General features: G+C 42.1%; 55 protein-coding genes and 2 tRNA genes (1 of these 57 running past the window's edge). 24 read left to right on the top strand and 33 right to left on the bottom strand.

The window, feature by feature from the left end; genetic code table 11:
- Window positions 1-583, top strand: the 3' portion of a protein-coding gene (locus tag QWZ17_RS06385) for a DMT family transporter (RefSeq protein WP_290304228.1). 281 nt of this gene lie to the left of the window's left edge; the window shows 583 of its 864 coding nt (coding positions 282-864); its start codon lies beyond the left edge, outside the window; it ends in the stop codon at window positions 581-583.
- A gap of 96 nt (window positions 584-679) precedes the next feature.
- Here QWZ17_RS06385 and QWZ17_RS06380 read toward each other — a convergent pair whose 3' ends face one another.
- Entirely contained in the window at window positions 680-1,987 is a 1,308-nt protein-coding gene (locus QWZ17_RS06380) for a phosphatidylserine decarboxylase (protein ID WP_290304227.1), read from the bottom strand.
- 122 nt (window positions 1,988-2,109) lie between these two features.
- Window positions 2,110-3,516, bottom strand: coding sequence for a hypothetical protein (locus tag QWZ17_RS06375; RefSeq protein WP_290304226.1), 1,407 nt, complete (start codon window positions 3,514-3,516; stop codon window positions 2,110-2,112).
- Window positions 3,517-3,917: 401 nt separating this feature from the next.
- Between QWZ17_RS06375 and QWZ17_RS06370 the strand changes: the two genes are divergently transcribed.
- A complete protein-coding gene (locus QWZ17_RS06370) occupies window positions 3,918-4,721 on the top strand; it encodes an SDR family oxidoreductase (RefSeq protein WP_290304225.1) in 804 nt (267 codons plus the stop codon).
- 65 nt (window positions 4,722-4,786) lie between these two features.
- A complete protein-coding gene (locus tag QWZ17_RS06365; RefSeq protein ID WP_290304224.1) occupies window positions 4,787-5,698 on the top strand; it encodes a helix-turn-helix domain-containing protein in 912 nt (303 codons plus the stop codon).
- A gap of 48 nt (window positions 5,699-5,746) precedes the next feature.
- On the opposite strand, the gene QWZ17_RS06360 is transcribed toward QWZ17_RS06365, so the two are convergent.
- Window positions 5,747-6,958, bottom strand: a complete 1,212-nt coding sequence (locus tag QWZ17_RS06360) for an MFS transporter (protein ID WP_290304223.1) — start codon at window positions 6,956-6,958, stop codon at window positions 5,747-5,749.
- A 187-nt stretch (window positions 6,959-7,145) separates the two neighbouring features.
- Here QWZ17_RS06360 and QWZ17_RS06355 point away from each other — a divergent pair, with 187 nt between their 5' ends.
- The gene (locus tag QWZ17_RS06355; protein WP_290304222.1) at window positions 7,146-7,367 is read left to right on the top strand and encodes a YdeI/OmpD-associated family protein; all 222 of its coding nucleotides are present in this window, start codon (window positions 7,146-7,148) and stop codon (window positions 7,365-7,367) included.
- Window positions 7,368-7,465: 98 nt separating this feature from the next.
- Window positions 7,466-7,921, top strand: a complete 456-nt coding sequence (locus tag QWZ17_RS06350; RefSeq protein WP_290304221.1) for a DUF6438 domain-containing protein — start codon at window positions 7,466-7,468, stop codon at window positions 7,919-7,921.
- A gap of 119 nt (window positions 7,922-8,040) precedes the next feature.
- Here the strand turns inward: QWZ17_RS06350 and QWZ17_RS06345 are convergent, their stop codons facing one another.
- From QWZ17_RS06345 to QWZ17_RS06335, 3 genes are all read right to left on the bottom strand, one after another.
- Window positions 8,041-9,264 (bottom strand): MFS transporter, encoded by a 1,224-nt coding sequence (locus tag QWZ17_RS06345; RefSeq protein WP_290304220.1) that lies wholly within the window; start codon window positions 9,262-9,264, stop codon window positions 8,041-8,043.
- A 277-nt stretch (window positions 9,265-9,541) separates the two neighbouring features.
- A complete protein-coding gene (locus QWZ17_RS06340; RefSeq protein ID WP_290304219.1) occupies window positions 9,542-10,096 on the bottom strand; it encodes a GNAT family N-acetyltransferase in 555 nt (184 codons plus the stop codon).
- Between the two features lie 238 nt (window positions 10,097-10,334).
- Window positions 10,335-10,805, bottom strand: a complete 471-nt coding sequence (locus QWZ17_RS06335; protein WP_290304218.1) for a hypothetical protein — start codon at window positions 10,803-10,805, stop codon at window positions 10,335-10,337.
- A 330-nt stretch (window positions 10,806-11,135) separates the two neighbouring features.
- Between QWZ17_RS06335 and kdpF the strand changes: the two genes are divergently transcribed.
- From kdpF to QWZ17_RS06310, 6 genes are all read left to right on the top strand, one after another.
- Window positions 11,136-11,213: a K(+)-transporting ATPase subunit F gene (kdpF, locus tag QWZ17_RS29625; RefSeq protein ID WP_076377293.1), complete on the top strand. Its 78-nt coding sequence runs from the start codon at window positions 11,136-11,138 to the stop codon at window positions 11,211-11,213.
- An 11-nt stretch (window positions 11,214-11,224) separates the two neighbouring features.
- Entirely contained in the window at window positions 11,225-12,940 is a 1,716-nt protein-coding gene (kdpA, locus tag QWZ17_RS06330) for a potassium-transporting ATPase subunit KdpA (RefSeq protein WP_290304217.1), read from the top strand.
- Between the two features lie 150 nt (window positions 12,941-13,090).
- Window positions 13,091-15,118, top strand: a complete 2,028-nt coding sequence (gene kdpB / locus QWZ17_RS06325) for a potassium-transporting ATPase subunit KdpB (protein WP_290304216.1) — start codon at window positions 13,091-13,093, stop codon at window positions 15,116-15,118.
- Window positions 15,119-15,227: 109 nt separating this feature from the next.
- On the top strand, window positions 15,228-15,797 hold the full coding sequence (locus tag QWZ17_RS06320) for a K(+)-transporting ATPase subunit C (protein WP_290304215.1): 570 nt from the start codon (window positions 15,228-15,230) through the stop codon (window positions 15,795-15,797).
- A 290-nt stretch (window positions 15,798-16,087) separates the two neighbouring features.
- Window positions 16,088-17,215 (top strand): sensor protein KdpD, encoded by a 1,128-nt coding sequence (locus QWZ17_RS06315; RefSeq protein ID WP_290304214.1) that lies wholly within the window; start codon window positions 16,088-16,090, stop codon window positions 17,213-17,215.
- 2 nt (window positions 17,216-17,217) lie between these two features.
- On the top strand, window positions 17,218-18,930 hold the full coding sequence (locus QWZ17_RS06310) for a HAMP domain-containing sensor histidine kinase (RefSeq protein ID WP_290304213.1): 1,713 nt from the start codon (window positions 17,218-17,220) through the stop codon (window positions 18,928-18,930).
- 224 nt (window positions 18,931-19,154) lie between these two features.
- On the opposite strand, the gene QWZ17_RS06305 is transcribed toward QWZ17_RS06310, so the two are convergent.
- The 9 genes from QWZ17_RS06305 to QWZ17_RS06265 form a co-directional block, all read right to left on the bottom strand.
- Complete coding sequence (locus QWZ17_RS06305) at window positions 19,155-21,158, bottom strand: M1 family metallopeptidase (RefSeq protein WP_290304211.1); 2,004 nt, start codon at window positions 21,156-21,158, stop codon at window positions 19,155-19,157.
- Window positions 21,159-21,559: 401 nt separating this feature from the next.
- Window positions 21,560-21,907: a Spx/MgsR family RNA polymerase-binding regulatory protein gene (locus QWZ17_RS06300; RefSeq protein ID WP_290304210.1), complete on the bottom strand. Its 348-nt coding sequence runs from the start codon at window positions 21,905-21,907 to the stop codon at window positions 21,560-21,562.
- Between the two features lie 68 nt (window positions 21,908-21,975).
- Complete coding sequence (locus QWZ17_RS06295) at window positions 21,976-22,692, bottom strand: SDR family NAD(P)-dependent oxidoreductase (protein WP_290304209.1); 717 nt, start codon at window positions 22,690-22,692, stop codon at window positions 21,976-21,978.
- A gap of 20 nt (window positions 22,693-22,712) precedes the next feature.
- Entirely contained in the window at window positions 22,713-25,175 is a 2,463-nt protein-coding gene (locus QWZ17_RS06290; protein WP_290304208.1) for a TonB-dependent receptor, read from the bottom strand.
- A 103-nt stretch (window positions 25,176-25,278) separates the two neighbouring features.
- Window positions 25,279-25,839, bottom strand: coding sequence for an aminoacyl-tRNA hydrolase (gene pth, locus QWZ17_RS06285; protein WP_290304207.1), 561 nt, complete (start codon window positions 25,837-25,839; stop codon window positions 25,279-25,281).
- Between the two features lie 109 nt (window positions 25,840-25,948).
- Entirely contained in the window at window positions 25,949-26,302 is a 354-nt protein-coding gene (locus QWZ17_RS06280; RefSeq protein ID WP_290304206.1) for a four helix bundle protein, read from the bottom strand.
- 137 nt (window positions 26,303-26,439) lie between these two features.
- Complete coding sequence (locus QWZ17_RS06275) at window positions 26,440-27,024, bottom strand: 50S ribosomal protein L25/general stress protein Ctc (RefSeq protein ID WP_290304205.1); 585 nt, start codon at window positions 27,022-27,024, stop codon at window positions 26,440-26,442.
- A 135-nt stretch (window positions 27,025-27,159) separates the two neighbouring features.
- Window positions 27,160-28,104, bottom strand: a complete 945-nt coding sequence (locus QWZ17_RS06270) for a ribose-phosphate pyrophosphokinase (protein ID WP_290304204.1) — start codon at window positions 28,102-28,104, stop codon at window positions 27,160-27,162.
- Window positions 28,105-28,280: 176 nt separating this feature from the next.
- Window positions 28,281-28,351 (bottom strand) — tRNA-Gln (locus QWZ17_RS06265).
- A 216-nt stretch (window positions 28,352-28,567) separates the two neighbouring features.
- Here QWZ17_RS06265 and QWZ17_RS06260 point away from each other — a divergent pair.
- Complete coding sequence (locus QWZ17_RS06260; protein WP_290304203.1) at window positions 28,568-31,699, top strand: glycosyltransferase family 117 protein; 3,132 nt, start codon at window positions 28,568-28,570, stop codon at window positions 31,697-31,699.
- Between the two features lie 306 nt (window positions 31,700-32,005).
- On the opposite strand, the gene QWZ17_RS06255 is transcribed toward QWZ17_RS06260, so the two are convergent.
- Window positions 32,006-32,959, bottom strand: a complete 954-nt coding sequence (locus tag QWZ17_RS06255) for an acetyl-CoA carboxylase carboxyltransferase subunit alpha (protein WP_290304202.1) — start codon at window positions 32,957-32,959, stop codon at window positions 32,006-32,008.
- 48 nt (window positions 32,960-33,007) lie between these two features.
- The gene (locus QWZ17_RS06250; RefSeq protein ID WP_290304201.1) at window positions 33,008-33,511 is read right to left on the bottom strand and encodes a hypothetical protein; all 504 of its coding nucleotides are present in this window, start codon (window positions 33,509-33,511) and stop codon (window positions 33,008-33,010) included.
- A 73-nt stretch (window positions 33,512-33,584) separates the two neighbouring features.
- Between QWZ17_RS06250 and QWZ17_RS06245 the strand changes: the two genes are divergently transcribed.
- The gene (locus QWZ17_RS06245; protein ID WP_290304200.1) at window positions 33,585-34,172 is read left to right on the top strand and encodes a Fic/DOC family protein; all 588 of its coding nucleotides are present in this window, start codon (window positions 33,585-33,587) and stop codon (window positions 34,170-34,172) included.
- Here the strand turns inward: QWZ17_RS06245 and QWZ17_RS06240 are convergent.
- Entirely contained in the window at window positions 34,156-34,314 is a 159-nt protein-coding gene (locus QWZ17_RS06240; protein ID WP_290304199.1) for a hypothetical protein, read from the bottom strand. The genes QWZ17_RS06245 and QWZ17_RS06240 overlap by 17 nt on opposite strands.
- Before the next feature lie 158 nt (window positions 34,315-34,472).
- Here QWZ17_RS06240 and QWZ17_RS06235 point away from each other — a divergent pair, with 158 nt between their 5' ends.
- Window positions 34,473-36,560, top strand: coding sequence for a beta-galactosidase (locus QWZ17_RS06235; RefSeq protein ID WP_290304198.1), 2,088 nt, complete (start codon window positions 34,473-34,475; stop codon window positions 36,558-36,560).
- A 76-nt stretch (window positions 36,561-36,636) separates the two neighbouring features.
- Window positions 36,637-37,479 carry an oxidoreductase gene (locus QWZ17_RS06230; protein WP_290304196.1) on the top strand — a complete coding sequence of 281 codons (843 nt, stop codon included), beginning with the start codon at window positions 36,637-36,639 and terminating at the stop codon, window positions 37,477-37,479.
- Between the two features lie 302 nt (window positions 37,480-37,781).
- On the opposite strand, the gene bshC is transcribed toward QWZ17_RS06230, so the two are convergent.
- The 6 genes from bshC to rpmB form a co-directional block, all read right to left on the bottom strand.
- The gene (gene bshC, locus QWZ17_RS06225; protein WP_290304195.1) at window positions 37,782-39,431 is read right to left on the bottom strand and encodes a bacillithiol biosynthesis cysteine-adding enzyme BshC; all 1,650 of its coding nucleotides are present in this window, start codon (window positions 39,429-39,431) and stop codon (window positions 37,782-37,784) included.
- 133 nt (window positions 39,432-39,564) lie between these two features.
- Window positions 39,565-40,902 (bottom strand): 30S ribosomal protein S12 methylthiotransferase RimO, encoded by a 1,338-nt coding sequence (rimO, locus tag QWZ17_RS06220; RefSeq protein WP_290304194.1) that lies wholly within the window; start codon window positions 40,900-40,902, stop codon window positions 39,565-39,567.
- Window positions 40,903-41,024: 122 nt separating this feature from the next.
- Complete coding sequence (gene ftsY, locus QWZ17_RS06215; RefSeq protein WP_290304193.1) at window positions 41,025-41,990, bottom strand: signal recognition particle-docking protein FtsY; 966 nt, start codon at window positions 41,988-41,990, stop codon at window positions 41,025-41,027.
- A 239-nt stretch (window positions 41,991-42,229) separates the two neighbouring features.
- Window positions 42,230-42,394 (bottom strand): DUF4295 domain-containing protein, encoded by a 165-nt coding sequence (locus tag QWZ17_RS06210; RefSeq protein ID WP_290304191.1) that lies wholly within the window; start codon window positions 42,392-42,394, stop codon window positions 42,230-42,232.
- 95 nt (window positions 42,395-42,489) lie between these two features.
- Window positions 42,490-42,672 carry a 50S ribosomal protein L33 gene (gene rpmG / locus QWZ17_RS06205; protein WP_022830075.1) on the bottom strand — a complete coding sequence of 61 codons (183 nt, stop codon included), beginning with the start codon at window positions 42,670-42,672 and terminating at the stop codon, window positions 42,490-42,492.
- A 108-nt stretch (window positions 42,673-42,780) separates the two neighbouring features.
- Window positions 42,781-43,014 carry a 50S ribosomal protein L28 gene (rpmB, locus tag QWZ17_RS06200; RefSeq protein ID WP_290304188.1) on the bottom strand — a complete coding sequence of 78 codons (234 nt, stop codon included), beginning with the start codon at window positions 43,012-43,014 and terminating at the stop codon, window positions 42,781-42,783.
- A gap of 263 nt (window positions 43,015-43,277) precedes the next feature.
- On the opposite strand from rpmB, the gene acs reads away from it, so the two are divergent.
- The 3 genes from acs (at window position 43,278) to QWZ17_RS06185 (ending at window position 46,246) form a co-directional block, all read left to right on the top strand.
- On the top strand, window positions 43,278-45,179 hold the full coding sequence (acs, locus tag QWZ17_RS06195) for an acetate--CoA ligase (RefSeq protein ID WP_290304187.1): 1,902 nt from the start codon (window positions 43,278-43,280) through the stop codon (window positions 45,177-45,179).
- Window positions 45,180-45,479: 300 nt separating this feature from the next.
- A complete protein-coding gene (locus QWZ17_RS06190) occupies window positions 45,480-45,890 on the top strand; it encodes a hypothetical protein (protein WP_290304186.1) in 411 nt (136 codons plus the stop codon).
- 170 nt (window positions 45,891-46,060) lie between these two features.
- Window positions 46,061-46,246: a CsbD family protein gene (locus tag QWZ17_RS06185; RefSeq protein ID WP_290304184.1), complete on the top strand. Its 186-nt coding sequence runs from the start codon at window positions 46,061-46,063 to the stop codon at window positions 46,244-46,246.
- A 33-nt stretch (window positions 46,247-46,279) separates the two neighbouring features.
- On the opposite strand, the gene QWZ17_RS06180 is transcribed toward QWZ17_RS06185, so the two are convergent.
- Window positions 46,280-46,819: a Uma2 family endonuclease gene (locus tag QWZ17_RS06180; RefSeq protein WP_290304182.1), complete on the bottom strand. Its 540-nt coding sequence runs from the start codon at window positions 46,817-46,819 to the stop codon at window positions 46,280-46,282.
- A gap of 26 nt (window positions 46,820-46,845) precedes the next feature.
- Between QWZ17_RS06180 and surE the strand changes: the two genes are divergently transcribed.
- Genes surE through lpxB form a run of 3 tightly spaced genes read left to right on the top strand, consistent with a single transcriptional unit; the run spans window position 46,846 to window position 49,020 of the window.
- Window positions 46,846-47,619 (top strand): 5'/3'-nucleotidase SurE, encoded by a 774-nt coding sequence (surE, locus tag QWZ17_RS06175; RefSeq protein ID WP_290304180.1) that lies wholly within the window; start codon window positions 46,846-46,848, stop codon window positions 47,617-47,619.
- A 22-nt stretch (window positions 47,620-47,641) separates the two neighbouring features.
- The gene (locus QWZ17_RS06170) at window positions 47,642-47,911 is read left to right on the top strand and encodes a hypothetical protein (RefSeq protein WP_290304178.1); all 270 of its coding nucleotides are present in this window, start codon (window positions 47,642-47,644) and stop codon (window positions 47,909-47,911) included.
- Entirely contained in the window at window positions 47,908-49,020 is a 1,113-nt protein-coding gene (lpxB, locus tag QWZ17_RS06165) for a lipid-A-disaccharide synthase (protein WP_290304177.1), read from the top strand. Before QWZ17_RS06170 ends, lpxB begins: the two co-directional genes overlap by 4 nt.
- Window positions 49,021-49,098: 78 nt before the next feature.
- Here lpxB and QWZ17_RS06160 read toward each other — a convergent pair whose 3' ends face one another.
- The 4 genes from QWZ17_RS06160 to QWZ17_RS06145 all read right to left on the bottom strand — a co-directional run bounded on the left by QWZ17_RS06160 (window position 49,099) and on the right by QWZ17_RS06145 (window position 51,058).
- On the bottom strand, window positions 49,099-49,266 hold the full coding sequence (locus QWZ17_RS06160) for a hypothetical protein (protein WP_290304175.1): 168 nt from the start codon (window positions 49,264-49,266) through the stop codon (window positions 49,099-49,101).
- Between the two features lie 39 nt (window positions 49,267-49,305).
- Window positions 49,306-49,437, bottom strand: coding sequence for a hypothetical protein (locus QWZ17_RS06155; RefSeq protein WP_290304173.1), 132 nt, complete (start codon window positions 49,435-49,437; stop codon window positions 49,306-49,308).
- Between the two features lie 31 nt (window positions 49,438-49,468).
- Window positions 49,469-49,645, bottom strand: coding sequence for a hypothetical protein (locus tag QWZ17_RS06150; RefSeq protein ID WP_290304172.1), 177 nt, complete (start codon window positions 49,643-49,645; stop codon window positions 49,469-49,471).
- Window positions 49,646-49,861: 216 nt separating this feature from the next.
- Window positions 49,862-51,058, bottom strand: coding sequence for an MFS transporter (locus tag QWZ17_RS06145; protein WP_290304171.1), 1,197 nt, complete (start codon window positions 51,056-51,058; stop codon window positions 49,862-49,864).
- A 784-nt stretch (window positions 51,059-51,842) separates the two neighbouring features.
- Here QWZ17_RS06145 and QWZ17_RS06140 point away from each other — a divergent pair.
- The 3 genes from QWZ17_RS06140 to QWZ17_RS06130 all read left to right on the top strand — a co-directional run bounded on the left by QWZ17_RS06140 (window position 51,843) and on the right by QWZ17_RS06130 (window position 53,610).
- Window positions 51,843-52,379: a GNAT family N-acetyltransferase gene (locus QWZ17_RS06140; RefSeq protein ID WP_290304170.1), complete on the top strand. Its 537-nt coding sequence runs from the start codon at window positions 51,843-51,845 to the stop codon at window positions 52,377-52,379.
- 54 nt (window positions 52,380-52,433) lie between these two features.
- Window positions 52,434-52,507 (top strand) — tRNA-Ala (locus QWZ17_RS06135).
- A gap of 95 nt (window positions 52,508-52,602) precedes the next feature.
- The gene (locus tag QWZ17_RS06130; RefSeq protein ID WP_290304168.1) at window positions 52,603-53,610 is read left to right on the top strand and encodes a tyrosine-type recombinase/integrase; all 1,008 of its coding nucleotides are present in this window, start codon (window positions 52,603-52,605) and stop codon (window positions 53,608-53,610) included.
- Window positions 53,611-53,801: 191 nt separating this feature from the next.
- Here the strand turns inward: QWZ17_RS06130 and QWZ17_RS06125 are convergent, their stop codons facing one another.
- The 4 genes from QWZ17_RS06125 to QWZ17_RS06110 all read right to left on the bottom strand — a co-directional run bounded on the left by QWZ17_RS06125 (window position 53,802) and on the right by QWZ17_RS06110 (window position 56,944).
- A complete protein-coding gene (locus QWZ17_RS06125) occupies window positions 53,802-54,104 on the bottom strand; it encodes a hypothetical protein (RefSeq protein WP_290304165.1) in 303 nt (100 codons plus the stop codon).
- Window positions 54,105-54,746: 642 nt separating this feature from the next.
- Window positions 54,747-55,133 carry a hypothetical protein gene (locus tag QWZ17_RS06120; protein WP_290304164.1) on the bottom strand — a complete coding sequence of 129 codons (387 nt, stop codon included), beginning with the start codon at window positions 55,131-55,133 and terminating at the stop codon, window positions 54,747-54,749.
- Window positions 55,134-55,142: 9 nt separating this feature from the next.
- On the bottom strand, window positions 55,143-55,694 hold the full coding sequence (locus QWZ17_RS06115) for a hypothetical protein (protein ID WP_290304162.1): 552 nt from the start codon (window positions 55,692-55,694) through the stop codon (window positions 55,143-55,145).
- A gap of 791 nt (window positions 55,695-56,485) precedes the next feature.
- Window positions 56,486-56,944 carry a helix-turn-helix domain-containing protein gene (locus tag QWZ17_RS06110; RefSeq protein ID WP_290304159.1) on the bottom strand — a complete coding sequence of 153 codons (459 nt, stop codon included), beginning with the start codon at window positions 56,942-56,944 and terminating at the stop codon, window positions 56,486-56,488.
- Window positions 56,945-57,671 lie beyond the last annotated feature (727 nt).

The raw sequence follows: 57,671 nt of genomic DNA, 5'->3' as shown, positions 1-57,671 counted from the left end.
CCCGTTGGCCCGCGGATCGGCACCGTTGGTTTCATTTATAGTTGCCATATTGTTTCTGCACGAAAAATTAAAGTTTAGTTCGGTAGCAGGTTTGTTGCTGATTGTTGGCGGGGTTTTAATTATTACGGGCTTAAGCTTCAAAAAGGAGAACAACAACAAAATCATCCCGGGCATTACATACGGTTTGCTTACCGGTCTGTTTATTGCCCTGTATACTTTTAACGACGCGGTCGCCGTAAAAAATTACGCCGTATCGCCATTAATACTCACACTTACTGCGAATCTTTTTAGCGCTATTTTCCTGTTCCCATTTGTGATACGCCAGAAAGATGAATTGAAACGGGAGATAAAGGAACACAAATGGATTATGATTGCTATTGCTTTATTAAGCCCTGCCGCTTATATATTGGTGCTGGAAGCCTTAAAGTACGCGCCACTAAGCGTTGTTGCGCCGGCAAGGGAAACCAGCATTTTATTGGGGGTGTTTATGGGATCGAAGGTGTTTAATGAAGATGACGGTAAACGCAGGCTTATTGCAAGCGCGTTGATACTTGGGGGGATAGTTGCGTTGAGCTTGGGTTAAGTAGTTTATTCATCTCATCAAATAATTCCGCCCCGACTCGATCTCTACATCAGAAAATCAGGTCGGGGCGAAATTGCAGGTAATTGCTACTGCAACCTATCCTATAATAATAACCGACACTTCGCCGTATTTAAAGTGGAATGGATTAGTTGGCTGATAGCTTGATGGCGGCTGCGCGTTTGCCACGTTGGTGATCAGCTTAAGCTCATTAATAGGTTGTTGAAAAAGCATAATGATGTCCGATCCGCCAAATGCAAAATGCCCAAACTCCTTCCCCTTAACAACTTCAGTCCCCTGGAGTTCATCGGTGTACATGGTTACAGATGATACCTGGCACATGCCAATAGGTACTGTAGCCACCAGGCCAACGTTAGAGTCGCTGGTACTGGTATCTATGACCAGCACGCCCCTGGCCTGGCTAAATTCATAACCATCTTCAGATGAATCGGGCGCATCAAACTGATTGTCCGTTATATTAACGGCAAGGTAAACTTTCCCCTGTACGGCAGCCAGATCCAATACAGTACCGCTTACCGGGGTATGAAAACGGTGATAATCAAAAGGACTTAAAAAATAATGAACAAAAGTTCCGTTATAAAAATTAGCGGCATACTGGCTGCCGCCTTCGGCTAATAAATCGTTGATATTACCGATGGTATGCGTTTCCTTCAGGGTAACGGTGGTAGCATTACCATCGGTATCTAACACATTTCCATCTCCGTCAATCCGGTAAACGGCTTTAAAAGTACAATCGGCAGGCGAAGTGATGATGGTATTATCGCCGGGATTGGCAATGGGGCGCATAGGTGTGCCGTCGGGCTGAGTTGTATTCAACTGCCGATAAAAAAAAGTATTGAATGAAACCCAGTTAGGCGAATCGTTTGAATAATCCTGCAGGTTATATTCGGGATCATTTTGATAAGATTGTAGCGACTCTGGTGTTAACGAGGCTGGCGTGTCCAGGAAACTACCCCAGGCAATGGCATAGGCTACCAGCCAATCGGCAAAAACAAAACCATTTAAGGGGCTTACATAATCCTGCAGTGTAAAAGCAGCCCCCTGGTCTATCAGCCAATAAAACTGGCACAGCCGATCATAAATTTCCCTGCTATAACCATTTACACCCGGGGTGTTTTGCCAGGGATCATACGCGCCTGTATTTTCGCTGGGAATTACCTCCGCAAAAATGGTTAGGTAGCTTAAATAATCCTGCGGATTAAGCGGCCAACCGTAATTGGAGTATATGGTATTAAATGCGTTGTATAAATCGGTATCAAGGTTGGCTACTGCCTGCGTATTTGCCGCGATTAATGAATTGGTTAGCGCGTTTGCAAAATTGGCATCCACTCCAATCTGGTATTGAAGCAGCCGGATTACTTCATAAGAGCTGTTGTTTGAACTCATAGTGTTGTGATTTTAGTATTAGGTTTATGGAAAACTTGGGCGCTATTACCTTATATCATATTGAAAGAAAGCCATCTCCTGTTTTCAGGAGTGGCTTTCTTGTTATGGTAACCAGGTTTTTATTAATGCCAGAACCTGCTGTTGGTATTATGTCTTCTAAACCTGTCAACAGCTGCCTTTTTGGTTAGCAGCAGCTTGGTTTGGCCGGTTGGGTGCGCGGCCTGGTAAGCCAGTACCGATTTAAATGCCATCACCATATCATAATCCATGGCTACCTGTCCTTTATCAAAAGGTACATTGCCTGCCCTATCCTGGAACCATAAATTCCAATCATTGCTGCCAGGGGTATACACCTTTAAGCTATCTGAGGTAGGGAACGGACCAGGTAACAGGAACGAGTTAAATGAATCCTGCGCCGGGCTATGGCAACTCATACAGGATGATAATGCCAGGTTGGTGTACTTTTTACTTGTATTGATATCGTAAGCCACCTGCGCAACGGCACCGTCATTAGGTCCGCTTAAGCGGCCGCCCCAGCCCAGGGTTTCTTTACTATAAGCCGGTGCTTTGGCATTAATTAAGGTTTCTGATAATTTTGGATACGGTGGCGTAAGCGGACTGTTTACACCCGGATCATCGCCCCACATGGCACCAAGCGGTACCATTTTATCCCAGTCGGTTCCCGGTGCGTCCATATCATACACAAAGGTAGAGTAAACCCAACCCGTTTTAGGTGCGGTTTTACTATCCTTTACAATAACATCCATCTGAAAAAAGCTCACCTTTCTCATCTGGTATCCTTTTTTAGGATTCTCTTTTGTTGGGATGGTATCATAAACGCTAAAGGTTTGCGCTCCCTTCATTACCGGCCATTGTGGATAGTTAACGTTTGAGAAAGCAAATTTTACTATCACGCTGCCTTCTTTAAATTGCGCGGCATCATTGGCCAGGTTAACCTTTTGGCCGGTTTTACCCCAAATTTGCCCAACGGTGTAAGCCGCTACAGAGTCATATAACACCAGGGCATAGCCGGCTTCATCTTCTTTTAATGTTTTGAACATGTTGGCGGGGTTGCCGTTACCTAAGTAAGTACCTAAAATGGCTTCACGTTGTGCACCTACCCAGGGCTCATTAAACCAGCCATATTTGGCCGATGTCCAATTTTTGTTATCCTTAAAGAAGGGCAATACATTAGGTGCTACATAGCTTTTTAAGGAATCCATGTAGGCTATATAATTGTTATCGGATATGGGCTGCCCATTTAAAGCCTTTTGCCATGATGGGTTAACAACCGGTTTAAATGTTGTTGGATAATCATGGCTAAGCACAAAAAGCGAATCGCCGTATTGCTGTGGCGATGGCACCGAGTCGCGGTGGTTTTGGAAAGCGCCGTTTTGTTTAGCGGTATCTGCTAAACTGGTTTTCACCGCATCGCCTGTAGCTTTATTATTGCCGGAGCAACTATAGCCAATAAAAGCTATTACGGCCAAAAATGCTAAAGCAGCCCAAAGAGTTAGTGTTTTTTTCATGTGAGTTCAGATTTTAGGTATATGGTATTATTTAAGTTTAGTAAGGTTTTGACCTATCATATTAAAATCCAACCTAAAAAACAGATTCATTTAATATGTATATAAATGTATAGTTAAAAAATACCTTTTCAATATATAAGTAAAAAACAGGTGTTTTTACCTGTATGTTGAGGGTGTAAACGCCTTCTGTAATAGCGGTAAACAGCTTATTATTACCATGGATTTAATTGCGGTTAATATATTATAGCTCAAAATTATTATCTGAAAAAACATATAGTTACAGATGTTATAAAACAGCATATTTAAAATTAACCTATTTGGATACAACTATCCCCCATTTGGAAACAAGCAGTATTTATGATGAGTGCACCTTTGCATTGTAATATTAAACAACACAAAAAATGCAAAATACAATCTTTATAACAGGCGCATCAACAGGTTTGGGTAAAGCCACCGCCAAACTATTTCAATCAAAAGGCTGGAATGTAATTGCCACCATGCGCAACCCCGAAAAAGAAACAGAGTTATCGCAATTGGAAAACGTTACCCTGCTACCACTTGATGTTACCAACCCCGAACAGATTAAAACTACCGTAGCTAAAGCAATTGCCTTGCATCCGGTTAATGTGGTATTTAATAATGCCGGCTACGGGCTGATGGGCGCGTTAGAAGCATTGAGCGACGAGCAGGTTTTAAAACAGGTTAACACCAACCTGCTGGGCGTAATACGGGTTACGCAGGCTTTTATTCCGTACTTCAGGGAAAAGAAAAGCGGCTTGTTCATCAGTACTACTTCTATGGGGGGCTTTTTAACATTCCCGCTGCACTCTATTTACCATGCTACCAAATTCGCGGTAGAGGGCTGGTCAGAAGGTATGTCGTTTGAGTTAGGGTTGCATAACATCGGCATCAAAACCGTGGCACCGGGTGGTATCGCTACGGATTTTTTAGGCAGATCGCTCGACAGAAACTCCAATGGCGCTTACCAGGAGATAGAGGATAAACTATTTGGCCTTGTAGATGTGATGATGGAATCGGCCTCAAGCGCCCAGCAAATTGCGCAGGTAGTTTACGAAGCCGCTACCGATGGTAAAGACAGGATAAGGTACGTAGCCGGGGCGGATGCCAACGCCCTGTACGCCCGCAGACAGGAAATTGGCAGCGAGGAATTTAGGAAAGAGATCAGGAAACAAATTTTAGGTTAATTATTTGCAACAGGCAGCCTCCTAAAAACCGGTTGCCTGTTGTAAATTTGTAAAAGAGCATCAGTATGAATATTATCAATTCCATATCCCGGTTTCATCATTTGGTATCCTTGCCCGAGCCGCTGCATCCGCTGATCAGTGTAGTTAGTGTTGCCGATATGCGTTTTACCGATAATACCATATGGGAACATTTTGCTTTAGGCTTCTATTGTGTCTCATTAAAAAAAGGAATACTGGGTAAGGTAAGGTACGGGCAGCAGTATTATGATTATGATAAAGGCCTCATGACCTTTGTTGCCCCCAGGCAGGTGCAGGCACTTGATGCTCCGCACGATGATATGTTAGGCCCCGATGCCGGGACAGGACGCGCGTTATTGTTCCATCCCGATTTTTTGTATAAACACCCGCTGGCAGCGGCCATCAAAAATTATGGTTTCTTTTCATACGATGTTAACGAAGCGCTGCACCTGTCAGAAAAAGAAGAAAAAAACATTGCAGAGATCTTTCAAAAAATAGAGGAAGAGTATCAGCATATCGACCGCCATACACAAGATATCATTTTATCGCAAATTGATCTGCTGCTAAACTACAGCAATCGTTTTTATGAACGGCAGTTTATTACCCGTAAAGCGGTAAATCACGATTTATTAACCCGTTTGGAAAAACTGCTTGCTGAATACTTTGATAACCCTCGAAACTTACAAAACGGATCACCCACGGTTGAATCACTGGCCGATAAGCTCAACCTATCACCTCATTATTTAAGCGATATGCTGCGCTCCCTTACCGGGCAAAGCGCCCAACAGCACATACAGGGAAAATTGATTGAAAAAGCCAAGGAATATCTATCTATAACCAACCTTTCCGTTGCCGAAATTGCCTACCGGCTGGGTTTTGAATATCCACAATCGTTTAATAAACTATTTAAAAAGAAAACAAATATTTCGCCCCTGGAGTTTAGACAAACTTTTAATTAGCGGGTTAGTGCTAAGGAAACCTTTTTCAGGTTGTGGTTAATGATGATTTTAATTCGCCATCGCAGCAGCGGCTTCGGTCGCTCTTCTCCAAAACGCAACCGCCATAGTCAGGGCAACCAAAACCATGGCCAGTGCAAACGGAAAAATGTAATTTAATCCAAACTGACTGGCAACACCACCAACCAGCGGACCGGTTAGTCCTAAAGACATATCGATAAACAGGCTATAACCACTAAGCGCCGTACCTTTGTTTGATGCCGGCACCAGTTTCACGGCTTCAACCCCAAGCGCCGGGAACACCAACGAAAAACCCAACCCGGTAATACCGGCACCAATTACCGCAAGGTGCGGCACGGGAGCAAACCACAGGATGAGCAAACCAATACACTCAACCGAAAGGCAGGCAATGGTGGTTCTTAACCCTCCATAATTGTCAATGGCTTTTGAAAACACCACCCGGCCAAAAATAAACATGATACTAAATGCCGAGAGGCACAACACAGCGCCATCCCATTTCAGGTATATGTAATATAGTGTTATAAAGGTTGAAATAGTGCCAAAACCAAGCCCGCCAAGGCCCATGCAAATACCATATGGCGAAACCTTTTTAAGTACCTGCAAAAAGCCCTGGCGGGCATCTTTGCTTGTTCCTTTAAAGGCCGTTTTGCTGCGCGCGTATAAGAAGCCGGCAAACGCCAGCGTGGTTATCAATACCCCGATAGCATTTATGCCAATATTGTTACTGATAATAACACCCAGCGGAGCGCCAACGGCTATACCGCCATAGCTGGCAATACCGTTAAATGATATGGCTTTGGCGGTATGTTTATCGCTGGTGGCAAAAAGAGCCCAGTTAATTGGGCTCGATCCTACAAAACCTTCGCCAACGCCGGTTACCAGCCTGGTAAGTGCCAATACACCCAGACTTAGCAAAGGCGTAGCTTTAAACAGGCAGGCCACAATAAATAAAATACCGCTTACTGTAAAACTGGCCATACCCAGGGTTACTGCCGGTTTTGGTCCCTGCTTATCAACAATATTACCGGCAAACATGCGGCATAAAAACGTGGTAACATATTGCAGACTAATCACAATACCCGCCACAATAGTACTAAACCCCAATTGCTGATGAATATAAACCGGCAGTACAGCCAACGATAACCCAATAGCTACATAGGCCACAAAAGTGAAGGCCACAAAACCTATAATAGTTAAATTAACATTGGGTAAGGGAATTACTGCGTTTGTTTTTGCCTGCATGGCTCCGGGTATTAAATTATGCTGCAAATTTAAATTTTATTCCCCAAGCACGGGCAATAACATAGTGTATTAATTACACTTTATACGTAATTATGGCAAATGCCATTTTTTTAAAGTCACATTTTGGGAATCAAATTTGTTAAATAGGAAAAATAGAACCATATTTATTGGTACATACAAAACCAACATGTTAAAAAAAGGCGAACACATTGAAGGTACTCCTGCCGAGTTACAAGTATTACTTGACCAGGAACCCGAGGCTATGGATTTTTTTGAAAGCCTATCCAAATCATACAAACAGGGTTACTGTGATTGGGTAGGATCGGCCAAACAGGAAGACACCCGTAAAGTGCGGGCCGATAAGGCGATGATTATGCTCAGAAACAAGCAAAAAACATTAAAAACATAAGAATCACTCCTGCGAACTTTCAGCTCGTGGGTATCATGGTTGCAGCTTTCAGCTGCCGGGTAATATCCAGCTTTGAATAATGACCTAAGCTAAATCCAATGCCTCATTTACGATTACCTACTCTTTTTTGCCTGCTAATAATAGCTTTGCCTTTAATGTTAATTACGGCCTGCCAAAATAAAACTTCAACAAATTCTGTTTTAAAAATTGAAATGAATTTAAGCGCTTTCGGAGTAGAGTCAGATGGCTTTCCTTCTGTTAAGGCGCTAATAAATCTAAAAACCGATTCAAGTAGTTGTAAAAAGTTCTATTATAGTTCTGAATATAAAGACTCCGTTTATTCGCTAAGTAATAGCGAAATGCTACAAATTCACGACATTCTTAAAAATGTCAATATAAAAAAGCTTAAAAATAAATATACTGTTAATGAAACGGATCAACCCAGATCGACTATAATATTTTATACCGATATCGGGAACGTTATAGTAGACGATTATGGACTCAAAGGCGAAGATCCACTACAAGAACTATATGAGATAGTTTACAAGCTTTAATCCCTGCGATATAACCTGCGCTCAGCAGACAGTATAAGCTTTTAAAATACGTAAGCTGAAAGCTTACTTTTAACCACGAGTTACGCTATGCTAAACTCGCGGCAGCGATTAGTTAAGTCCTATACCCCTTCGCTCAGCAACTCTTTTTTCAGCTTCAAAATCAGCATTACAATAACCGATAATATGATCAGTACAAAATAACTATAGCCGAGGTTATGCTCATCTTTTGCCGGCAGCAGGGCTACAATGCTGTAACTAAAAAACGATACGATCATGTAATTAATACCGCCTGTTAGTCCGCTGGCTATACCTGCGTTTTTGGGGAAACGGCTTAAGCAATAGGTAAAAAAGTTATTGAACGTGTAGCCCGCCGCAATGTGAATAATAAAGGCGAAAAATATCAGCGTAAATAAATTGGTGATATACCGCATACTGATCAGCATTACCACTACAAATATCACTTGCAAGGTTAAGTTTAACACCATCCGCTTAAAAAATGGTTTGTTGATGGTAGCCTTGCCAATAAGGCCGCCTATTAGCCAGGCTATGCCTAATACCAATGAACTATAGCCCGCCACAACCGGCGATAGGTGCAGGGTATGTTCGATGATAAACGGCCCGGTCATGTTGTAGATCATCACCATACAATAAGCCAGACCTATCATAATCAGCCCAAGGGTAAAGCTTGAGGTTTTGATCATATCGGCATAAACGCCGCTTATCTTTTTGATATTGAAAGCCGCGAAGTTTTTGAGGGTTTCGCCGCTGAAAATCATTTCAAAAACAGCCAGTATGATGGCAAATATCCCCAGGAAGTAAAAATTTGATTTCCACCCATAAGCTGTTTGCAGGTATCCCCCCAGGAAAGGTGCTACAATTGGCCCGGTAGACCAGATGATGGAAAACATACTGAGGTAATTCTTCAGCTTCTCGCCCGAAAACAGATCTATAAAATAAGCACGTTTGGATACCACCACACCACCAACCGTAATACCGTGCAAAATACGCATGAGGTAAATGATATAAATATTGGAGGTATTGGCAATAACTACACTGGCTATGGCAAACAGCAGCAAACTAATTAAACTTAAATGATACCTGCCAAAGCTATCCAGCACGCTGCCGATAAAAAGCTGCGTAACACCATAGCTTATTAAAAACAGCGTTAAGGTTAATTGCACTTGTATGCTGCCCACATGCAGCTCGGCGGCCATGGTTGGTAACGATGGAATATAAATATCTGTAGCAAAACCGGAAAGCGGGATTAATGCGAAAGCCAGTAAATTGGCTATACCCTGGTGCCTTTCCTTTATTGTTTTGGGCACTGCAAGCGTTGAGAACATATGAATTAGAATTTACCTGCCGGATAGGAAAGATTAAGATATACTGATTCCGTGACCGGCTGTTATAAGCCGCAAAGATACCCGCTTTGGCCAAGCCAGTATTCTATTTGGGATATTATGATGTTTAGAAGACAGTTGTACAACACCCCGCTTTCACGTAGACACACAACATTTTGCGTCTTTGGGTGTATAGAGCAAATTTGTACCAGCCGATTTGCAAATTCGATTTGCACGCGGGAGACGCAAAATATTGCGTCTCTACAAAAAACTCAAACACTTACATGCCATACTGCAAATGCTCATAAACATCGCCCACAAAAATCTTTTTGTTAACCACTTTAAACCCAAGGTTCACATATAATTTTTTAGCCAGTGTATTTTGTTGATGAACAATTAGCCCGGTTATAAAATGTCCTTTTTGCGCGGCATATTCAATCAAAGATTTAATGAGCGCTTTGGCTATGCCTTTTCCCTGATGACTGGGGAATACGCTTAAACAATCAATATAATATTCGCCGGTCTGCGTTTCATCTGCTATAGCTTGATCAAAGCCACACTCTTTTTTAATATAATTCAAAAACGGAGTTCTTAATTTATCCAGATCGGCACCGTTGTAGCCTATGATCATACCGCAAACACCATTTTCATCTTCATAAACCAACGCGTTCTCGTAACTGTACTGGTTGCCGGTTTGGCGGGTAAATTTTTCAAACAGCTGCATGACATCAGCAGGATCATCACTGCCTGCAAATTTATTGGCAAGTTTATCCATGGCCAGGATAATCAGCTCACTAAGGGCATAGGCATCTGTTGGGATCGCTGGACGTATCATGAGGTATTTGATATTTATATTTTAAACACTTAAAGTAACGCCGCTCAAAGCAAAAAGCGTGGGCAGCAGGCAATGCCTGGAAAAAGAGTCAAGAGTCAAGAATTAAAACCGCTGCAAGAAATACAATCCCGCTTATCCTTTAACCCTAACAATCAAAGTTCAGATAATCCATTAATATAATCCCAGCACTATTCAGAAAGCATAAACTCTTTTCAAAAAAAACCAATTCTTGTAGCTATTACTGTTTGTTAAAAACCATGGGCGAAGGAACACAATCGGCATTTGGCGGGCAGGTAAAATAAAGGGAAAGCTTATTCTTTTGGTTATTTAAAGATACTTTATAGCTACTGGTTTTTGGGCCGTTGGTTGGGACAAGCTCCGTAGCAGGCCCATAAGTACTCTTTGAGTTTGTGTACGATTTAAGATTAAACATCATCAACGAATCGTTTTTAATGGTATAACTCCCGGTACTTTTGTAGCGATAGCCGATTACCTGCTTGGTAACCGAATCTGTAGCGATAACATTAAATTCCGCAGTTTGATCGCTTTTAAACTCATATTGCTGTATGCCCTGGAATTGGGTAAGGGCCCACTTGCCCGTAATATCAATGGAGGTGGTTTTTGTTTCTTTTTTACAGGCGGCAAACGTGAGCAATAGAACCACGGTTAGTAAACTTAAGGTTTGGATAGGTGCAGGTAGTTTTTTCATATCAATATTTACGGCTCAAAACGTAAGATTGATACATCCCTGCCAACATTTTCTTCAGAGGTGACGCACTGTCGCAGATTGATAATATCCTATCAAAATGATAGCCCATTTTTAATCGGTTCAACCATTTTAAAACCTATAAAACTAAATAAATAGCTGTAAATCATTTGTTTAATTGGTTTTGGTATTTATTGGCATCGGCTTGGTAAACCCTCCTGCAAAAACTAAAACTATGGATGTTTTACAGATTGCAATTTACGTGGTGACCTTTGCGGTCATCTTCTGGATCTTTTTCAAATCAGTTAATTACTTCGAAAAAATTTAATCACCATGATCGCATTATTCATTGTGGCCATAGCCGTGTTTGTATACATGGTGTACGTGCTGCTTAAACCCGAAAAATTTTAATTATTAAAATCATGAACACTGAAATTTCAGGTGTAATATTTACCTACCTGCTCACGCTTGCAATTGCCATTCCCCTTGGCCGTTACATAGCCCGTATTTTTAAGGGCGAGAAAACCTGGCTTGATTTCCTGGCCCCTGTTGAGCGGTTTATTTTCCGCTTTAGCGGCATCGATCCTAAAAAGGAAATGAACTGGAAACAGCATTTATTTGCCCTGCTTACCATTAATAGCGTATGGCTGATATATGCCTTTGTTTGTTTGATGGCACAAGGCCATTTGCCACTTAACCCCGATGCCAATACCGGCCAATCGCCAGATACCGCTTTTAATACCGCCATCAGCTTTTTGGTTAACTGTAACCTGCAACACTACTCGGGCGAAAGCGGTGCTACTTACTTTACACAGCACTTTGTGTTTATGTTTTTGCACTTTGTGTCTGCCGCTACTGGTATTGCCGCGCTTATTGTTTTGTACAAAGCCATGAAAGATAAGGTGACCGATAAATTAGGTAACTTTTGGGACTACTTTGTAAAATCAATCACCCGCGTATTATTGCCCATCTCATTTGTAATAGCGGTTATCTTCGCCTTTAATGGCATGACCACCAGTTACGCCGGAAAAGACACGTTTATTAGTATGCAAGGTGATACCGTTCACGTATCCCGCGGACCGGTTGCTGCCCTGGTAGCTATCAAACACCTGGGTACCAATGGTGGTGGCTGGTTTGGTGCCAATTCTGCCCATCCTATCGAAAATCCCAACTACTTAACCAATACGGTGGAGCTGGTTGCCCAATGCGTAATTCCTATAGCGCTGGTATTTGCCCTGGGTTTTTATTTAAACAAAAAGAAATTCGCCTACGTGATCTTCGGGGTTATGACACTGGGTATGCTGCTATTGCTTATCCCAACCATGAATGCCGAAATTAACGGCAACCCTGCTATAGCCCATATGGGCATCAGTCAGCCAACCGGTGCTATGGAAGGTAAAGAAGTCAGGTTTGGTCCGGCAAACTCTGCCTACTGGAGTGTGTTGACAACCATTATTTCCACCGGATCTGTTAACTCCATGCACGATAGTGCCATGCCGGTATCTGGTACCATGATGTTGTTAGGTATGATGGTGAACTGCTTTTATGGCGGCTGTGGTGTTGGCGTGCTTAACTTTTACGTCTTTATCATCATCGCGGTATTTATTTCCGGCTTGATGGTAGGGCGAACCCCCGAGTTTTTGGGCCGAAAGATTGAAGCCCGGGAAATGAAGATCGCATCGTTAATAGCATTATTACACCCCTTCATCATTTTGGTTGGCCTGGCCATATCATCATACGTGGTTGTGCACATGCCCGGTGCCGATTGGGCGGTTAAGCCATCAACCTGGTTAAATAATCCCGGTAATCACGGCTTTTCTGAAATGCTGTATGAGTATACTTCATCTGCTGCCAACAACGGTTCGGGTTTTGAAGGTCTGGGCGATGGTAACATTTTCTGGAACGTAACCACCGGTATTGTGATGATACTGGGCAGGTTTTTACCAATAATTGGTCCGCTGGCTATTGCGGGTTTATTGGCCAACAAAAAATACATACCAGAATCGGCCGGTACGTTGAAAAGTGATACCTCCACTTTTGGGCTGATGATCTTCGCGGTGATTGTAATTATAGCCGCGCTGTCATTCTTCCCGGCATTAGCCTTAGGTCCGATAGCTGAACATTTTTCATTAAGGTAGAAAAAAAGTGGGGCCTGTGCGAATCCCCTCTTGAGAGGGGCGGAGGGGTGTGTTTATCCCGCGTAGAACACACCCCGCAGCCGCACATTCCATCGCGGCCCCTCTCAAGAGGGGAACTAAAAAGCAGAATAGCTTAATAATTTAAAAATCATGAAAACCTCAAATACATTATTCCAGGGCGATCAGATGAAGGAAGCGTTTAAACAATCCTTCATCAAATTAAACCCACGCGTACTGTTCCGTAACCCGGTTATGTTTACCGTTGAAATAGGTACGGCAGTAATGCTTATTGTAAGTATATTTTCCTTTGCCAACAAAGGGCAGGGCAGCTTTGCCTATAACTTTACCGTGTTTATAGTACTGTTGTTAACTGTACTGTTTGCCAACTTTGCTGAGGCTATTGCCGAAGCACGTGGCAAGGCCCAGGCCGAAAGCCTGCGCAAAACCCGTGAAGAAACACCTGCCCGCTTGCTGGTTAACGGCAAAGAAACACAGGTAATGTCGAGCCAGTTGAAAAAAGGCGATGTGTTCATTTGCGAAACAGGCGATAACATCCCTACTGATGGCGAGATCATTGAAGGTATTGCTACCATAGATGAATCGGCCATTACCGGCGAATCGGCCCCGGTGATCCGCGAATCCGGTGGCGATAAATCATCCGTAACCGGTGGTACCAAAGTATTATCTGATAAAATTAAGGTAATGGTAACTACCCAGCCCGGCGAAAGCTTCCTGGATAAGATGATTGCCTTGGTTGAAGGTGCATCGCGCCAAAAAACACCAAACGAGATCGCTTTAACCATCCTGTTATCGGGCTTTACCTTAATCTTCGTGATTGTATGCGTTACCCTGAAACCTTTTGGCGATTACGCTAACACCCCTATAACTATAGCCGCGTTTATTTCCCTGTTTGTTTGCTTAATCCCAACTACTATCGGTGGCCTGTTGTCGGCTATTGGTATTGCCGGGATGGATAGGGCTTTGCGCGCCAACGTAATTACCAAAAGCGGTAAAGCGGTTGAAACAGCCGGCGATTTGGATACCCTGTTGTTAGATAAAACAGGTACCATTACCATAGGTAATCGTAAGGCCACTAACTTTTACCCAACAGCCGCGGTAAACGAGCAGGATTTTGTAATGGCCTGCGTATTAAGCTCGCTGGCCGATGAAACTCCCGAAGGCAAATCAATTGTTGAACTGGCCGAAACCGGCTCAAGTAAACTAAAAGTTGTTGCCCCTGCAAATTCGGTATTTATAAAATTTACTGCCGAAACCCGGTCAAGCGGTTTGGATACGCCCGATGGTTTGCGTATCCGTAAAGGTGCTTTTGATTCTATCCGCAACATCGCTTTAAAAGCCGGTAACCCGTTTCCATCTGATGTGGAAGATAATGTTAAAAAGATCTCCTCAAATGGCGGTACCCCGTTGGTGGTATCTCAAAATGAAAAGATACTGGGTGTAATTGAATTACAGGACATTATTAAGCCCGGCATTGCCGAACGTTTTGACCGCTTACGTAAAATGGGTGTTAAAACCGTAATGGTTACCGGTGATAACCCTTTAACCGCCAAATTTATTGCCGAAAAAGCCGGTGTAGATGATTTTATTGCCGAGGCTAAACCCGAGGATAAAATGAACTACATTAAAAAAGAGCAACAAGGCGGTAAACTGGTAGCCATGATGGGCGACGGTACAAACGATGCTCCTGCGCTTGCCCAGGCCGATGTTGGCGTGGCCATGAACAGCGGTACCCAGGCAGCCAAAGAAGCCGGTAACATGGTTGACTTGGATAACGACCCAACCAAGCTTATTGAGATTGTAGAAATTGGTAAACAGTTGCTCATGACGCGCGGTACGCTAACCACCTTCTCTATCGCTAATGACGTAGCTAAGTACTTCGCTATTGTACCGGCCTTATTTATGGTATCTATCCCATCGTTAAGGGCGCTAAACATTATGGCGCTACACAGTCCGGAATCGGCTATTTTATCAGCAGTGATATTTAACGCTATTATTATCCCATTGCTGATACCATTGGCTTTGCGCGGCGTGGAATATAAACCGATAGGTGCAAGCGCTTTATTACGCCGTAACTTATTGATCTACGGTCTGGGCGGCGTACTGATACCATTTATCGGTATCAAATTAATTGACCTTGCCGTGGGCGTATTCATTTAGATATGAGTATTGAGATATGAGATTTGAGACAAAAAACGTCGATAATTTCATGTCTCTAATTAAAAGTCTCATATCTAACATCTCATATCTCAAATCTAATTTTAAAACAATGAAAGCATATTTGTTGCCATCAATCAAGTTAACTATCATACTGATAGTAATTACAGCCGGTATCTACCCATTAGCGATAGCCGGTGTAGGCAAATTAACTCCCGGTCATGGTGATGGGGAAACCGTAATCTACAAAGGTCGCGTAGTTGGTTATGCCAACGAAGGTCAAAAGTTTACTAAAGACCAATATTTCTGGAGCCGCCCATCGGCAGTTGATTATAATGCTGCCGGTTCCGGAGGTTCAAACAAAGGCCCCTCAAACCCGGATTATTTGAAACAGGTGAACGATAGAATCACCGATTTTATGAAACACAACCCAGGCGTTACCCGCTCACAGATCCCGGCCGAACTGGTTACCGCTTCAGGTAGTGGTTTAGACCCTGATCTTTCGCCAGCCGGCGCGCAGGTACAGGTTGCCCGTGTTGCCAAAGTACGTGGCCTATCTGCCGATGCGGTAAGTAAACTGGTTGATGCCCATACCGAAAAACCTTTGTTTGGTGTATTTGGTCCGGCGAAGGTAAATGTGCTTAAATTGAACGTGACTTTGGATGAATTGAAGCCCCTCTAAATCTCCCCTAAAGGGGCGACTTTAAAAAGAAGTAGCATCAGTAACGATATGTATGAATGGTCGTATAGTTAATTAGTTTGATTATATGTTAGTTTGAGAAACGTTCATACGCTAAAATGGAGGGCCGCGAGGGCTCTCCTTTTATGGAATAAGGATTTTGGACGATGGGACTTTTAGACGATGGGACTTTTGGACAAAAGATTTTTGGAATAAGGATTTTTAGACAAAGGAATAAAGACAAATAATAAATTTAAAAGTCCTCCCCTTCAGGGGAGGATTTAGGTGGGGCTATGGAAGATAACAAAGAACAGTCGGTTGAGCATTTTCTGGAATTGATCAAAAAATCAAGGAGAGGGAAGTTTAAGGTTTACATAGGCATGAGCGCCGGTGTGGGTAAAACCTACCGCATGCTGCTGGAAGCCCAGGCTTTGCTGCGCAACGGTATCGATGTTAAAATTGGTTATATTGAAACCCATAACCGTAAGGAAACTGTTGCCCAGTTAGAGGGTTTGCCGGTTATTCCCCGTCGTAAGTTATTTTACAAGGGAAAGGAACTGGAAGAGATGGATTTGAAAGCCATCATCAGCCTGCGCCCAGAGGTGGTTTTGGTTGATGAACTGGCGCACAGTAACATTGAGGGTAGCAGCAATGAAAAACGCTGGCAGGATGTGTTGGAGATTTTGAATGCAGGCATCAATGTGATAAGTGCGGTAAATATCCAGCACATGGAAAGCCTGAATGAAGAGGTAGAGCGCATCACTGGGGCAACCATCAATGAGCGCATTCCCGATAAGGTTTTGCAACTGGCCGATGAGGTAGTGAATATCGACTTAACTGCCGATGAATTGATTGACCGTTTAAAGGAGGGCAAAATTTATGATGCTAAAAAAGTGCCAACAGCACTTAATAACTTTTTCCAAGCCGATAGAATTTTACAACTGCGCGAACTGGCCCTGCGCGAGGTGGCCCATCAGGTGGAGCGAAAAATAGATATTGAGATACCTAAAACCATTAAACTGCGTGCCGAACTTTTTTTGGCCTGCATCAGTACAAATGATGCATCGGCTAAAATAATTATCCGTAAAACGGCAAGGCTGTCGTCATACTACCGATCTAAATGGTTTGTTTTGTATGTGCAAACTGCCGGCGAAAGCAGCGACAAAATAAACCTGGCATCACAGCGGCACCTTATCAATAATATGAAACTGGCTACCCAGCTGGGCGGCCAGGTACTAAAAATAAAAAGCGACAGGATAGCCCAAACCATTTGGGAAACTGCCGAGAAATATGATATCACTACCATTTGCATAGGTAAGCCCCGGTTTAAATTTTACCAGCTTATCATGAAAACGGCAGTGTTTACCCAACTACTAAATAAAATGTCAAAAACTGATATTGACCTTGTAATACTATCATAATCATGACAATTAAAAATAAACTCCGCTCCGGTATCGGCTTTCTGTTTGTATTGGCATTAGCATGCTGCGGTTCGTCGGTATATTATCTTAATCGCCTGTCGGCCGATGCCGGGGTAATTTTAAAAGATAACTATAAATCCCTGCAATACGGGCAAGCTATTCTCGATGATATCGACGCTAATACCAGCACACTATCACCCAAACAATTTGCCGATATTGATAAAAATCTGGCTTTGCAGCAACATAACGTAACCGAACCCGGCGAGCAGCAATTGACGGATTCATTAACGGCGGTTTATCAGCAAGTTAAACTGGCCGGTAAGGATGCTGCGAGGCAAAGCGCTTTATTAAACCAGACCCGGCACCTGGTTTACGGTGTTATGCGTTTAAATATGGCAGCCATTGCGCATAAAAATGAAGTGGCATCTGATACCGCTAAAAGGGCCAATGTAATAGTGGCCATCAGCGCGTTTTTGCTGTTTACCATCGCGTTTACATTCGCGGTAAATTTCCCGGGATATATTGCCGATCCGTTGAAGGAACTGACAGCAAGGATTAAAGAGGTATCCAACCGTAATTATCATCAACAGATAGATTTTCACTCAGATGATGAGTTTGGCGAATTGGGGCAGGCCTTTAATACCATGACCAAGAAGCTCGATGAATATGAAAACAGTAACCTGGCCAGTATCCTGTTTGAGAAAAAGCGCATTGAAACCATTATCAATACCATGCAGGATGCCATTGTAGGGTTAGATGAAAAACAGTTTATCATATTTGCCAACGAGGTAGCTTGTAGCCTGATAGGCATGAGCACCGAGCAGCTTACCGGTGCTTATGCCCCTGATGTTGCCATGGAAAATGATTTGCTGCGCAATCTGTTAGTTACCGATCAGCCAAGGCTAAAGATTTTTGCTGATGGGAGGGAGAGCTTCTACAGTCGCGAATCGTTATCGGTAACCAGTAAAGCCAAGGTGATTGGTAAGGTGATCATACTGAAAAATATCACCGAGTATCAGCAACTTGATGAGGCTAAAACCAATTTCATCGCAACCATATCGCACGAGTTGAAAACGCCGATATCATCTATAAAAATGAGCCTTAAATTGTTGGAGGATGACCGCATTGGCGAGGTAAATACCGAGCAAAGGCAATTGCTGGAGAATATTGACGACGATGCCCGCCGCCTGCTGCAAATAACAGGCGAGTTGCTGGATATGGCCCAGGTTGAAACCGGTAAGCTGCAATTGAACTTTGGCAGCACCCATCCCCGCAATATTGTGGACTACGCCGTAAAGGCCATTAAATTTATTGCTGATCAAAAGCAGGTAAATATCAAAGTAAAATGTGATGATAGCCTGCCACAGGTACATGCCGATTTGGATAAAACTACCTGGGTACTCATCAACCTGCTATCAAATGCCATAAAATACAGCCACGAAAAATCGGCTGTAGAGTTGGTGGTCAAGAAACATAAAAGCGACGAAATAGAATTTTCGGTACAGGATCATGGTAAGGGCATCGAAGATCAATACTTATCACGTTTGTTTGAACGCTATTTTAAAGTACCCAACGCCACCGCCGAACAAACCGGCACCGGTCTTGGCCTTGCCATAGCTAAAGATTTTATTGAAGCCCAGGCAGGGCATATCACCGTTGACAGCGAAATTGGTGCAGGCAGCAGGTTTGCCTTTACGTTGAAGAGAGCGGCGTAGTGATTAGCCGCAACCTGTCGTCATCGCGAGTTTGTAAATCCAGGGACTCTGAAAGTGAAATGACAATATCAAAAAAATGGGGGCATGGGTAGCCTGCCGAAGCACGCGGGCGAAGGCCTCTGCGCGCGAGTCTTCGACAGGCTCAGACTGACGGCCCTCTTTGTTTTTTACAACTTGTGATGGGTAGGAACAAAAAACGCCCGGCATTTGCCGGGCGTTTTTTGTTATTTTTTAGTCCAAACGTTATTGTCTGGGTTGTAATCCGGTAATACTTTGTCCGGGTCGTAGGTAACAGAGTCAATTTCTTCTGTTGATGGATATTTGAATGTCCAGCTGGCGTTACGCTCCCAAATTTCAACCGGGAGTTTCATGCGCTCAACTTTACCGCTTTTGGTTTTTATTTCCAAAATAACCGGCATGGCCATTTTACCAAGGTTATCAATGGTGATCATAGCGCCTTTGGTAACATCGTTGTCAACATATTTAACGTCGCTCACGGCAACGTCTAAACGCCAGTCGTTAAGGAACCAGCCTCTCCAAAACCATTGTAAGCTTTCGCCCGACGCGTTTTCGATGGTGCGGAAGAAATCATCCGGTGTAGGGTGTTTAAATGCCCAACGGTTAATATAGGTTTTGAAAGCGAAATCAAAACGCTCAGGACCTAAAATTTGCTCACGTAACAATACTAAACCAGCACTTGGTTTTGCATACAATAAAGTACCTGTATTTCTTTCTTTAAGGTTAGCCGGCTGACTTAACATTGGCTCCAAAGTTGGCTTGGTAAAGAAATCACCAATTTTGTGCATATCGCCAGGTTTCCTGTAGTACTCGCCGCTGTTAAAGTTTTGGGTTGATAGTGTATTGATAAATGTGTTGAAACCTTCATCCATCCAACCGTATAAACGCTCGTTTGAGCCAACAATCATCGGGAACCAGGTATGACCAAACTCGTGATCGTTTACACCCCAAAGACTGCCTTTTTTTGCAGTGTACCCGCAGAAAACAATGCCGGGATATTCCATACCACCTACTATACCGGCAACGGCAGTAGCAGCAGGGTAAGGGAACTCAAACCATTTTGATGAGTTATATTCGATAGATTTTTTTACATACTCTGTTGAACGTGACCATGCGTCAGCACCGTCGCTTTCAACCGGGTAGGCAGATATAGCGATAGATTTTTTGCCGCTTGGCAGGTCCATTTTGGCAGCATCAACAATAAACGAGGCCGATGAAGCCCATGAAGCATCACGCGCGTTTTTGATTTTAAAGTGCCAGGTTAACGTTTTTTTACCAGCAGGGCGCGAAGCAGGGTTGGTAACCTCATCTGCCGAGCGGATCACTACAGTTTTTTCGCTGTTAGCAGCCTGTGCCCAACGCTTTTGCTGTTCCGGGGTATATACTTCGGTTGGGTTTAATAGCTCGCCAGAAGCTACCACAATGTGATTGGCAGGAGCGGTAATGCTCAGGTCGAAATCACCATATTCCAGGTAAAACTCACCCGGACCGGTGTAAGGCTGGGTATTCCATCCTAATATTTCGTCATAAACGCACATGCGTGGGTACCATTGCGCTATAGTGTATATCTTACCATTTTTTGATTTTTTATCATCAAGGTAACCCATACGGTCTGATCCGTAATTTGGAGATACAAATGAATATTCAATTTTTAACTTGGCAATGCCGCCGTTTGCAGTAACCTGTTTTGGCAAAAACACCTGCATACGGGTATCTGTGATCAAAAATTTAGCATCAACAGCTACGCCTTTAGCATCAACATATTTTACCGATTTGATTTTGTAGCCGGCATCAAACGCCTCGCCACGGCCCCAGTTACGGCTGCCCGTTGGTGGTACGATGGCAGTACCGCGAGAATCTAATTTAAATAAGTTTTGATCTAACTGCATCCATAAAAAGCCCAGGTTTTGCGGACTGTTGTTGGTATAAGTTAAAGTTTCTGAACCGGTAATTTCATTGTTTTGGTCGTTCAGTGAAGCCGCCAATGTGTAATCGGCTCGGTTTTGCCAGTATTTTGGGCCTGGCTGGCCATCGGCTGCACGAAATTCTGTTCCGTTTTTGGTGTAAAACGGCGGACCGAAAGTTTCATGATAATTGTAATCAGAAGCAGGGGATGTGGTAGGAGGAGGGGTTGGGGCTTGCTGGGCGTTACCCGCATTAAATGCAAGCACACAGGCCATGCTCAAGCCGGCCATCATTTTTAGTTTCATGTCAGTCAATTTTTTGAATATACAAAGCAAGTATACGCAAAAAAGCCTTTTTATATTACTGGTAAAATGATTGTTACGCTTTTATTAATTGGTGAATTAGCGAATTGATGAATTAGTGATTGATTTAGTAATAGTCTATCAATCAGGTGGATTTTGTTGGATGGAAGGGGCTGTTTTGTAACGTGCTCGGGAAATTATATGCGAACGATAGGAGGCACCTACGGAGCCCAATTGTTGCCATTTAAATTTACTATAAACACGAGGCTACGCTGTAGCCGGATGTTCAAACTTTTAGACTCCAGCGGAGTCACGTGTTTATAGCAAAAGCGCGTTGCTTTTTGGCTCCGTTAGGTGCCTCTTTTTAAGCGCGACTGTTTTGTAGGTGAAATCTTTGTTAGCTACTACTTCAAAAAGTGTTCTGCATAAACCTTCTCATCAAAACCAAAAAACAGGAAGCCATTATCTTCAATAACCGGGCGTTTGATCATACTGGTTTTTTGTTGCAGTAGTTGCAGGGCGTCGGTATTGGTTTTTACGCTTTCTTTAACGGCAGGGTCAAGCTGTTTCCAGGTGAGGCCTTGTTTGTTCATGAATTTTTCGTAACCGGCCTTGGTATCCCATTCCTGCAATTTATCGGCGCTTACGCCCAGCTTTTTAAAATCCTGAAAATCGTAATCAACATGGTTGGCTTTAAGCCAGTCGAGCGCTTTTTTTACTGTATTGCAATTGGTAATGCCGTAAACCTTCATGTGTTGGTAGTTTTAATGAACGCCCAAAATTAAACTTTTGCGGGTTTGTTTTATGTAAAATAATGAGCTTACATGCGGTTATATAAAAAGCCCGGCAAATGTTTAATAATAAAGGCGATGAGCCGCCAGCGTTTGGTAATGTAAACTACCTTGCGGTTACTTTCAATAGCCTTGTAAATTTGTAAAGCGGCTTTTTGGGGTGTTGCAACCCAAAACCGCCCATCGCCTTTAGCCATTGGTGTATCTACAAAGCCAGGGCGGGCGTCGGTTACAAATATGGGAAGCTTAAGGTTGGTGGCCTTTTGCCTTAACGCCTGCAAGTAATTAATTTGATATGCCTTTGATGCATTATAAGCAGGAGCATGCCGGCCGCCGCGCATACCCGCTATAGAAGTGATTGCTGTTAGGTGTCCTGATCCCTGCTTCTCAAAAAAGTTAAATGCCCAATCGGCAACGGTGGTAAAGCCCAATACATTAACCGCATTGGTTTCGTTTTCTATTCCGGGATCAAGCGATGGGTTTAAATCACCCGTACCCGAGCTGATGATCAGCAGATCAAGGCCACCTAATTCGGCTGTAAGTTTTGCTAAATGTTGAGGGATAGCAGTAGTATCAGTTACATCAAAAGCAGATGGTTTAAACTTTCCGGGCTTTAGCTCCTGCAACTCGGCCAATAATTCGGCGCGTCTGCCGGTAATCCCCACATGATAGTTGTTATCGGCCAATAAAATAGCCAATTGCCTGCCAATGCCCGATGTAGCGCCAACAACTATCGCTTTTTTCATAGCCTACAATATAACTATATCTATTGGTTTCCGCCGCCTTTGTTGCCTCCGCCCTTGGTATCATCGTTATTGATGCCGCGCTGGTTCTTTTTAATCTCGCTGTTGAGCTTGCCAAATTTATAGTTAAGCCTAATGGCAAAATTCCGATAAGGATTTGTGCCGCTATAGCTGTTATAAAAATCGACGGTTTTGGTGTAGCCGGTATAAGTACGGTATTTACTGTAAGGGTTATTGGCTACCAATGATACGGTGAATTTTTTATTGAAAAACTCTTTTGACAACACATACGAGTTAAATATAAACGCGCTCGATTTGCCTTGCAAAGTTACATCGCCGCTAAAGAAACCGGCATCAAGCGCCAGGCGGTAACCGCCATTAAATTTATAGGCCAGGTTACCAAACGCGTTGCCGGTATAACCCTGGTTGGTATAAAATTTACCGTTATAGGTTCCCTTAAGCCAAATGTGTGAGATTTGCCCGTTAAGGCTAAAGGTAAATTGCTTGGTGATATTGAAATTGGTATTTAAATTTAAACCCAGCGTTTTGTTGCTGCCCAGGTTTTGGTACGAAGTAAAGGTAACGGTATCCAGTTTAGTTGGCGAGATTTGCTCAACCTGAAAATTGCTGATTTGCTGGATAGAATTATTGGAGAACGCGTAACTTAAACCCGCGTTGATTGATCCTTTGGAAAAATTACTGTAAGTAAACTCAAATGTATTATTCAACTCGGGGCTTAAATTGGGATTGCCTGTTGTAATGAATTTAGTATTCGATCTATCTACAAACGGATTAAGCTGATAAATACCCGGCCGTTGTATACGTTGTGTAAAGCCAAAGTTTAAGCTGCTGGTTTTAAAGCTGCGTTGTAATGATATAGATGGTATCAGGTTGTTATACCCTCTATCCAGGGGCGTGCCCACAAAATCGGCGCTAACCTGGGTATGTTCCAGGCGCAGACCTCCTTTCAAGGTATACTTGGTGAATTTTACCTGGTAGGAGTTATATGCACTATACACATTCTGGTGATAATTGAATATGCTGCTTTGAGTCGTATCTACAAAGTAATTACCAGTCCCTGTGTCCTGGTTTTCGCGTTGAAAATCATTGAAGTTATCGCGCAGGATAACTTTGCCACCTGCTTCAATGTTTACCTTTTTTAACGGATATACGTAATCTAATTGAAAGGTATGTTCCCTGGTGGCCGGGTTATTATACTGGCGAAAGTTTGGATTATTTAACGCGTCGAAATTAACCCTGTCTGTAAACACGTTTTCGCTGTACTGCTTGCTCGGGCCGTAACTGTATTTGTAAGATGCTGTAAGCAACTCATCTTTATGGTTTTTAAAACTCAACTGATAGTTGATTGATATATCAGTACCCTGATCGTGGTTGATACCATCAGATGTTCCCGTGTAGGCTTGGTTCACAGCCCCTGTTTTATCTGTTTGTACGGTATGCTGCACACTATTCTGATCAAAATTACCACGGAACAGCTCAAATGATGCCGTTAACAAGTTTAAAGTATCTATTTCATAACTTAACTCGGCATTGGCGTATTTGTATTTGCCGCCAAAAGAACCTGTACTGTTTTGAGCTAAAACAGATTGCGTTGCAAATTGCGTTTGTGAGCTTGCATTACTATTATTAACCTTATTTTGATTGCCAAAACCAGCATAGCCTGATAAACCAAACTTGCCTTGTTTAACGGTGGCGTTTAAATTGTAACCTGGTCCCCAGATACTGTTATACCGCATGTTGAGGCCAACGTTATAACCCTGGTCGGCATTTTTTTTGGTGATGATGTTGATGATACCCGATAGACCCTCGGCATCATATTTTGCAGGGGGCGTAGTAATTACCTCTATCTTTTCGATATTGGTTGCAGGCATGGCTTTCAATATATCCGATGGGTTTTTGGCCATCAAGGCCGATTCTTTGCCGTTAATCAATATCTTATAGTTACCACTACCCTTGAGTTTTATTTTATCATCACCATCAACTGCTAAAAGCGGTACTTTACGCATCATATCTAAAGCAGATATCGCTTTGCTTTCCGGATCGGCGGTTACATCGTAAGTTAGGCGGTCAACCTCCTGCTTCATTACCGGCCTTACCGCTGTAATGTTTACTTCGCCCAATTGCTTACTGGAAGCCGATAGATAAATCTTCCCTATATCGGCTACATTTCCGGTAAACTTAACAGGAATGGTTTTAGCAGCATAACCAACAAAAGCAACAGCCAGCTGGTAGGTTTTACCTTCGGAGGCTTTCAACTCAAAGCTGCCATCATCTTTGGTTAAACTGCTTTTTACTGATGTTTTGGTGGCCGCATCCTGTAAAACAACGGTAACATACCCTAAAGGTTTATTTACGGCCGAGTCAATAACCACGCCCTTAACTACAATATTATTTATGGTAGGAGCTTGCGCGAATGCTAAAGCGGAGATGTAGCAGCAAAACAGCGAGAGTAAAAATTGCTTCATAAGGTATTTAGGAGATAAGACGCCCCAAGATACCCAAGTGTTGCAACCCGGGAAAGATATTTAACAAATTTTAACTAACGGCTTAGTTAACAGTAGGAAAGAATTATTTATTAAACCTGGTCATGGTTAATTCGGTGCCGATGGTGGCAAAACCTTTGATCATTTCTATCGAGCGATCTATCAGCGCCGGCAATTCCGGTTTTTCATCATCATCAAAACCACTAAGTACATAATCAACCTGCCTGCCTTTGGGGTAGTTATCACTTACGCCGAAACGCAGACGCGCGTAGTTGTTGTGGCCAAGCACAGTCTCTATATTTTTTAGTCCGTTATGCCCGGCGGCGCTGCCTTTGGGTTTAAGGCGCAAAGTACCCAATGGTAAGGCAATATCATCCACAATAACCAAAACGTTTTCGACCGGAATTTTCAAATCCTTCATCCAATGGTTAAGCGCTTTGCCGCTCAGGTTCATGTAGGTTGTGGGTTTGATAAGGCACAACGTACGCCCCTTAAAAGATACCTCGGTATAATAAGCTAAACGCATGTTATGAAACTTCGCGTTTTCCTGCTTAGCCAGTTCATCAAGCACCATAAAACCGATATTATGCCTCGTATCAGCATATTCGGGACCAATATTTCCGAGTCCTACTATTAGATATTTCATTTTGGGAACAAAGATTTTTGGAGCAAAGATAAAGGATTTATGGATTTAGGACTTTTGGGGTAATAGATTATGAATTAATCTATTTTACGAGCATGATGAGAGATTAAGGTCAGGAGGTTATACTGTTCGAAAAGGCTTTAATTTGTTTTTGTAAGGCTTGAACCCGATTAATGAGGACCGTGTAATCGGTATCACACGTCAAGTTACATTGTTCTGCAATAATAAGTTGTGTTTCTAATTCAAAAGCAGAGCCGAGACTGATAGAAAGAAAGTGAGCAAAATCTTTTTCTGATTTTCTTGCAGATCCTTCCGCTATATTAGATGGAATAGAAACAGCTGCCCGGTACAATTGACTTGATATTCCAAACCTGTGATCGCTTGAGAATTTTTGTGTGAGGAAATAAACCTCTCTTGTTAATTCAACAGAATCTATCCAGATCCGCAATTGTCTAAAATTATGCATAGATATATTTTACAAGAGAATCAATTTGTTTCGTCCTCAGAATGAAGCCCAAAGTCCTTGCTCCTTACTCCAAAAATCTTTTATCAAAAAAAAACGCGGTAGGCAAAGCCTATCGCGTTTTTTTACCAAAGGGCAACTTATTTTTTGCCTGAAGCAGCTTCTTGCTCAGCTTGACGTAATGCACGTGAAGTTGTTACAGAAACGATAGTATCTTCTTTAGCGTTAGTAATTACAAGGTTATCTAATTTAATATCAGATACCTTTACAGATTTACCAACTTCTAATTCTGCAATACTTACTTCAATAGCATCCAAGTGCTGGCTTGGCAATGCTTTGATACGCAGTTTCCTTAGTTTTTGAACTAATTTACCACCCACTTTAACACCTGGTGAAGTACCGGTTAATTTAACCGGGATCTCGATAGTGATTGGCTTTTTCTCGTCAAGCAGTAAAAAGTCGATGTGGATGATTTGTTCAGTCAGTGGGTGAAACTGAATGTCTTTGATGATAGCTTGTGATTTAACACCAGCAATTTCAAGTTCGATGAAATGAACAACCGGAGTGTAAACTACGGCTCTCAGATCAGCTGCGGACACAGAAAAGTGGGTTTGTGTAGCCCCACCGTAAAGAACTGCAGGCACTAAGCCTAAGTAACGCAGCTCTTTCGCGTCTCTTTTCCCTACGTTCTCTCTTAGAGAACCGCTAATAGCAATTGATTTCATTTGTTTGTTTTTATTTATTGTTAAGCCTCACCCAACCCTCTCCAAAGGAGAGGGCTTGATAAGGATATTTTTATTCTTTCTTTATGCCCCGTTTATGTCAAGTCCTCTCCTTTGGAGAGGATTTAGGTGAGGCTCTTAATCTACCTTAAACAACTGGCTAATTGAGCCGTGCTCGCTTACGTTGTTTATCGCCTTTGCAAAAAGCTCGGCGGTTGATAGTACTTTTATTTTTGAGCTTTGCTGTTTAAGTGGGATGGTATCTGTAACTATCAGTTCGGTTAGTACCGAGTTTTCGATAGTTTCATACGCCTTGCCCGATAATACTGGGTGTGTACAAACCGCTCTTACGCTGCGTGCGCCACGCTCCATGATCAATGCTGCTGCTTTGGCCAGTGTACCGGCTGTATCGCAAATATCATCTATCAATACAATATCCTGATCGGTTACATCGCCTATCAGGGTCATACTTTCAATTTCATTTGCACGCTTACGGCGTTTATCGCAAATTACTACCTCGGCATTAAAGAATTTGGCAAAACCACGTGCCCTGTATGAACCACCCATATCCGGCGATGCAATAGTTAGGGCTTTTAAACCAAGACTTTTAATATATGGCACAAAAATAATGGAACCGTCCAGGTGATCAACCGGGATATCAAAAAAGCCCTGAATTTGCGCTGCGTGCAAATCCATGGTCATGATGCGGTTAATACCTGCGGCAACCAATAAATTAGCTACCAGTTTCGCGCTTATAGCCACGCGGGGCTTATCCTTTCTGTCCTGCCTGGCCAAACCAAAGTAGGGTACCACGGCACTTACATAATGCGATGATGCACGGCGGGCGGCATCAACCATCATCAGCAATTCCATCAGGTTATCGGTAGGTTGGTGCGTGCTTTGAATCAAAAACACATCACATCCTCTTATCGATTCATTAAAGTGAGGTTGAAATTCGCCATCGCTAAAGCGGGAGATAACCACATCGCCCAATTCCTGACCATAAGCATCAGCAATTTTGTTTGCTAACTCTTTTGAGCCCGAACCTGAGAATAATTTAACCGGATTAAATTGTAAAGGCATCTTTTATGATTTTGGATTTCGGATGTTCAATTTCGGATTTGACTGACCTTCAATCTGTTGTTATTGAAAGGTAAAGCAATTAGTTCGTTAGCAACCTCCTAAAACACAATTCGGATTTCAATTTTTTAAAACGGATATACTCCGTGATCAAAAATTCGAAATCCGAAATTTTATTGTTGCCCGACCAGGATTCGAACCTAGACAAACGGTACCAAAAACCGTCGTACTACCATTATACTATCAGGCAATCTCCTTTGGTTTGTAACTTACTCCCCGAAAAGGAATGCAAATATAAGACGATTTTTTGACTCTCAAAATAGAATTTAAAAAAAGTGTTTTTTTGTTTCAAAAGCGGTCCAAAGCGCGTTAAAATGTGTTAACAGGGCGCTTTTGTTTTTAGCATAGGGATAGTTTTTATTACTTTCGGGCTACATTAAACCTCTTGCTATCGATTTTGTCCGATATGAACTACTCAAAAATCAACAATATTTTCGGCTGGGTGGCCTTCGTAATTGCCGCCCTGACTTACATTTTAACCCTTGAGCCATCTGCAAGCTTTTGGGATTGCGGCGAATTTATAGCCTGCATTTACCGTTTACAGGTAGCCCACCAGCCGGGAGCGCCTTTGTTTACCATGATAGGCAAGGTGTTTACGCTATTATCTATGGGTAATAATAACAAAGTAGCGTATTGGGCCAACATGGCATCGGCATTGGCGAGTGGGGCAACTATTATGTTTTTGTTTTGGACCGTTACCGCCCTTGCCAAAAAGATATTAGTTAAAACAGCAGAGGACCTAAACATTGGTAACCTCATCATTATTATAGGCTCTGGACTGGTTGGGGCTTTAGCTTATGCATGGTCGGATACTTTTTGGTTTTCGGCAGTTGAGTCGGAGGTTTACGCGCAATCGTCTTTATGTACAGCCATAGTTTTTTGGGCCATATTAAAATGGGATGCCCACGCCGATGAGCCGCATGCCAATAGATGGATAGTATTTATAGCCTACATTATGGGTTTATCCATAGGTATTCACTTGTTAAACTTGTTAGTAATTCCTGCTATAGCCTTGGTTATCTATTTCCGCAAGGCGCAAAAGGTAAGCGCGCAAGGCACAATCCTGGCATTTTTGGCTGGTGTAGTGTCGGTAGCGTTTGTATTATGGGGAGTAATTCAATTTACGGTTAAAGGTGCCGCTTACTCCGATCTGCTTTTTGTTAATACCCTTGGTATGGGTTTTGGCAGCGGCGCTATCGCTTTTTTTGTTTTGATGATAGCCACTATTGGTGCGGGTATCTATTTTACCATCAGTCAATCTAAAGTGGCTGTTATCGTATCGGCAATATGTTTTGTATTGGCGCTTGGCATTAGCACAGGTATTATTGGTGTTGTAGTAGGCATTGTATTGTTGGCTGTGCTGGAGTATGCCCTAAAGATCCGCGAAAAACGTTTTGCGCTAAATAGCTTTTTTGTTTGCCTGCTGTTTATTTTGTTTGGGTACAGCTCGTTTGTGATGATTGTGGTACGTGCCAAAGCCGACCCTAATTTGAATAATAGCGATCCGCAGGATGCTTTCGCGTTAAACAGCTATCTCAATCGCGATCAATATGGAGATACACCTTTATTGTACGGCCAGTTTTTTGACTCGACACCAACAGATCAAACGGAAGGTGCAACTATTTATCGTCGCGGTAAAGAAAGGTACGAGGTAGCCGGTAAAAAGCTGACTACCGTTTATGACCGTAATACTTTATTTCCGCGCATGTTTAGCGATAAGGCTGGTCACCCCCAGTTTTATAAAGCATGGAGTAAGTTGGGGCAGGATGAAAAACCAACCTTTGGCACCAACCTGGGTTTTTTTGCAACCTGGCAAATTAACCAGATGTACACACGCTACTTTTTATGGAACTTTGTAGGGCGCACCAATGATTTGGATGGGCAAACCAGCAACAGCGGTGCCGATGGTAACTGGATAAGCGGCTGGAATTTTAAAAAGCCTTTGCCTTCGGCGGTTACCGATAGCAAGAGCTATAACCGTTTATACTTTTTACCACTTATTGTTGGTTTGGTTGGCTTGTTTTTTCACTTTAAAAAGGATCAGCAGAATGCAGGCGTGGTATTGGTTTTGTTTTTTTTCACCGGTTTAGCCATTGTGCTTTACCTTAACCAGGACCCTCTGCAGCCACGCGAACGTGACTATGCGTATGCCGGTTCGTTTTATGCCTTTGCCATTTGGATAGGCCTTGGTGTAATTGGCATTGCCGATATTTTGCGTAAAAAACTTGATGTTAAAACCAGCGGTATTATAGCTTCTGTTGTTTGCCTATTGGTTGCGCCTATATTGATGGCGAGCCAGGAGTGGGACGATCACGACCGATCTACCAAACTTACCCCGCATGATATGGCTTACAATTACCTTAACTCTTGTGCACCAAATGCCATTTTGTTTACCTATGCCGATAATGACACTTACCCGCTTTGGTATATTCAGGAGGTTGAAAACGTAAGGCCCGATGTGCGTATTGTAAACCTTAGTCTGCTGGGTACAGACTGGTACATCCGCGGTATGAAACACAAGATGAACCAATCTGAGCCATTGCCTATTACTATGCCCGATGATAAATTTAAAGCGGGTGTGCGTGATGTAATTTACCTCAATGATCAAAAATTACCGGGCAATTCAGAGTTAAAAGAAGTTTTTGATTTTATAACTTCTGATGAGAAAGAGGCTATGGTACAATATAATAATGGTGATCTTGGTAACTACCTGCCGACTAAAAACTTCAAGATAACCGTTAATGCCAATGATGTTTTGCAAAGCGGCACCGTACCGGCCAGCCAGAAAGATAAAATTGTTCCCGAAATGGATTGGACCTTCGGCGGCAGGTATGTAACTAAGGATGTTTTGGCGATGATGGATATACTGGCCCATAATAACTGGAAAAGGCCCGTTTATTTTGCAACAACGGTACCCGATGAAAACCTGATAGGTTTAGGTAAATATTTATACAGCGAAGGCTTTGCCAACCGCTTGCTGCCTTTAAAACCAGATACTGCCAGCAAGGCCGATTTAACCAACACGCCGGTAATGTATAATAACATGATGAACAAGTTTAAATGGGGTAACATGAAAAATGCCACATACCTTGATCACGAGTCGTATACCATGTTTTACCCGCTCATCAGCAGGCTATATTCAACACTGGCAGATAACCTGCTTAAGGAAGGACACCCGGATTTGGCGAAGAATGCATTGAAGAAATATGATGATGTAATGCCGAACAATATCCCGAATACCGAGATAGCCATCCGCAAATATTACTTGATAGAAACCGCTTACCGCCTGGGCGAAACGGAAATGGCCAACAAACTGGCCAACACCGTGTATAACTACGTTACCAACATGCTCGATTATAATTACACGCTGCTACAAAACAACGAAGTAAGTATAGAAAGCAGGGACATTCAGTATTCCATGTCGATGCTTAACGGGCTGGTTGAGTTTACCCACGACTTTAAACAACCAGAGTTGAATGCGAAGTTTGATAAGCAATTTAAAGCGTATGAGCAGAAATTGGGAATGGGAGGGAAGTAGGGGTTTAAGAGTCAAGAATCAAGAACCAAGAGTCAAGACAGCTTCAATCTTCGCAGCTCTGAAAATAAAAGTCATCCTGGAACTTGTTTCAGGACCCATTAATATAGGTATCCAACATGAAATATACTCAGCATGTGGAGTGCTGAAATAAATCAGCATGACCGTGGTGGTAACCATAAAACAAAAAAAGCGGCAACTGCCGCTTTTTTTGTTTTATGGTTTAAATCCTTTGTCTAAAAGTCCTTAGTCCTTGCTTCAGAGTTTTATTCCTTTATCTAAAAATCCTTACTCTTTGCTCCCCAAAAATTATTCATTAACCACACCCATCGAGCAGAATTTTTCGATGCGCTCGTTAACCAGTTCGGTGATATCTTTTTCGTTAAGGGTTTTGAGGTCTTTTAATAGCTGTTTTTTGAGGGTAGCAGCCATGGCAACCGGGTCCTGGTGTGCACCGCCAAGTGGTTCTTTGATAACGCCATCGATCAGCTTGTTTTTAAACATCTCGTTTGATGTTAATTTCAATACTTCGGCAGCGCGCTCTTTGTTTTCCCAGGTTTTCCAAAGGATGGTTGAGCAGTTTTCTGGCGATATTACAGAATACCATGAGTTATCCAGCATCAGAACTCTATCGCCAATACCAATACCTAATGCTCCGCCAGATGCGCCTTCGCCAATAATCACACAAATGATTGGCACTTTTAATACCGACATTTCTAACAGGTTGCGGGCAATGGCTTCACCTTGTCCACGTTCTTCGGCTTCCAAGCCTGGGAATGCTCCAGGGGTGTCGATTAAAGTAACAACCGGTTTGTTGAATTTTTCGGCCATTTTCATCAGCCTTAAAGCTTTGCGGTAACCTTCGGGGTTAGCCATACCGAAATTACGGTACTGGCGCTCCTTGGTGTTCCGGCCTTTTTGCTGACCGATAAACATTACGGTTTGGCCGTTAAGGGTACCAAAACCGCCAATGATGGCTTTGTCGTCACCAACGGTACGGTCGCCGTGCAATTCAATAAAATCATCGCACATCAGCTCAATATATTGCAGGGTATATGGCCTTTCGGGGTGACGCGAGATCTGTACTTTTTGCCAGCCGGTAAGGTTGCCGTATATTTCTTTTTTGGCGCTTTCTAATTTGGCTTCCAGTTCTGCAACCGTTGCCGACATATCCAGCTTGTTTTTATCTTCCACCTGTCTTACCTTTTCAATTTGCTGCATCAGCTCGGCAAGGGGTTTTTCAAAATCAAAAGTTATTTTCATACACTTTATTTGGGGCTGCTAAATTAAACAAATCCAACGGCAAATATATCAATTATGATTTTGCAATGCTTCCAGCTTTTTTATTTGCTGTGGCGATAGCAATTTCCAGGTGTTATAGCAGGCTATTAAAATGGCATTTCTCAGTTCGCCGTAGTACAATCCCGAGCGGTTGCCATAGTAAATGAGGCTGCCTTCATCTGTTCCTTTTTTTAGCGCGTTATCTAAAGCGAGCTCGTTGGTGATGATAAATTGGCCCATTTCAACCCGTTTACGATGCAACTCCTTAGCAATGGCGGTAATTTTCGCTATTTGTATCGGACTAAGGCCCGCCTCCTTTTTAAACTTTACAGCGGTATCCGGCATGGGGTAATGATTAAGCTGAGCAACCAGGGCCTGGTTACCAAAAATACCTTCGCCTTTTAACAACGCGTTGTATTCCACATCTGTTAGTGTTTTTACTGTTGATTTTTTTAGGGTACTATCTACAGCCTGTGCGTTTACTACGCTATAAAAGAGCAGGATTAGTATGAGAAGGGGGAGTGTTTTTAACATAGATAGTGCAGTTTATAAAAAATCTGCAACAATTAGGCCATAGTGCTTATATTATCCATAAGTTTATAGTGCTATGAAATATACCACGCCAGATGATCAAAATGAGATATTACCTAATCTGCTGGGTTTAAAATCATATGACGAAATAGTGGAATCGGAATTTGAAGGCTTTTTAAAGGCCGAGATTATGCTGGCAGAATCACTCACGAAGCGAACCAAGTTCAACCTAAATTATATTCTTAACATCCACAAAACAGCGCTTTCTCATTTATATTCCTTTGCCGGAAAATATAGAAGTGTGAATCTATCAAAAGGAGGTTTCCCTTTTGCCGCTGCGCGCTTTTTACCATCCACAATGACTGCTTTTGAGCAGGAAATTCTTTTAAACCTGCCATCTGCCTATAAAATCAAAGATGACCTTATTCGGGATGTTGCAGTTGTGCATGGCGAGTTGCTATTTATTCATCCCTTTAGAGAGGGTAACGGGCGTACAGCTCGTATACTCGCAAATTTAATGATGCAAAAACAGGGTTATAAACGTTTGCAGTTTGAAAAGATTGGAGAACAGGAGTTTGAGTTTTATGTTTTAGCCGTACAACAAGCTGCTGAGAAACGATATGATAAAATGGAACAACTCATTCGAGCTATTTTCCCAGATTAAGCTCTACTCTTTTTAATGCGGCAGTAGCTTTTTCGTCCGAAATATGGATGCCTTCAATTCGAAAAGAAGCCACCATTGATTTTAAAATATCTTCTCTCAAAGAGTTATTTTGTTTGGTGGTTTTACTTGTTTTCGATTTCATTGTTTAAAGGTACGCAATTTGCCGTCCTAATCCAACTGTGGCTTAATATGCATAAGAAAACCTATGTCCATCATAGAGTATTTACCATTTTTAATTATTGTGTGTTAAAAATACAATTAATTTGTACCTTCAATTATATAAACCAATACCACCCTTTTATGAACAAAAAATACCTGCCGGTTTTAATACTGCAATTACTTTTTGCTGCAAATGCGTTTGCGCAATATCCCAAAATGGATAAGCTGCTTTACGGCGTGGCTTATTATGATGAGTATATGCCTTATGAACGATTAGATAAGGACGTGCAGATGATGAAAGCTGCCGGGATTAACACGGTGCGCATAGCCGAATCGACGTGGGGAACGGTGGAGCCGCAGGATGGTGTATTTGATTTTACACATATCGACCGTGTGTTGGCTGCCATGCAAAAAGGAGGTATTAAAGTTATTGTAGGTACCCCAACCTATGCTATCCCTACCTGGATGGCCCGCAAACATCCCGAGATTTTAGCTATCACATCATCTGGCCAAAACCAATACGGGCCAAGGCAAAATATGGATATCACCAATGCCGATTTCAGGAGATACGCCGAAAGGGTGATCCGCAAAATTATGGAGCATGTGAAGGATAATCCGGCGGTTATCGGCTATCAGGTAGATAATGAAACTAAATCATACGGTACACAGGGGCCAAATGTGCAGGCGCTGTTTGTGAAGTATATGCAGGAAAAATATAAAACGTTGGATAACCTTAACGCGGTTTACGGCCTAAACTACTGGAGTAACCGCATCAATACCTGGGAGGATTTCCCGGCGGTAACGGGGAGTACCATTAATGCCAGCCTATCATCGGAGTTTGCCAAATTTCAGCGCCTGTTGGTTACGCAATACCTGGCCTGGCAGGCAAGTATTGTGCGTGAGTATAAACGACCGGATCAGTTTATTACGCAAAATTTTGATTTGGAATGGCATGGCTATTCTTTCGGTATTCAGCCCGATGTTGACCACTTCGCGGCATCAAAAGCGCTGGATATTGCTGGTATCGATATTTATCACCCCAGCCAGGATCACCTAACCGGGGTCGAGATTTCTTTTGGCGGGGATGTTACCCGTTCCATGAAACCCGGTAAAAACTATTTGGTAATTGAAACCGAAGCGCAGGGCTTTCCGCAATGGGTGCCTTACCCGGGGCAATTGAGGTTGCAGGCATTTAGTCACCTGGCATCTGGTGCTAATGGGGTGGGGTACTGGCCATGGCATTCCATCCATAACTCGTTTGAAACGTATTGGAAAGGTTTGCTGAGCCATGATTTTGAACCTAACCCGGTTTATGACGAGGCCAAAACCATCGGTAAAGATTTTGAGCGGTTAAGCCCCAGGCTCATCAACCTTAAAAAGAAAAACGATGTAGCCATATTGTTTAGCAACGAAGCGCTTACTGCCTTCAAAGCCTTTGGGTTTGGCTGGGGAGTGCGTACAGGCTATAATGACGTGCTGCGCCAACTATACGATGGATTGTACCACATGAATGTAGGCTGCGATTTTGTTGACCCGACAAGCAAAAACATGGAAGATTATAAACTATTAGTAATACCGCTGTTGTACGCCGCACCCGATAGTTTGCTGCAGCGCTTAAACCGGTATGTTAAAAATGGCGGTCATATTATTTACACTTTAAAAAGTGGCTTTTCTGACGAAAACGTAAAAGTGCGCACCACCCACCAACCCGGCATTATTGACGAGGCCTGCGGAATTTACTACAGTCAGTTTACCTCGCCGGAGAATGTGACTTTAAAGGGCGATGCATTCAATTTAAAACCCGAAGACAAAAAGGTAAATACCTGGATGGAACTCATCACCCCAACTACGGCCAAAGTACTGGCCTACTATGATCATCCGGTTTGGGGTAAGTATGCGGCCATTACCGAAAATACCTACGGCAAAGGTTTGGCTACTTACATAGGTTGCCTTACTACCGATGCCGTGACGGATAAGATATTAGCCGATGCCATTAAAAAAGTGGGACTATGGGGTAAAGACCAGCAATTGGCTTTTCCGTTAATTACCAAATATGGTGTTAACCAGGCTGGTAAAACGGTTCATTACTATTTTAACTACTCGGCTAAAGAAGTGAGTTTTACTTATCCTTATGGTAAGGGGAAGGAGCTTTTTTCGGGCAGCGCGGTAAGCAGTAATGCTACTATGCAGTTGGAACCCTGGGGTATGAAGATCATTGAAGTAAATTGATAACTAACAATGAAACTCGCCTGACAAACAATTTCGCCTTAAATCGTTTCTTTAGGTAACAAAACATAATACCACCATGAAAGATAAAGTATGGTTAATAACAGGTTGCTCTACCGGCTTTGGCCGCGAATTGGCGCAGCTTGTATTAAAACAAGGCTATAAGGCCGGCGTAGCATCGCGCAATACCGATGACGTGAAAGATATAGTAGCCGATTATCCCGATACAGCTATTGTGCTGAAACTGGATGTGACCAAGCCGGATGAAGTAACATCGGCCGTAAAAACTATTAAAGATAAATTTGGCACGATAGACGTGCTGGTGAACAATGCTGGTATAGGCTATTTTGGGGCTATCGAAGAAAGCGAAGACGATGAGGTGCGCCGCATGTTCGAGATCAATTTTTGGGGATTGGCGGCAATGACTAAAGCTGTATTGCCAATAATGCGGGCGCAACATAGCGGGCATATTCTTAATGTGGCTTCTATAGGCGGGCTGGTTGGCTTCCCGGCTGTTGGTTTTTATAACGCTACCAAATTTGCGGTAGATGGTTATTCCGAATCGTTATCAAAAGAAACCGCGCATTTAGGTATCAAGGTAACCGTAATTGCGCCAAGTGGTTTCCGTACAGATTGGGCAGGCCGCTCGGCCAATAACAGTAAAATTGTGATTGACGATTATAAGCAGTCTGCCGGGGCAAACAAAGATGCCATCCGTGGTTATAGCGGTAAACAACCCGGCGATCCGCAAAAAGCTGCTGAAGCTATTGTGAAAGCTGTAGAAAGTGAAAACCCACCACTACGTTTACTGTTGGGAAAAGCTGCCCTAAAAGGTGCCCGTAATAAGCTTGAACAATTGAAAAACGATTTTGACACATGGGAAGAAACCACAACCGGTGCAGATTTCCCTGAAGGGCAATAAGCGTACAAAATTCCAGATTTGCGAAGTTTTTAAAACTTCGCAAATCTTTGCTTCGTTAAGCAGTAAAATCGCTTTTAGAACTCAAGTCTTCATTTTGGGCTAAAGCCACCTGTATGGTTACTTTCATTAACCGTTGGCTAAAGCCAAATGGCCATGAATAAAAAAATCAGACTTGAAACTTATTTTTCAACTCATTGCCGTCCCATTTATGGGGCGGAAAAAGCAATAAGGAAGGTGGCTTTAGCCCAAAATGAACTATAAAAGTCTAAAAGCGGTTCTCGCTTAATTAAGTCTTTTAATATCTACTGCTCCGTTAGCACCGTAAACTCAAAGGCCAGCGGTTCAAAGTGCTTCACCAATTCGTCGATAAAGGATTGGCCCCATTTTACATACATCAAGCCAAAATTTTCTGTACGTTCCTGCAGGCTGTCTTTGGGGAAAAGTTCGGCCTTAACAATGGATAACTGCTCTAACCTTACCGCGTAATTGCGTTTTTCGGCTTTAACCAGTTTCTTTTCCAGGTTATCAACAGCATGTTTTAAGCGTGCCTGCACCGCCGCTGTTGATGGTGATAGGGTAGGATCTATTTTATAGCTACGGAGTTTTATTTTTTCAAACAGCGCGCTCATCTCCCGCCACTCTTCTTGTAGTGTTAAGTTATGGTTGCTATGTTTTTTAATCCAGAAGGTTTTGAGTTCGTCGGTTGGTTTAAACAAATCGGCAGTATCCAAATCCATGTGCTTCACTTTCGCGGCCTGCTCTTTTTTAACAATCAAGGCCGAGTTGCGTAAAATGAGGATAGGGAAATCAACCTTATAAAAGTCGAAATTGGATTTTAGCTCCAGCCAGTAAACTACTTCGGCACCACCGCCAATGTAGGCTATGTTTGGTAAAATGCATTCCTGGTACAGCGGTCGCATTACCACATTGGGGCTAAAGCGCTCGGGATAAGTGGCTATTTCTGCTCTTAATTCAGCCTCGGTAAAGCTTATTTCTGTATTCATTACCTGGTAGCTGTCCTGTTCAAAAACAATGCGTTCACGCAAGCTATCCTTCAGGTAAAAAAAGTTGATCTCGCGCGGATTAACCTGTATATGCACCCCTAACTTTTGCAATTGCTCGTTAGTGGCCATAATGTTTTTATAGCTGTTTTGGTTAATGATATCCTCAGTTATTATCGGCGCGAATTGTTGCTTAAATTCATGATCGTCGGCATCAATGATCACCAGGCCGTATTCGCCAAAAAGGGCGTTAACCAGGTAGCGGGTGGCATCGGCCAGTTTATCAAATTTTGTATAGGCGGTTTCTACAATGTTGGCAACCTCTCCGGCATGGCCTTCCATCCCTAAAACGCCTTTGTACTGGTTTAGCGCCTGGCGCATGGTATCGGGGTTAATACGCCCGGTAGCGCCCGAAGCCTCGTACCACCAATGTACTTTTTTGCCGCCTATGTTGGTGTAATTGATCTCGGCAAAATCATGGTCTTCGCTGGCCATCCAGTATACAGGCACAAAATTTTTATCCGGATGCGCTGCTTTTAATTGCTGTGCCAGTTTAATGGCGGTAGCAATTTTGTAAAGAAAATATAACGGCCCCGCGAAAATATTAAGCTGGTGACCGGTAGTAATGGTGTATGTGTTATCGAGCTTTAGTAGGTCTAAATTTTGAGCTGTACGAGGTTGTATGTTATAAGTTATACGTTTTAGGTCTGCTACACTTCCGGACTTTCCGACTTCCGGACTTTCCGACCTTTCCGCGTATTGCTTGCTTAAAACCCGGTGTAAAATTTCACGATCAGCAACCACTTTTTTTGTTTTCAAAAATTCGGCAAAACCGTCCATATCCGGGCGGTGACCGTAAAAGGGCTGCAGATCGGCCCGGTTTTCGAGGTAATCAATAACCGTGGGCGAAAAAAATCCGGTTTCTTTATAACTTATACAGGAGGCTTCCATTTTGATTTGGGATTTTCGGATGTTCGATTTCGGATTTGTTTAAATCGCCCATAGAACATCGGCTAAAAACTAAATATTGATCCGAAATTAGATTTTTAATCTTACTTCGATCATCGGAAACCGCAAAATAGAATTATTTTACAATATGTCCATAAAGATCAAAGTCTTCGGCACTGTCTACCTTTACGTTAACAAAGCTGCCAACAGTGGCGTAATCAATGCTGGCATCAATTAAAACCTCGTTATCAACCTCGGGCGAATCAAATTCTGTACGACCAACAAAATAATCGCCATCCTTTTTATCAACCAAAACTTTAAACGTTTGGCCAACTTTTTCTTGGTTTTTATCGAAAGATATTCCCTGCTGAATCTCCATAATCGCGTCGGCACGTTCCTGTTTTACTTCATCAGGTACGTCATCAACCAATGAATGCGCGTGGGTTTTTTCCTCGTGCGAGTAAGTAAAGCAGCCCAGGCGGTCGAATTTGGTATCCTCAACCCATTGCGCCATTTCTTCAAAATCACGTTGGGTTTCGCCAGGATAGCCGGTAATTAAGGTGGTACGCATAGCAATGCCCGGTACTTTATCACGAATCTGGTTTACCAGATCGATAGTTTTTTGTTTGGTAATGCCGCGGCGCATTGATTTAAGCATATCATCGCTGATGTGCTGCAAAGGCATATCCATGTATTTGCAAATGTTATCACGCTCGTTCATCACATCTAAAATTTCCATAGGGAAACCAGATGGGTAGGCGTACTGTAAACGAATCCACTCCACACCATTCACATCACTCAGGCGGCGAAGTAACTCATCCAGGTTGCGTTTGCCATACAGATCTAAACCATAATAGGTTAAATCCTGGGCAATTAATATCAACTCTTTAGTGCCGTTTTTAACTAAAGCCTGTGCATCTTTAACCAATTGATCAATAGGGGTGCTTAGGTGTTTACCACGCATCAATGGGATAGCGCAAAAAGAACACGGACGGTTACAGCCTTCGGCAATTTTAAAATAAGCGAAGTGCGATGGGGTAGTTAATAAACGCTCGCCAATTAACTCATGTTTGTAATTTGCACCAACAGAAGCTAATAAGTTTTGCAGATCGTTGGTGCCAAAGTAGGCGTCAACGTTGGTAATCTCAGCCTCTAATTCGGGTTTGTAACGTTCGCTTAAGCAGCCCGTTACTATCACTTTGCCAACTTTGCCCTGCTCTTTGAGCTCGCTGTATTGTAGTATGGTATCGATAGATTCTTGCTTGGCATTATCAATAAAGCCGCAGGTATTAATCACGATGATATCGTTTTTACCCACTTTTTCGGCCTCATGCACCACATCAAACTGGTTGCCTTTCAGCTGGCCCATCAGGATTTCAGAATCGTATATGTTTTTTGAACAGCCCAAAGTAACCACGTTAACACGGGGTTTAACTTGTTTAGCTACTGGCCTGGAAATTTCTTTTGTCTTCATAACACACTAATCAATGCAACGAAAAAAATGTCATTGCGAGGAACGAAGCAATCGCGAACTGTACAGGGTTGAATTGCGAGAGAAGAGATTGCTTCGTCGTTCCTCCTCGCAATGACATAGTTTTATTGTTTGAATAAGCTGTCAACAAAAGCCTGCCTGTCAAACAATTGCAAATGCTCTACACCTTCACCCACACCTATATATTTTACCGGAATTTTAAACTGATCTGAAATACCTATTACCACACCACCTTTTGCTGTGCCATCAAGCTTGGTTAGGGCCAGGGCGTTTACGTTGGTAGCTTCGGTAAATTGTTTGCATTGCTCGATAGCGTTTTGACCGGTTGACGCATCTAATACCAACAAAATTTCGTGCGGCGCGCCGGGGATTACCTTTTGCATTACGTTTTTGATTTTGGTTAGCTCGTTCATCAGGCCTACCTTATTATGCAGGCGACCGGCAGTATCAATAATAGCCACATCATCGCCATTGGAAACAGCCGAGCGCAGGGTATCATAAGCAACTGAAGCGGGGTCAGAACCCATGGCTTGTGCTACCACTTTAACACCTACGCGCTCGCCCCAAAGTTTAATCTGGTCAACAGCGGCCGCGCGGAAGGTATCGGCAGCGCCTAACACTACTTTATTGCCAGCTTGTTTTAGTTTATGGGCCAGCTTGCCAATGGTAGTAGTTTTGCCCACACCATTAACACCAACCACCATAATTACATAGGGCTTATGATCGCCATATTCAAAATTGCGAAAATCGTTGCTGTTATTTTCGGCAAGCAGTTTCTGGATCTCGTCTTTAAGCAGGGTATTCAGTTCGCCGGTGCCAACGTATTTATCGCGGGCCACACGCTCCTGTATACGCTCGATGATTTTGAGGGTGGTTTTTACGCCCACATCTGATGTTACCAGGATTTCTTCCAAATCATCCAGTACATCATCATCAACAGTTGATTTACCTGCTACCGCTTTGGTGATCTTTGAAAAAAAGCTATCCTTGGTTTTCTCCAAACCGGTATCAAGGGCTTGCTGCTCTTGCTGCGTATTTTCCTTTTTCTTAAAAAAATCAAATAATCCCATGTTTTTTGATGTGCAAATTACTATTGATGTGCAAATATGCAGATTTCAGATGTGCAGATTGTTGATATGCAAATGTGCAGATTTTAGATATGCAGATAATCACTATGCTGTAATAAGTGATACGTTTTTTGTCATTTGCACATCTGCATATCTGAAATCTGCACATCTGTAGCTACGCTACCAACAAAAAAAGCCCTCTCGTTAAAACAAGACGGCTTCAATATTTTGGTCAAAAGTTATTATATAGTTTTGCCCGCAATAGCATCCTTAACAGAATCGTTAGGGACAATTTGGGTTTTGAATGAATAAGCACCGGTTTTTGGTGATTTATTCATGGTGATAACTTTTGAATATTCTTTGCCTTTACCTGCTACTTTCAGTGTTGCAACTACTTTCTTTGCCATTTCTTTTAATTATTGAATTAGTGAATCCTTGAATTAGTGAGTTAATTTTCATTGAGGTGCTTAACGCAAATCAATCAATCAACATAATTCACTAATTATTTAATCTCTTTGTGAACAGTTACTTTCCTTAAAACCGGGTTGAATTTTTTCAACTCTAATCTTTCAGTTGTATTTTTTTTGTTCTTGGTGGTAATATAGCGAGACATGCCTGGCATACCGCTTGTTTTGTGTTCAGTACACTCTAAAATAACCTGAACCCTGTTGCCTTTTTTTGCCATTTTCTTTTTATGTTGTACGTATCACCATCACGGCTTACGCAATTTTTCAATTTTTTAACTGTACGCCTTAAGTTTTACATAGGAAGTAAAACCGCAACGTACACACTACTAAATGTATCCTTTTTTTACAAATTTATTGATACAGGCAGTAATGCCGTTTTTGCTGATAGTTTTTACAGCAGATGTAGATACCTTTAAGGTAATCCATTTATCCTCCTCAGGTATGTAAAACTTTTTAAGTTTCAAGTTAGGATGAAATCTACGTTTAGTTTTAACGTTTGAGTTAGAAACGTTGTTACCAACTATAGAGGCTTTTCCTGTTAGATCACAAATTCTTGACATGACAAATATTTTTAATTATCAACCCTTTATTTCAAAAGAGTTTGCAAATATCAGACTTTTAAATCAAATATTCAAGGGTGTTTTTAAAAATTGTGAAAATAAATCAAAAAGCCTCAGGCGGTTAACAAAATGAGCGTATCGTGCTTTATTTCAAGGCCCGTAAATGCTAAATTCAGGTACTTTTTAAATTATTTTAAAAAGATGGAAAATTTAATACCTACATCACACATAATTATTAAATTAGGCCCACCATTATAAACACTATGAAGATCACATCATTTGACGAATACAAAAGCGTATATAAACAAAGCGTGGAACAGCCCAAAGAGTTTTGGGCTGGCATTGCCGAAAACTTTCAATGGAAAAAAAAGTGGGATAAAGTGCTTGACTGGAACTTTAAAGATCCAAAGATCAAATGGTTCCAGGGTGCTAAACTCAACATTACCGAAAATTGCCTCGACCGTCATTTGGCTACCATGGGCGATAAACCCGCCATTATCTGGGAACCAAATGATCCGCAGGAAGATCACCGCGTATTAACCTATAAACAACTGCACGATAAAGTTTGCCAGTTTGCCAATGTGCTTAAAAACAATGGCGCAAAAAAAGGCGACCGCATCTGTATTTATATGCCGATGATTCCCGAGCTGGCCATAGCCGTGTTGGCTTGTGCCCGTATTGGTGCTATTCACTCAGTGGTGTTCGGTGGATTTTCGGCGCAATCAATTGCCGATAGGATCAATGATGCTGAGTGTAACATCGTAATCACTGCCGATGGCGGTTTCCGTGCCAATAAAGCTATCCCGCTTAAAACCACTATTGATGATGCCTTGGTTCAGTGCAAATCGGTAAAAAAGGTAATTGTATTAACCCGCAGCCGCACACCGGTATCTATGATTAAAGGCCGTGATGTATGGTGGGAAGATGAGGTTAAGAAAGTAGAAACACAAGGTAACCCCGATTGCCCTGCCGAGGAGATGGATGCCGAGGATATGTTGTTTATCCTTTACACATCCGGCTCAACCGGTAAACCCAAAGGCGTGGTGCATACTACCGGTGGCTATATGGTTTACACGGGGTATACTTTTGCCAATGTGTTTCAATACAATAAAGGCGAGGTGTATTTTTGTACCGCCGATATCGGGTGGATTACCGGTCACTCATATATTGTATACGGTCCGCTATCACAAGGGGCAACTACTTTAATGTTTGAAGGTGTGCCTACTTATCCTGATGCAGGCAGGTTTTGGGATATTATAGATAAGTATAAAGTAAACATATTATATACCGCGCCAACCGCTATCCGCTCTTTAATGAGTTTTGGCGAAGAGCCCTTAAAAGGTAAAGACCTGAGCTCGTTAACCAAATTAGGTTCGGTAGGCGAGCCTATTAATGAGGAAGCATGGCATTGGTACGACGAAAAAATTGGTCATGGTAAATGCCCTATTGCCGATACCTGGTGGCAAACGGAAAATGGCGGTTTAATGATATCGCCAATCTGTAACGTAACCCCAACCAAACCTGGTTACGCAACCCTGCCATTGCCGGGTGTGCAACCAGTTTTGGTTGATGAAAACGGAAACGTAATTGAAGGTAACGGTGTAAGTGGCAACCTTTGTATAAAATTCCCGTGGCCGGGTATGTTGCGTACTACTTATGGCGACCATGAGCGCTGCCGCACAACCTATTTTGCTACTTATGAGAATATGTATTTTACCGGTGACGGCTGCCTGCGCGATGAGGATGGTTATTACCGCATCACAGGCAGAGTTGATGATGTGCTGAATGTATCCGGCCACCGTATTGGGACTGCCGAAGTAGAGAACGCCATCAATATGCACAGCAGTGTGGTTGAATCTGCCGTTGTTGGTTATCCACACGATATTAAAGGGCAGGGTGTTTACGCTTATGTGGTTAGTCCGGATAAGCATGGCGACGAGGATATTACCCGTAAGGATATCATCATGACGGTATCGCGCATTATTGGCGCTATAGCCAAGCCGGATAAAATTCAGTTTGTAACCGGCTTGCCTAAAACACGCTCGGGCAAAATTATGCGCCGCATACTGCGTAAAATTGCCGAAGGTGATACAGCCAATTTAGGCGATACATCAACCTTGCTTGACCCCGCAGTGGTTGAAGAGATTAAAGCAGGAGCTTTGTAAAGGGAGCAAGGGTTTTTGGAGCAAAGAGTAAGGACTTTTGGATTGGCGGACTTTTGGACCTTTGGACAAAAGATTTTTGGATAAAGGAGCAAGGATAAATTTGACGATATTGAAAAAATGAATAACACAAGGGCGAAAGGGATTATAATAACTGGCTTTTGGGCTTTACTTTTTATTCCTTTTGTCCTTGTTCTTTGCTCCTATAATCCTTCATCCATCCCAAAGCCTGTTCCTTCCGCGCGATATAAGCTTGACTTTTTTACTTCCGAGAACCAGTTTTATTTATGCGATTCGGCTTTTGTGGCCGAGACCGGGGATACCAGTTTCTGGACTTCCCGTGCCTATAACGACAGACTGGCCATAGCCGATGATATTGTTGGTATTAGTACCGAAAGCTTTGGACATGTAAAAGCCGAACTGGACGTACTGGATGCGCCAAGCAAAGAAAAAGATTTTAAGAAATATGATCACGTGGTTGAGGGCGGCTTAAAACTCAGCTCGGGCATTATGATGATCCTTAATCACCCTGATCATAAAATCGAGTTAAAAGCTATTGTTACACCGGGCCGATACCGTGTCCGTATTTATTCTTACGACCTCAGAAACATCAACAGCCAGGAAGATGAAGGCCCCGATCATTATAAAATAGAAATCTGGACATCAAACGATATGAAGCGCAAAGTGCTTAAACAATTTGACGCTGAGGAATAGAATCAAGAGGCAAGAATCAAGAGTTAAGATTTTTTTTGTCATTGAATGAGGCCCTTGGCAGTACGACTAATTGCGCTTTCTTGAATCTTGATTCTTGTCTCTTGATTCTTTTTCCCCGAAACTATATATCTTTCCGAATGTTATCCCAGTATATCTAAATAAAAAACATCATGGATAAATTAGAATTAAAAGGCGGCTGGAACGAATTGAAAGGAAAAATCAAACAGGCTTACGGCGATTTAACGGATAACGATTTGATACACGAGGAAGGTAAAGACGATGAGATGCTGGGCAAGCTTCAGCAAAAGACGGGCAAATTTCGGGATGAGCTGGTGAAGTGGATAAACAGTTTGTAGAATTTTGAAAAGGCTCCGGAAATGGGCCTTTTTTTATGAAAATAGTTTTGGTAAATCGAATTTTAAACCTGGCAATATCACCGAATTGAGCGCTTCGTAAGATTTTTGATGTAGGTAATAAAAGCCATCTTTTAACAGATATAAATCGGCATTTTGCTGTATAGGATCAATAATGATGTATTCTTTTACACCGTACTTTTCATAAGCGTCTTTCTTTGGTCTAAGATCATAGTAGGCATTTTTCTCCCATAAAACCTCAACCACTATGTCTGGTGCGCCATAAATATAATCTTTTACAATATCGCGTCGCTCGTTTGAAATGTAAATGAAATCGGGTTGAAAAGAGTTTTGATCATCAAGAATAACCTCTATCGGGCCAGGAATGTAAATACCGTTGTCTTTGATACGATCTCCGTAATTAACAAATGCCGCTATCACATTCATTAAAGCTACTTGATGATCAATGGTTCTTGAAGGCCAATCGATAAGGCAACCATTAATATACTGGTAGGGAGCACCAATTGGCATCTGCATATACTCATCAAGAGTTATTTTCTTATCAGATGTCAGCATAAATCAAATATAACTAATTTCGCACAATGAAAACAGCTAAGCCCAATATTCTTGTTGTTAATGACGATGGCATAACCGCGCCGGGGATAAAAGTGTTAATAGAAGCTATGGCCCAAATTGGACGTGTAGTGGTGGTAGCTCCGGATAGTCCGCAATCAGGTATGGGTCATGCCATTACCATAGGCAAGCCTTTGCGTTTGGATAAGGTTGATCTGTATGAAGGTATCGAAATGTACCGTTGCTCGGGCACGCCGGTTGATTGCGTGAAGCTGGCGGTTAATAAAGTATTTAAAGGCCAAAAGCCAGATCTTTGCGTATCCGGCATTAATCATGGTTTAAATAATTCCATCAACGTGCTGTACTCCGGCACCATGTCGGCCGCGGTTGAAGGGGCTATTGAAAGTATTCCGTCCATAGGTTTTTCCCTGGATGATTATAACCTCGATGCTAATTTTAGCTACTGTATAAAATATATTAAAGAACTGGCCTTACAGGTTTTAACCAATGGCTTGCCTGCAAATACGCTGCTTAATGTAAACTTCCCCAATACAGCCGATATTAAAGGTATTAAAATTTGTCGCCAGGCCAATGCCAAATGGGCCGAAGAGTTTGATGAAAGGGTTGATCCGCACAAACGCCCGTACTATTGGCTTACCGGCGTGTTTCAACTCAATGATGGGGGAGAGGATACCGACGTTTGGGCATTGGATCATAACTACGTATCGGTAGTGCCGGTTCAGTTTGATATGACGGCGCATCACGCCATTCCGCTTTTAAATAACTGGACGTTTAATGTATAAGTTACTGTACTAAACAATATACATGCTTAAAAATAACAGCATCATAGCAGGCGTAATTGGTGGTTTAATACTGCCGGGCATCAGTCTGTTTGTTTTTTTGTACCTGCTAAAAGGAAATTTTTTAATTTTCAATAAGCCAGGTGTTCCGTATTTGGTAGCCATAGCGCTTAATTTGTTTATCACCAGGTATATTTATACTAAGGGGATGGATAAAACAGGTATCGGCTTTATATTGGTTACTTTTGTATTTATGGCCGCTGTGTTTTTACTTAAACTGCAACCCATTCAATGAAATATTACCTTGTAGCGGGCGAAGCATCGGGCGATTTGCATGGCGCTAATTTAATGAAAGCCCTTAAAGAGCGTGACGCTGCAACTGAATTTCGGTTTTTTGGTGGTGATTTAATGCAGGCCGAAGGCGGTACCCTGGTAAAACACTACGCCGACATGGCCTTTATGGGCTTTGTGGAGGTTGTTATTAACCTGAATACCATCCTCAAAAATATGAAAGCCTGCAAGCAGGATATTGCTGCTTACCAGCCCGATGTTTTGGTGCTGATAGATTTTCCGGGTTTTAATTTAAAGATAGCCGAGTACGCCAAATCTGTTGGGTTGGAGGTGTACTATTATATTTCGCCCAAAGTATGGGCCTGGAATCAAAAACGGGTACTGAAGATCAAAAAGATTGTTGATCATCTGTTTTGTATCCTGCCCTTTGAGGTTGAGTTTTATAAATCGTGGGGGATGGAGGTTGATTACGTAGGGAATCCTTTGTTAGATGCCATAAGCGCTTTTGAGCCTGATCCCGATTTTTTGCAGCAACATCAATTAACCGCAAAAAAAATCATTGCCTTGCTGCCCGGCAGTCGTAAACAGGAAATTACCTATCTGCTCCCTCAAATGCTGGCTGCGGCCAATCAATTTAAAGATTTTCAGGTTGTAATAGCCGGCGCACCATCTTTTAAGGCTGACTTTTACAGCCAGTTTTTATCGGATCAGAAAATTCCGGTAGTATTTAATGCTACATACGATTTGCTGACCAACGCTCATGCTGCCATTGTAGCTTCGGGGACGGCAACGTTAGAAACCGCTTTGTTCAATGTGCCGCAGGTAGTGGTTTATAAAGGAAATACGCTTACCATAGCCATAGCCAGGATGCTGGTAAAAATTAAATATATATCGCTGGTAAACCTTATTGTAAACAAGGGAATTGTTACGGAACTCATACAAGAGGATTGCAACGAACTTAAAATAGCTGCCGAACTTAACGCCATCGTCAATAATGAAGCAAGCAGAACAGCGATGCTTAGAAACTACGACGAACTTGATCAAAGAATGGGCCTCCCCGGCGCATCAGCAAAAACTGCCGGCCTGATCATCAAATACGCATCAAAAAAATAAAGCCCTGTTTTGGCAGGGGTCTATCGTTTTCATAGGTGTGATGTTGTAAAAAAATAGGTAGATGTAGATATATGTTGATCAGGCAGCTTTAAGCGTTTGCTGTGCGGCAACCTGTTGATTGTTTTTTCTGAATTGGTTTCTTGCTTTGAAGTTCCTAAGATCTTCCAATAAAATTTCCATTAATTCGTCGTCAAAGCGGGCAACTAATTTAGCTATGGCAGTGGTGTTTGTTTTAGAGGCTTTCATAGGTGGGGATGTTTATAGGTAAGTGTTTTTCAGTTTTAATTAAGCAGCATTTTGCAGTGTTTGATTGTTTTTAGCTTTGATAGCTTTCAAATCGCTCATTAATAAAATTCTTAATTCGTTATCAAAACGATCTACTAATTTGTTGGTTGCTGATTTTTTTGCGGTTTTCATAGTTTTAGTTTTTTGTATGTTTTAAATGTCTTTAGTTATCTTTCTTTTCAGTTTCCTGGTTTTCGGTGAGGTTGCCCTTGCGGCGTTTTGCCTCGTTGTATTGTCTTAAAATTTGCTCCTCGTCACGTGGGTCGGTAGTTTTTGTTGGTTCTACCGGATTGTCCCACTCCTTCTCGTCTTCTTTAACCGTTTTCTTTGTCGTTTCCATAACAGCTACGTTTGATAGGTACTATTCCAATCCTGTGCCAAAAATTTTGACAAACACGAAAAAAGTCATTACAACATCAGGTATTTTTTACAATTCCGTGTAAATAGCTGTATTTAAGCTGTTTTTATTTTGAAAATATTTTCAATTTTTTTTCTGAGAGTAGCACTGTAAACCAAAATAACTGTTCGGTTAGTATGCAATAGCCGAACACCTGCTTTAATTTCGTACGTTTTTACGATAGTTAATAAGATGCGCGGCGAGTGCTACAATTGATAAAAGAGCGCCTATAGCGCATACGCCGGCCCACTGGTAGTTTTTCCATACCTGGCTGGCCAAAAATGTACCCGAAGCGCCGCCTATAAAATAAGACACCATGTATACGGTATTCAGCCGGTTTCGAGCTTCGGGAATTAAAGCGAAGATGATAGACTGGTTGGAAATGTGTGTAGCCTGTACGCCCATATCCAATACTATTACACCTATCACCAGTCCAATGATACTGTGGCTTGAAAAGTAGAAGATAACAAAAGATACAAGCACTAATAATAAAGTATAGCCCGATAATTTATAGGAGTCCATCTTGTCGCTCAATCTACCCATTAGTCCAGCCGCTAATGCGCCAAATGCGCCTACAAGGCCGAAGGCGCCGGCAACAGCGCTACCTTCATTAAATTGCGGTTGTTTAAGCAGGAAGACCAGGGTAGTCCAAAAAGCACTGAAGCCTGCAAAACATAAAGCGCCCCTAAAAGCCGCCATCCTTAATTTAGGCTGGGTTTTAACCAGGTGAATTAAGGATTTCATTAAGCTTCCATAATTGCCTTTGTAATCGGGTTCAACCTCGGGCAAAAAGAAAAATATCATTAACCACATAGCCAGCATTAAGCCCGTGGCAATATAATACATGGCCCGCCAGCCAAAGTGTTCGCCCACAAAACCGCTTAGTGTGCGGGAGAGCAGTATTCCAATCAATAAACCACTCATTACAAAGCCAATTTTTTTGCCGCGTTCATTCGGTTTAGCCAAATGGGCCGCCATCGGAATCAATAGCTGCGGTATTACCGATGATACTCCAACTAAGAAACCAGCGATGGTTAATACGGTTACCGAAGGTGCGAGCGCGCTTGCAAGCAAAGATATAATCACCAACACAAAATCAATTAGGATTAACCGTTTGCGTTTAAGCATATCGGCAAGCGGAATAATGAATAGCAGACCTGTAGCGTAACCAATTTGAGTAAATAAGGATACCTGCTGCGCTTTTTTATCGGTAATGTTGAATGTGTGAGCAATATCGGCCAGTAGCGGTTGGTTGTAGTAGATATTGGCCACCACCAGGCCGGTAGCAATGGTCATGATCCATAACGTAAAATTTGTTAAGTGCGGGTGTGTTTTGGGCGATGCAGTAACAGTCATTGAGGGCAAAATCTAAATTTTTTGCAAAAATGACGATGCTACACTGAAATGATGCCTGATTAAAGTAATTTTTTTGACCAGGCAGCGCAATAACTTAATGAAGTATGAGTTTTAAATTATTGAAAAAAGTATGTAAATGACGCTGTTGATTTAGTGAAAAGCTGTTTTTGAGATCTTTTTTTCAAATAAATCTTAATTTTTGTTGATTTTATTAAATTTTACTCGATTTTTTTAATTTTTTAATATTTTTTCATGGATTATAATTTATAAATTAATCTTTTTTGAATTTTTTTAATAAAAAATCTATTTGTTGACAATAAATTTTACCTTATTTTATTTATAGTGTATATCGAAACTAAAAAATAAATTAATTGCCACTTTAATAAAGATTTATTTGTATTTTTGATAAACAAACAGCATAATAGACTTGTTGTAATAAAGGTTACAAAAAAAATACAAAATAAATTAGAATAATATAAAAACTTAGTGTTACTTTTACACCGTATTGCAAGAGCAACACAACATAAAAAAGTCTTCTCATAATTTAGGTTTATAATTGGTTAGTAAAGGCCCCTGCCCATCAGGGGCTTTACTTGTTTTATAGGGTTTTTGTAACTGAGCAAAGATTGTTAAAACAAAGAAGAAAGATTTTTTGGAAAAAAAGTTAAGTTCGATTTTACCATACGCTGGCTGGATGCCCCAATCAAAATCCCGTCTATTAGTTTCCAAATCCTTCGCCTGAAAATCTTATTCTCTTTTTATATTTATCAAATAGTAAAATGGTATGGAAAAAGAAAACTCCGCGTTAACCATCCGTTTGGCATCAATGGCCGATGCCTCGGGTATTTTGGATATTTATAATCATGCCATATTGAATACCACCGCGGTTTACAGTTACGAACCGCATACACTGGCCATGCGAGTAGCATGGATGGAGGATAAAGAACGGAGCGACATCCCCATTTTTATTGCCGAAATAGATGGAGTAGTGGCGGGTTTTGCAACTTATGGACCGTTTAGGGTATGGCCGGCTTATCAATACACTATTGAGCATTCTGTATATGTACATGAAGCGTACAGGCAACGGGGGATAGCTCAACAATTATTACAAAAGCTTATTGATACAGCGATGCAAAAGCGGATACATACCATTATTGCAGGTATTGATGCAGATAACGCGGCGAGTATCAAGTTGCATCATAAGTTTGGGTTTGAAGAAGTTGGAACCTTTAAGCAAGTGGGTTACAAATTTAACCATTGGCTCAATTTAAAGTTCATGCAATTGATCTTAAATAACAATTTTAGTCCCGATAAAAAATAAAATCAAATAGGATTTTATTTTTAGGGTTATTGTAATATATTTGCCACCCGCAACGGGGGATTAGCTCAGCTGGCTAGAGCGCTTGCATGGCATGCAAGAGGTCATCGGTTCGACTCCGATATTCTCCACTCAGACACTTAATGCACCTGGTAATCAGCTATTTAGCTACTCACCAGGTGCATACTCTGACAAAACTCTGCCACAAGCCCTCAATTTCGGGGCCATGAAAACGGCAGAAATCACCTACACAACCCCCAAATTATTCAAGGGAAAGAAGATTGATCTGGTTCCGAAAGGCTCCACAAAATCCCGCGAGGAAGCTAAACAAAGCTGGTACATCGAATTTTTCTTTTACGATCCGGCTACCCGTAACATGGAACGGTTCAGGTTTAGCAAAAATCTGAACAGGGTAAAAGACCCTAAAGAAAAACTTATCCTTTTCACCGAACTGTTGGAAACCTATACAGAAGCTTTATATGGCGGCTGGAGTCCGATTGACGAAAGAAGCAACGAAAAACTAAAGCGGCAGGTCGTTTCCTTATCCCTCGAAGAAGGTAAAGTTCTTTTTGAAGCTTATCACGAAGCTAAGGGCACCCGGAAAAAATCCATTCAATCCTATCTTTCTAAAGTTAAAATGTTCATCAACTATTACGGGGAACATAAAAAAGCCAACGAGATCAGCGATTATGAGATCACCCACTTTTTAGACCACCACGAGCGATCCGAAAAATGGATGGGTGTAACCTATAACAATGCCAGAATATCACTTAATAATTATTTCCGCTATCTAAAAAAGAACAAATACATAGAAATCAACCCTGTTACAGATACAGAAACGAGGCGGAAATTGGCGACAGAATCCCACCAGGTATTTTCCGACGACGATTTTAAATCTATTATTGACTGGCTGCAAGCCAATGATCCTTATTGTTTACTATTTGTTCGGATGATCTACTACACCTGTATCCGGCCCAAAGAATTGCGGCACCTGCAATTAAAGTTCATCAACTTAGAAAACGATACTATCACTATACCCGCATCTATCGCCAAGAACAAAAAATCATTGCCGGTACATATTGATGTGAGTTTAAGAAAAGAGCTTGATAAACTTAAGATTCCGAAATACCCCAGGGAGTATTTCCTGTTAGGCTCGTCGGATACTATTATAGCTGAACAGAAGATCGGTGAAAATAGCCATATGAGCGTTTTCAAAAGTGCCTTAAAGCTTTAAAACTCAAAGACAAAAACTACACGCTCTATTCCTTTAAGCACTTTTCCAATGTCAAGAAGTTTAAAGCAGGCTGGACACTGGCAGAAATATGCTCTGCGAACAGGCATAGCAGTTTGGTGGAAACAGAAACCTACCTGAAAGATTTATTAAAATTTGTTCAATCCGATAAGCTTATACCCGCTATATAACAGCTATTTCTTTTTCCTGACTGATCCCAAAAGGATTTCGGCCATAAACCGTTCTTTTTGGGATTTCTTTTTTAGATGCTTTGCCGGAAAGTGTAGCGTATGTATCTCACTGATCTTTTTGGTAATGTCAGAAAGCATGGGAAGCGACTTGATTAAACTGTCTAATTGCTTTTCTTTTTCATTGAGTTTGATAATAACCTCTATTAACCGTTGAAGGATCAATGTTAGTGGTATTTCTCCCAACTCTATTTGATTTAACAAGTCAGTGATGTCTAAATCATTTGGTGGTGTTTTTTCAGGCAACATAGTTATCGATTAAACTTTAAAGTTGCCACACAAACATTGAAATTTTTGGCAGTCCAGAAAAATGCCGAAAGATTAACAGTAACCAAACGGTCGCCAGCGGCTGAACCACGTGCATATAATTGGCGGCGCAGGCATGGGCAGTCAACCCTTTTGCGTAGCCTATTAGCCAAGATATCGCACAGAGTATTGGTTGCTGTGTGTTTGACCCTCATGGTGACTTAATTGATGTGGTATTAAAATCAATTCTGCAAGAACGCATACACGGTGTCTTGCTGATCGATCCCTCGGACAGTGACTATCCCGTCGGCCTCAACATCCTGCAAGACCATAGCGACATCGAGCGGAAGCAGCTGGCTTTTGATTGGTACCATTGTTTAAACGCTTTAATACGTCCTGGGCGACCAGCTATACAGCGTGCTTGCCAATGCCATCATGGCATTTTTATACAACACTTAGCCAGTGAATATTGGTGACTTACGAAAGTTCTTAATAGAACCTTCATTCCGGTCGACATTCCTTGAAAGCTGTACCGACGAGGAACTTGTGTACTACTAGTAGAAGGAATACCCGCTGTTAAAAACAACTTCCATTGGCTCGGTCCTTACTTCAAAAACAAGGCGACAATAGACCGCTTTGGTGTTGCTATGATATGAATGTCTTATCCGCAAGCTCCCAGTAGTTCATCCCCCCTATAAAAAGACAGGATATCTGCTTATCCCATTGTGTCCCGGCACAATTTTCATCAGTTAAATTAATGTTTTTACTTCTAGAGAGCCTTTTACAAATGGGAAATCTAATACATTCTTTTTCCCCTTTCTCTTCTTTCAACCTGGCATGAATAAGTTCTAGGGATAAAAGGATCCCCTTTTCCGTCAACGGTTTACCATTACTGCCCAACGGTTCCACCAAATCATTATCCGCGGAATCAATCGCCGGATAACTATAAAAATCCAGCAGTTCGTCCAGATCCTCCAGCTTACTCAAATCACGTTCATAAATAAAACGCAAAAGCGTCGAATCACCTGCCATTGCTTCGTACTAACAATTATCAATCACCTCTTTCAGGTGCACCGGCCTATAGCCCAGCAAGTCATCCAAGCGTTCAATAAAATCATCCATCAGGATCTGCATCATCTTCGCGTGGGGCATTTGCACACCGTTGAACGTCCTTCCATATTGCGTCATGTACCTTTGAAATAATGAAATACCATGCTCGTCCTGATCGACAGACCGTAGGATATCAAAAAAGGCGACACCCGGATTATCAAAGAACAAAGCAATATAGCAGATCGAAATCAATAATTTCTTGTTTTCCCTGATGTCCGGCCTGATCTCGTTACAGATTAACTGCGCCGCCTGGTAAAGGACTTCACTATGAGGTAATTCCGAATTGAACAACGATTGGACCAGGTGTGCCATGCCTTCTATCACACATGTATAACCGAATTTAAAACCCTTACTTAAAGCCCATTGAAGCGTAAAATCATATATACCAATATTTACCGCAGCATCATTTATTCTTGCTGTCTCAATATCTGAAAGGTTGTTATTACCGTTGCTGATACCACCCTTACCATGGCAATCACGCAAACATTTACCGCTACCGCAGATGATGGATCACTTGTTACCTATTATGGACAAATAGATACGTTCAAACATTAATTTACAGTATATTTGAAATTCACGCAGGCACCTTGCCTGCATTGTGATAAGGTTTAGGTTACAAAAGTCGGGCGCGAGGTTTCGACTTTTGTTGTTTAATAGCATCCGATATCACAAAAACAGGATAAAACAAACTACGAAACTGCATTTAATACGATTAGTATTTTCAATACCCCGAACACCTCTTATATTCGAATACCTAACTGTCACGACGATGAAAAAAGTTATTCAAATCTATTACTGCATTTTCTTTTTATTACTCACAGCAACAAGTTGCAACACTTACTATGTTGCCACAAATTCTGACCCGGTTACTTTGCAAAAAAGTGCAGAAGGTTTATCATGGCAAAGTCTTCGTTTTAATCGATTCTGTGCCCGCAGAATATTGTCCGGACTCGACCGTGGTGTGCTCTATAAGATAGGAGAAGACGAAATAAAACGAGACGACTTCAGTTATTTCTTGGAGAAGCCCGATTCAGATAATATCGGAAAAAACTATAAAATAACACGATATCCGTAATCGCACGCGTGAAATTCAACTTTGAACTTTATGAGGGCGAGTATCACAATGTAGACACCAAAGGGTATTGTTGGGGGCACAAACAATTTTCGCTTCCTGGTAACTTTTCCGTAACCCTGGGCAAGTTAGCAGCATGTCGAGGCTCGTTTCATAAAGTTGATGTTTTCTGTTACCCGTTTATTCATATTAAAAAACACCCCTATGCGGGGTGTTGAGTAAACTTGATTGGCAATTGTTGCCATACCTCTTCGATCAGTTGTCTCGTGCTGGGATAGGCTACAGACTTGCCCCGTTCCCACCGCGTTGCAGCATCAACAGAAATAGATAGCCGCTTTGCGCATTCCTCAAAGGTGAGGCCGTGGCAATAGCGTACCTGTTTGAGTTTTCCGGCAATGCTATCCGTTTCGTGGTCAAGAGGGTAGTAGCCAAGAAAGGCAATGATTGCCGGGTAGTGGCGTACCTGCGGATGCGACCGCCCGTTCTCCCAGTACGTGAGCGTATCCTCGGCAACGTGCAGCTGCTCGGCAACCTGCTTCTGCAATAGCTTGCTTGCAATCCTCTTTTTCCTGATGTGCTCACCGATAGTCTGCGGATTTGGGTTATATTGCGGAACATTTGGCTTTTTAATAACTTTGTTCTTTGAAAGAAATGTTCTCACAGGGANAAATGCGACCGTTTGGCGTACAGATTGTTAATCGAAGTCTGAAAAAGCTAACAATTCCCGCAATAGAGAAAAAACTTCGATGTAGTATCCTTTAGGGGCACTATCCAGCTGGCTACTAAATTAATACAAAAAAATTGCGGAATTGATAAATAGTATTATTTTTGTTACAGGCTAAACCAAAGTCTTGTCACACCAATGAAAAAAACCTCCTTTTTGCCGTTACCGGCGCATGCCGCGCCTTGTTTCTGTACTGTTTTTAGTTGTTCATCCGAAAAGCGGACCGGTTCGTCGTTAATCATGCGCTCTCCGGTATCAATCCAGGCTCACAGAGAACTCCATTACCCAGATAGCAGGCAAGGCTCGGGGCAGCTTTGCTCCTTGGCCTGAAAAATGGGTATTCCTTGCCAAAGACGGTCAGTGAACCGTCCTTTGGACGGCATGCGGGGCTCTCCAGCAGGGTGGCTGCGCCTGTCGACGTCCGGACCACGCGTCGTCTAAGACACGCATTCCTATAGCAGTCTTAAATCACACTAAAGAATACAGCCTTGTTTGGGGCTTAAGCAGAACAAATGAAAAATAAATATTATAAGCGCACATTGGTTATACTCGTGCTGGCATACTTACTGCCGACAAATCTTAGGGCCCAGACAGCTGATGAAGCCAATGAGTACAATAAGGTATCGATTGCCTCCCCCACGGCCGGCTCCCTGGCTAAGTTCGT

The sequence above is a fragment of the Mucilaginibacter flavus genome, from assembly GCF_030409315.1.
In the GTDB taxonomy this organism is placed as follows: domain Bacteria; phylum Bacteroidota; class Bacteroidia; order Sphingobacteriales; family Sphingobacteriaceae; genus Mucilaginibacter; species Mucilaginibacter flavus.
This window is presented reverse-complemented; position numbering and strand designations above follow the sequence as displayed.

Excerpts from the sequence above, each read along its gene's own strand:
- QWZ17_RS06270 (WP_290304204.1), bottom strand. The coding sequence starts at position 28,104 with ATGCCTTTACAATTTAATCCGGTTAAATTATTCTCAGGTTCGGGCTCA.
- kdpA (WP_290304217.1), top strand. The coding sequence starts at position 11,225 with ATGAACACTGAAATTTCAGGTGTAATATTTACCTACCTGCTCACGCTT.
- QWZ17_RS06365 (WP_290304224.1), top strand. The coding sequence starts at position 4,787 with ATGAATATTATCAATTCCATATCCCGGTTTCATCATTTGGTATCCTTG.
- QWZ17_RS06335 (WP_290304218.1), bottom strand. The coding sequence starts at position 10,805 with ATGAAAAAACTACCTGCACCTATCCAAACCTTAAGTTTACTAACCGTG.
- QWZ17_RS06160 (WP_290304175.1), bottom strand. The coding sequence starts at position 49,266 with ATGAAAGCCTCTAAAACAAACACCACTGCCATAGCTAAATTAGTTGCC.
- QWZ17_RS06240 (WP_290304199.1), bottom strand. The coding sequence starts at position 34,314 with ATGAAATCGAAAACAAGTAAAACCACCAAACAAAATAACTCTTTGAGA.
- rpmG (WP_022830075.1), bottom strand. The coding sequence starts at position 42,672 with ATGGCAAAAAAAGGCAACAGGGTTCAGGTTATTTTAGAGTGTACTGAA.
- QWZ17_RS06140 (WP_290304170.1), top strand. The coding sequence starts at position 51,843 with ATGGAAAAAGAAAACTCCGCGTTAACCATCCGTTTGGCATCAATGGCC.
- QWZ17_RS06250 (WP_290304201.1), bottom strand. The coding sequence starts at position 33,511 with ATGTTAAAAACACTCCCCCTTCTCATACTAATCCTGCTCTTTTATAGC.
- QWZ17_RS06380 (WP_290304227.1), bottom strand. The coding sequence starts at position 1,987 with ATGAGTTCAAACAACAGCTCTTATGAAGTAATCCGGCTGCTTCAATAC.
- QWZ17_RS06245 (WP_290304200.1), top strand. The coding sequence starts at position 33,585 with ATGAAATATACCACGCCAGATGATCAAAATGAGATATTACCTAATCTG.
- QWZ17_RS06235 (WP_290304198.1), top strand. The coding sequence starts at position 34,473 with ATGAACAAAAAATACCTGCCGGTTTTAATACTGCAATTACTTTTTGCT.
- kdpB (WP_290304216.1), top strand. The coding sequence starts at position 13,091 with ATGAAAACCTCAAATACATTATTCCAGGGCGATCAGATGAAGGAAGCG.
- QWZ17_RS06305 (WP_290304211.1), bottom strand. The coding sequence starts at position 21,158 with ATGAAACTAAAAATGATGGCCGGCTTGAGCATGGCCTGTGTGCTTGCA.
- QWZ17_RS06125 (WP_290304165.1), bottom strand. The coding sequence starts at position 54,104 with ATGTTGCCTGAAAAAACACCACCAAATGATTTAGACATCACTGACTTG.
- QWZ17_RS06170 (WP_290304178.1), top strand. The coding sequence starts at position 47,642 with ATGCTTAAAAATAACAGCATCATAGCAGGCGTAATTGGTGGTTTAATA.
- lpxB (WP_290304177.1), top strand. The coding sequence starts at position 47,908 with ATGAAATATTACCTTGTAGCGGGCGAAGCATCGGGCGATTTGCATGGC.
- pth (WP_290304207.1), bottom strand. The coding sequence starts at position 25,839 with ATGAAATATCTAATAGTAGGACTCGGAAATATTGGTCCCGAATATGCT.
- QWZ17_RS06290 (WP_290304208.1), bottom strand. The coding sequence starts at position 25,175 with ATGAAGCAATTTTTACTCTCGCTGTTTTGCTGCTACATCTCCGCTTTA.
- QWZ17_RS06185 (WP_290304184.1), top strand. The coding sequence starts at position 46,061 with ATGGATAAATTAGAATTAAAAGGCGGCTGGAACGAATTGAAAGGAAAA.
- QWZ17_RS06275 (WP_290304205.1), bottom strand. The coding sequence starts at position 27,024 with ATGAAATCAATTGCTATTAGCGGTTCTCTAAGAGAGAACGTAGGGAAA.
- QWZ17_RS06280 (WP_290304206.1), bottom strand. The coding sequence starts at position 26,302 with ATGCATAATTTTAGACAATTGCGGATCTGGATAGATTCTGTTGAATTA.
- QWZ17_RS06310 (WP_290304213.1), top strand. The coding sequence starts at position 17,218 with ATGACAATTAAAAATAAACTCCGCTCCGGTATCGGCTTTCTGTTTGTA.
- QWZ17_RS06255 (WP_290304202.1), bottom strand. The coding sequence starts at position 32,959 with ATGAAAATAACTTTTGATTTTGAAAAACCCCTTGCCGAGCTGATGCAG.
- QWZ17_RS06320 (WP_290304215.1), top strand. The coding sequence starts at position 15,228 with ATGAAAGCATATTTGTTGCCATCAATCAAGTTAACTATCATACTGATA.
- QWZ17_RS06295 (WP_290304209.1), bottom strand. The coding sequence starts at position 22,692 with ATGAAAAAAGCGATAGTTGTTGGCGCTACATCGGGCATTGGCAGGCAA.
- QWZ17_RS06150 (WP_290304172.1), bottom strand. The coding sequence starts at position 49,645 with ATGGAAACGACAAAGAAAACGGTTAAAGAAGACGAGAAGGAGTGGGAC.
- rpmB (WP_290304188.1), bottom strand. The coding sequence starts at position 43,014 with ATGTCAAGAATTTGTGATCTAACAGGAAAAGCCTCTATAGTTGGTAAC.
- acs (WP_290304187.1), top strand. The coding sequence starts at position 43,278 with ATGAAGATCACATCATTTGACGAATACAAAAGCGTATATAAACAAAGC.
- QWZ17_RS06210 (WP_290304191.1), bottom strand. The coding sequence starts at position 42,394 with ATGGCAAAGAAAGTAGTTGCAACACTGAAAGTAGCAGGTAAAGGCAAA.
- QWZ17_RS06300 (WP_290304210.1), bottom strand. The coding sequence starts at position 21,907 with ATGAAGGTTTACGGCATTACCAATTGCAATACAGTAAAAAAAGCGCTC.
- QWZ17_RS06340 (WP_290304219.1), bottom strand. The coding sequence starts at position 10,096 with ATGATACGTCCAGCGATCCCAACAGATGCCTATGCCCTTAGTGAGCTG.
- bshC (WP_290304195.1), bottom strand. The coding sequence starts at position 39,431 with ATGGAAGCCTCCTGTATAAGTTATAAAGAAACCGGATTTTTTTCGCCC.
- QWZ17_RS06345 (WP_290304220.1), bottom strand. The coding sequence starts at position 9,264 with ATGTTCTCAACGCTTGCAGTGCCCAAAACAATAAAGGAAAGGCACCAG.
- QWZ17_RS06350 (WP_290304221.1), top strand. The coding sequence starts at position 7,466 with ATGCCTCATTTACGATTACCTACTCTTTTTTGCCTGCTAATAATAGCT.
- QWZ17_RS06370 (WP_290304225.1), top strand. The coding sequence starts at position 3,918 with ATGCAAAATACAATCTTTATAACAGGCGCATCAACAGGTTTGGGTAAA.
- QWZ17_RS06180 (WP_290304182.1), bottom strand. The coding sequence starts at position 46,819 with ATGCTGACATCTGATAAGAAAATAACTCTTGATGAGTATATGCAGATG.
- rimO (WP_290304194.1), bottom strand. The coding sequence starts at position 40,902 with ATGAAGACAAAAGAAATTTCCAGGCCAGTAGCTAAACAAGTTAAACCC.
- QWZ17_RS06360 (WP_290304223.1), bottom strand. The coding sequence starts at position 6,958 with ATGCAGGCAAAAACAAACGCAGTAATTCCCTTACCCAATGTTAATTTA.
- kdpF (WP_076377293.1), top strand. The coding sequence starts at position 11,136 with ATGATCGCATTATTCATTGTGGCCATAGCCGTGTTTGTATACATGGTG.
- QWZ17_RS06120 (WP_290304164.1), bottom strand. The coding sequence starts at position 55,133 with ATGGCAGGTGATTCGACGCTTTTGCGTTTTATTTATGAACGTGATTTG.
- QWZ17_RS06355 (WP_290304222.1), top strand. The coding sequence starts at position 7,146 with ATGTTAAAAAAAGGCGAACACATTGAAGGTACTCCTGCCGAGTTACAA.
- QWZ17_RS06145 (WP_290304171.1), bottom strand. The coding sequence starts at position 51,058 with ATGACTGTTACTGCATCGCCCAAAACACACCCGCACTTAACAAATTTT.
- QWZ17_RS06155 (WP_290304173.1), bottom strand. The coding sequence starts at position 49,437 with ATGAAAACCGCAAAAAAATCAGCAACCAACAAATTAGTAGATCGTTTT.
- QWZ17_RS06130 (WP_290304168.1), top strand. The coding sequence starts at position 52,603 with ATGAAAACGGCAGAAATCACCTACACAACCCCCAAATTATTCAAGGGA.
- QWZ17_RS06260 (WP_290304203.1), top strand. The coding sequence starts at position 28,568 with ATGAACTACTCAAAAATCAACAATATTTTCGGCTGGGTGGCCTTCGTA.
- surE (WP_290304180.1), top strand. The coding sequence starts at position 46,846 with ATGAAAACAGCTAAGCCCAATATTCTTGTTGTTAATGACGATGGCATA.
- QWZ17_RS06375 (WP_290304226.1), bottom strand. The coding sequence starts at position 3,516 with ATGAAAAAAACACTAACTCTTTGGGCTGCTTTAGCATTTTTGGCCGTA.
- QWZ17_RS06315 (WP_290304214.1), top strand. The coding sequence starts at position 16,088 with ATGGAAGATAACAAAGAACAGTCGGTTGAGCATTTTCTGGAATTGATC.
- ftsY (WP_290304193.1), bottom strand. The coding sequence starts at position 41,990 with ATGGGATTATTTGATTTTTTTAAGAAAAAGGAAAATACGCAGCAAGAG.
- QWZ17_RS06230 (WP_290304196.1), top strand. The coding sequence starts at position 36,637 with ATGAAAGATAAAGTATGGTTAATAACAGGTTGCTCTACCGGCTTTGGC.